The following is a 55,585-nucleotide window of genomic DNA, read 5'->3' on the forward strand; positions in this document are numbered from 1 at the left end:
ACGATCGGAACCGCCTTCGGCAACACGGCGTTCGATCAGACGATCAGAACCGCCTTCGGCAACGCGGCGTTCAAGCAGACGATCGGAACCGCCCTCGGCAACACGACTTTCAATCAACTTGTCCGAGCCGCCTTCAGCGACCTGGGTGTGTGCCGTGGTGGCGGCAAAAGCGTTAATGGCGAAAACCGAGAAAGCGATGCTGAGAAGGGTCTGGCGTTTCATGATCGTGTGCTCCAAGGGGTAGTTGTTTGTCTGGAGCCGATGTTACGCCGTGGATTTTTTATGAGAACTTCATTGCCGTGATGGTGAACATCGAGCGCAATGATGGTTCAGCAATCCCTGTAGGAGCTGCCGCAGGCTGCGATCCTTTGATCTTTCTCAGAGCGACTTCGCCACCCGAACACACAGCTCACCGGTAGCCCGCGTCAAAGCCAGTTCATGCAGCACGTCGTGGGTCAGGCCACTGCGCGCCTTGGCCAGCCACACCGGACAATTCGCATCATGGCGATACGGCGCAAAATCGGCGTATTGCTGCAACAGCCGGGTTTGCAGTTCATCCAGACGCGGGCGGATCTGCTTGCCGAGGTCGGGGCGCGGAGTGTCCGGCGCGGCACCCGCCGCCTGCCATTGCGCGAGCAAACCGTACTGCACCAGTTTGTTCGCCTCCATTTGCGCCGCAATCAGTTGCGCCACGTCTTCCGGGTCGAGCTTGTGCTCGGCGGCCAGCGCTCGGGCATTGGCGATGACCTGCGCCTCACGCGGGCTGTCCTGAATCGGCTTGCCGCTGTCCCATTTGGTCAGTGCGACGAGGTCGCCGATGTTCAGGCGCTCGTTGAGTGTTTCCAGCAGCGGCTTCAACGTTTCGGCGGGCGCGGCGGCGTGAGCGCTGGTGGCGAGCAGAGCGAGGAGGCTGGCGGTCAACAGATTGGCAAAGGGCGGCATGAACAGAGCCTCAATGGGAGAAATGGGAGTCGCCAGTTGTTTACCACAGCTCTGAAGCGACACCTACAGATCCGTGCCAATTACACAGGCGCGGGCACCGGTCATAAACATCGATTTGAAATGTTAATTGCGCCCCGCGTGCAACTCGCCGAAGCTATCCTTCATCAGCCCTCCCGCCGTTCGAGATGGACCTCTATTCAATGCAAGCCGTCGCCCAACGCCCACTCTGGCACACCTACCTGCTGTTCCTCGCGCCGATGGTGCTGTCGAACTTTCTGCAATCGATGTCGGGTACGGTCAACAGCATCTATATCGGTCAGATGCTCGGCACCCAAGCGCTGGCGGCGGTGTCGGGGATGTTTCCCATCGTGTTCTTCTTTATCGCACTGGTGATCGGCCTCGGCGCAGGCGCCGGTGTGTTGATCGGTCAGGCCTGGGGCGCGCGTGAGCCGCACATGGTCAAGGCGATTGCCGGGGCGACGCTGTTGCTGGGCGTATTGATCGGACTGGTGGCTGCGGTGTTGGGCAGCGTGTTCGCGCGGCAGGCGTTGGCGGGGTTGGGGACGCCGGCGGATGTGCTCGACGATGCGGTGGCGTATGCCCATGTGATGATGTGGATCTTGCCGTCGCTGCTGGTGTTTGTGTTGTTCACCCAACTGTTGCGCGGGGTCAGCGACACGCTGTCGCCGCTGCTGGCACTGGTGGTGTCGACCTGTGTCGGGCTGGCCTTGACCCCAGCGCTGATTCGCGGTTGGTTCGGCCTGCCGCAACTGGGTATTCAAAGTGCGGCGTACGCGGGGCTGGCCGGTAACCTGGCAGCGATGGCGTGGCTGGCGTGGCGCCTGATCCGCAAGGGTCATCCGTTGGCGCCGGATCGCGAGTTCTTTGCCGCGCTGCGCCTCGACGGGGCGATTCTCGGCAAAGTGTTGCGCATCGGTCTGCCGACCGGCGTGCAGATGATTGTGCTGTCGCTGTCGGAGTTGGTGATTCTGGCGCTGGTCAACCAGCACGGTTCGCAAGCGACGGCGGCCTATGGCGCAGTGACGCAGATCGTCAACTATGTGCAGTTCCCGGCGTTGTCGATTGCGATAACCGCGTCGATACTCGGTGCGCAGGCTATCGGCGCCGGGCGACTGGAGCGCATGGGGCCGATTTTGCGCACCGGGCTATTGATCAACGTGTGCCTGACCGGCGGTTTGATTGTGCTCGGTTACCTGTTGTCGCACTGGTTGCTGGGTCTGTTCCTGACCGAGGATTCGACCCGGGCAATGGCTGAGCATTTGCTGCACATCATGTTGTGGAGCCTGTTGGTCTTTGGTTTTCAGGCCATCATCGGCGGGATCATGCGCGCCAGCGGGACGGTGTTGGTGCCGGTGATCATTGCGATTATTTGTGTGGTCGGTGTGCAACTGCCGGCGGCGTACTGGCTGGACGGGCAATACGGTTTGCAGGGCGTGTGGATGGCGTTTCCGGTGGCGTATCTGAGCATGCTGGTGTTGCAGACTCTTTATTACAAACTGGTCTGGCAGCATCAGAAAATCGAGCGTCTGGTGTAGGCGCTGGCGCAATGCCCGGATGTTTGCTTAAGTCAATCGAGGCCCTTGACGGCAAGCCCGCCTGGAGAATCCGATGTCGATGCGATTGCTGCTGGCTGCCGCGTGTTCGCTGTGCGTCGTCTCTGTCGCACAAGCTGTCGAATACACCCGGGTCAACACCAGCGCCAGTCAGATCAGCTTTACCTACAACCAGATGGGCTCGCGGATGTACGGCACCTTCGGCAAGTTCGAGGCGACGCTGGACTTTGACACCGAAAACCTCGCCAACGCCCACACCACGTTGCACATCGACCTCACCAGCATCGATGCCGGCAGTGAAGACGCCAACACCGAACTGGTGAAACCGGCGTGGTTCGACACGGAAAAATTTCCCGTGGCGGTGTTCGAGTCGGACCATTTCACTGAGGTTGCCGAGCATCATTATTTGATCGACGGGCAACTCACCCTCAAGGGCATCACCCGCAAAGTGCAAGTACCGGTGGAATTGAAACCGGGCAGCGCCATCGGCATTTTCGACGGTGAACTGGTGCTCAAGCGCGACGAGTTCGGCCTCGGCGCGGGCGAGTGGGCAGACACCGTGGTGTCCAGGGACATCGCCATCAAATTCAAAGTGGTGGCGCCGCAGCAGTGAACTCGCCAGTCAATAAAACCGGTCCTGTTCTTTCATCGCCTGAATCTGCCAGAACGTCCTGCCCGAGATCAGCAGAAACAGCAACGCGAGCAGCACGCCGCCGCTCATGATGCAGAAGCTCGTGCGGTAACTCTGCAATTGGCTGGCGATGCAGCTTTTATCCGGCATCCAGGGCGACACCAGCAGGGTAATGGGGCCATCGACTTCATACTGGGTATGCTCGACGTAGCGTTCGTCAGCGTGTTGCCCTTCATGGGGCTGGCCTTGGGCATCGGTGTATTGATAGTGAATGACCTTGCCATTGGCGTTCATTGGAATCTGTTCCAGTGCCGTGACACTGCCACGGGTTTCCACGCCGTTGAAACTCAGCGCCCCATAAAGCATGCCGGACTTGTGAGCCATTGCAGCGAGCAGCAGCACTACGCAGCAAGCAACGGTCAGCATGACGATACGGTTGTAGAGGTGATCCTTGGCAGCTTCGCGCGGGTAATACATGGCCGGTCCCTGGTGGTGACATTGGTAGGAGACCGTTACATCGGCGCACGGAAAAGGAACTTTAGACGTCCGCCGGGCCGGTCACGGTATGATGTCGCGGTTCGTCGACCGCTGCGGTTGTCGGCAACGCTTTTTACCGTAGGAGTTCGTCATGCCACGTATCACCCACTACAAATCCCCATGCCCCGAGGGCGTCAACAGCCAGATTCTGCAACTGGTCGTCGACTACCTGACCGACATCAGCGCGGTCGGTCTCGGCCCGAGCAACCTGCTGTACAACGTCTATCAGTACGCGGTCGGCTATGAGGTGCATCTGTATCTGGAAGCGTTGAATGGCGAGAAGGGCACCGACGTCGAGTTGCTGGTCGCCACCGACGAGGACGATCCGGAGCAAGTGATCGGTTTTCTGTTGTATCTGCCGGTGCAGGGCGATTGGGAAGCCTGCAGCGTCGCTTACATGGCGGTGCGCGAAGGGCATCGGCGTCAGGGTGTGGCGCGGGCAATGATCGGCGAAATACTCGGGCGTTATCCCCACGCGGAACTGGCCTGCACGGTCGGCAAAGTCCCGTACTTCGAGGCACTGGGTTTTGAGGTCATTGGCCAGCGTGAAACCCAGGTGTTGATGAGCACCCGGCATTACCGCAGCAACGGCCTGCGCGGATTTATCGACACCACGCCGATTTACCGGTCGCTGGAAGTGCAGCAGATCCACACCTATCTGCTGCAGAAAAACGGCAAGCGCGCGATGCTCGACGCTGAAAAACAGCGCGATCGACACCTTGATCAGACCAGCCGCCATGTCGAGGCGTTTGTCCGCCAGCGCCTGACCGTGCACTGACCTCACATCGCTAAAAAGCCCTTGCTGTGCATGGCGCAGCAAGGGTTTTTTTGTGCGCGTCATTCAGCCGAGTTTGACGTTCATGGTGATTCGCGCCGTGAACACGTGCTTGCCCTCGGTATCGCGAATGTCCACGGTGACGATCTTGTCGCCCGCGCTTTGCCAATCCACGCCCTCACCACTGGCCACCGCCGTCACATCGGTTTTCGCCTTGGCCAGATATTCCACGCTCATGCCTTTGGGGATCCAGCGTGCGCCGGCCGGGATAGAGACATCGGTCATCATCCCGGCGGCGAGTTCTGCGGCGTTGCACATGGCAATCGCATGCACGGTACCGAGGTGGTTGGTGATCTCACGGCGGAACGGTACTTGTACCGTCGCCGAATTCGCACGCAACTCGGTCACCAGAGGGTTGATGCTGCTGAAGTACGGCGCGACCTGGCAGGCCATCTGGCTGAATGCTTGCGGACCTGCGCTGTTGAACATGCTGAGAAACTGACTCATGGAAACGCCTCGCGGAAGTGATTTTGCAGAATGATGTTCCGTTACAGAATAATATTCTGTAACGGAACGGTATTCGGTCTGCGGGAAATCTGTCAACCTGTGCGTGTTTTTTCATGGGCACGACGTGTGCCTTTCAATCCCGATTTTCAGGCAGTGAACCGCATGGACACCGCAGATCTACTTGAACGCAGCTACCCCGGCCGCCGCGCCGAACTCAAGCGCGATATCTTTCGCAAGGCGTTGAGCCTGTTCAATGAGCAGGGTATCGAGGCCACCACCATCGAGATGATTCGCGCCGAGTGCGATACCAGCGTCGGGGCGATCTATCACCATTTCGGCAATAAAGAGGGCTTGGTCGCCGCGTTGTTTTTCACCGCGCTGGAGGATCAGGCGTGCCTGCGCGATGCCTATCTGGAGGCGGCGCACACCACCGAGGAAGGCGTGCAGGCGCTGGTGTTCAGCTACGTCGATTGGGTCGAGCGTCAACCCGAATGGGCGCGTTTCCAGTACCACGCGCGGTTTGCCGTGACCAAAGGGCCGTTCAAAGACGAACTGGCCGAGCGCAACAAGACCCGCAATCTGCGTCTGCGCGACTGGCTGGCCGAATCAGGGCGCGCTGCTGAACTCAAGGCCTTGCCCGCCGAACTGTTGCCGTCGTTGATCATCGGTCAGGCCGACAGTTACTGCCGTGCCTGGCTGGCGGGGCGGGTGAAGGGCAGTCCGGCGGACTATCGCGAGTTGCTGGCACAAGCGGCCTGGCGCTCGATTCGCGTCGATGCGCTGCCGGCCCGCTGATTTACGCAGACAAAAAAAGAGCCTCAAAGCTCTTTGATGAGGAGGAAGTAGAGCCCTCGAGGCTCAAGATGCGCATGAAGCAAGGCTCGGGCTTGATTGGGGTTCAGAGCACCCGCGCCTACGCAGCACTCGAAGAGCGGAGCCACTGCGTGATTCCATCCTAGGAGTGTGCGACTGGCGGCTCAAGTACCGCCAGTCGCACGGGCAACTAGACGCTGGCCTCTTTCATGAATGTTCACAGACTCCTACAGTGTTTTTGCGGGGTCAGCGGGCGCCGGGCCAGCCTGATTTTTCGAGGGCAGCGAGCAGGGTTTGCGCATCCAGTCCCGGTACGGAATGCCCATTACCTTCGGTGCTGTCACTGGCCAACAAGGCATTGATGATCGCTTCTTCAACCGCCTCGGTCGCGGCCAGAAACAGTTCGCTGATGTGGTCATTGTTGACCATGCGCAAACCGTCGCAGGTCGGTGCGCCTTTGCCTTCGTAGGCTGCGGGCGGTACGTGATCGTTGCCGGTGGCGAAAGCGATGAAGATGTCGCCGCTGTGATCCTCGTTGCCACCGCCGGTTCGCGCCAGACCCAGGCTCGCGCGTTGTGCCAGACGTGTGCATTGATGCGGCAATAGCGGCGCGTCGGTGGCCAGGCAGACGACGATCGAACCCATGCCCGGATGCGGCAATGAGGCGCGCAGGAACGGTGAATCTTTCTGCTCCATATAGCGCCCGACCGGGTAGCCATCGACCCGCAACTCACCGCGAATACCGTGATTCGCCTGCACGATCGCGCCGACGGTCCAGCCGCCCTGAGCACTGCTCAACCGCCGCGATGAGGTGCCGATGCCACCCTTGAATTCATGACAGATCATGCCGCTGCCACCGCCGACCGCGCCCTCCACGACGTGACCTTCAACAGCTGCGCTCAGCGCTTCGGCGACGTGTTCAGGCTGGACGTGAAAACCGTTGATGTCGTTGAGCAAACCGTCAAAAGTTTCCAGCACCACCGGCATGTTCCAGTAGAGGCGACCGTCGTCGGGTTGCTGCTGGCGATCCAGTGCAATCAAGGCATCGCGCACCACACCGAGGCTGTGGGTGTTGGTGAACGCAATCGGGCTGGTCAGCAGACCCGCCTCGCGAATCCACTCAAGTCCGGTGGCGTCACCGTTGCCATTGAGCACATGCACGCCGGCAAAACACGGCTGCTGATTGGTCGAGCCTTGGCGCGGTTCGATCAGCGTGACGCCGGTGCAGATGTCGCGCCCGGCGCTGCTGCGGCCGCGCACGTTGCTGTGGCCGACGCGCACGCCGGGGACGTCGGTGATGGCATTGAGCGGTCCGGGAGGCAGTTGGCCGATGCGGATGTTGAGGTCACGGGCACGAGGTTTCATTGGTTTCTGTCTCTCAAAAATACGCTGGGATGTTCGCCGGCCCCGGTGGGAGCGAGCTTGCTCGCGAAGGCAGTCCGACATTCAACATTGATGTCGACTGAGCCACCGCATTCGCGAGCAAGCTCGCTCCCACAGGGTTTGTGAAATATTCAAAAGGCTTTACTGCCCGTTCTTGACCTTGCTCCACACCCGCGTGCGCACGCGCTCGGTGGCTTTGGGCAGGGGTTCAAGGGTATACAGCGTGGCCATCGCTGCGGCAGACGGATAAACCGCCGGGTTATCCCGCGTGGTGGCGGCCACCAGCGCTGTCGCCGCGCGATTGCCATTGGGGTAGGACAGATGATCACTGACCGGCGCGATCACTTCGGGGCGCAGCAGATAGTCGATAAAGGCCAGACCCTGAGGACGATTCGGTGCGTCCTTGAGCAGCACCAGCGTGTCGAACCACACCGGCGCGCCTTCCTTGGGCAGGCTGTAGGCGATCTTCACGCCGTTGTTGGCCTGCTCGGCATTGGTCTTGGCTTCGAGCATCGCGCCCGACCAGCCCACTGCCACGCAGATGTTGCCGTTGGACAGGTCGCTGATAAATTTCGACGAGTTGAAGTAGGCGATGTGCGGGCGCAGTTTCAGCAGCAGCGCTTCGGCTTTTTTATAGTCTTCGGGATCGGTGCTGTTGGGTGGCAAGCCGAGATAATGCAGGGCGACCGGCAGCATCTCCGACGGCGAATCCAGCATTGCTACGCCGCACTGGCCAAGTTTGGCGAGGTTGTCTTCGTTGAACACCAGGTCCCACGAATCCACCGGCGCTTTTTCGCCTAGCGCCGCACGCACTTTGTCGACGTTGTAGCCGATGCCGTTGGTGCCCCACAGGTACGGCACGGCGTATTGATTGCCGGGATCGTTGTTGGCCAGTTTCGCCAACAGGTCGGCATCGAGATTCTTCCAGCCCGGCAGTTGATCGCGCGGCAGCGGGGCGAGGGCGCCGGCCTTGATCAGCGTCGGCAGGCTGAAATTGCTCGCCACCACCACGTCGTAGCCGCTGCGGCTGGTCATCAGTTTGCCTTCGAGGACTTCGGCACTGTCGAAGGTGTCGTAGACCGGCTGGATACCGCTGTCGCGCTGGAAATCGTGCAGGGTGTTCGGGCCGATGTAGTCGTACCAGTTGTAGACGTGCACGCTCGGTGCATCGGCGGCCATGGCGATTGAGCTGGCGCTGAGACCGGCCAGCAGGCCCAGTTTGATGCCGAGGTTGATACAGCCACGGTGACGACGCATGATGCGGCACTCCTGGCCTGTGCAGGCCGGTGATGAACAGGAGTGCTCAGCCTATCGGGCCGGTCACGCCTGACCCATTCCCATCATGGGTTACTCAAAAGGGGTAGTGCGTGGACGCGTTGCTGCAGGAGTTGCCAGTGCATCAAAGCCTGGCGCGGGTATTTGCCAAGGTCGGTCAGGAAGGTTTCTGGCGCGCGCTGGTTGATACGTTGCGGTTGCTGGTGCCGCTGGACAACGCGCTGGTAGCGTTGATGAACGCCGGGCAGGCGCCACAGTTGCTGATCGACTTCGACAGCACCGGACGCGCCGACGAGCAGGAAGAACTGGCCGGCTACAGCGCCGGAATGTACCTGCTCGATCCGTTCTATCAGGCCGCGTCGACAGGTATTGCCGACGGCTTGCACAGCCTCGCCTCGGTGGCGCCGGACCAGTTTCTGCACAGCGAGTACTACCAGAGTTACTTTCGTTCGGTGGTGGGCGAAGACGAGTTGCAGTTCATGATCAACGTCGAGGGCGGCGTGCTCGGCTTGTCATTGGGTCGTTCGAGGCCGTTCGACATGGCCGAGCAGGGCAGGTTGCTGTGCGTGCGCGATTGGGTGCTGGCGGCGATGCGTCGGCATGTGCAGTTGCTGCCACCGCAGGGCGCGGTGGCGCAAACGCCGGTCGGGGATCTGGCGACGTTGCTCGACCGCTTCGATGCGCGGCTGACGGTGCGCGAGGTCGATACGGCGCGGCTGATCTTGCAGGGCTTCTCCAGTAAAGCGATGGCCCAGCAGATGGGCATCTCGCCGGAGACGGTCAAGGTGCATCGGCGCAATCTGTATCACAAGCTCAATGTCACCGGGCATGGTGAGTTGTTTGCGTTGGTGTTGCGCCCTCACTAAAGATCATCGGCCGTACACATAAACCTGTGGGAGCGAGCTTGCTCGCGAATGCGGTATATCAGCCAACCTCACTGGCGACTGACAAAACGCTTTCGCGAGCAAGCTCGCTCCCACAGGGGATGTGTGTTGTTCAGGGGATCTTCTGGGTGTCAGGGGGTGCGCTGGAAGACTAAAGCTTTGAGGCCGCTTTCAGGATCAATATCCGCAAACTCCGGCGGATTCTCCAGCCGCTCTACAAAACGCAGACTCGGCGCTTCCTGCGTCACGCCCTCAATCAGAAAGTCCGAACCGAACGCCGGGTCATTCATGCACGCCAGCACTGTGCCCTGCGCGGTGAGCAATTCCGGCAAACGACGCAGCACGCGCTGGTAGTCCTTGGTCAGCAGGAAACTGCCTTTCTGGAACGACGGCGGATCGATGATCACCAGATCATACGGGCCACTGTTGATCACCTTGCCCCAGGACTTGAACAGGTCGTGGCCGAGGAAACTGACTTTGCTCAGGTCATGGCCGTTCAAGCGATGATTGTCACGGCCACGGCTCAGGGCCGCGCGGGACATGTCCAGATTGACCACATGGCTGGCGCCACCCTCAATGGCAGCCACGGAAAAACCGCAGGTGTAGGCAAACAGATTCAACACTCGTTTGCCGTTGGCCTGTTCGCGCACCCAGTTGCGCCCGTAACGCATGTCGAGAAACAGCCCGGCGTTCTGTTTGCGTCCCAGGTCGACGCGATACTGCAAACCGCCTTCGACGATGCTCATTTCATCGATCTCATCACCCAGCAGCCATTCGGCAGTGCTCTGCGGCAAGTAGCGATGCTGGATCAACAACGTGTGCGCGCCAGACTGTTTCCATTCGACGGAACCGGTGAGTTCCAGCAGCAACGCTTTGAGATTATCCAGTTGCTCAGGCGCCGGCTCCTTGAACAGCGACACCAGCACCACGCCTTGCAGCCAGTCCACGGTCAACTGCTCCAGCCCGGCCCAGCAGCGTCCGCGCCCGTGGAACAGGCGACGGGTTTCGCTCGGTGCGGCCGCGAGGGCCGGCAGCAGATGGGCGTGGAGAGTAGCGAGGGCTTCAGGGTTCATCGGTCAGGATCGGCAAGCAAAAGGGCCGGCATTTTAACCACAAATACGCCGTCGCGAACGATTGCCGCTGACGGGCAAAAACGCCGTTTCGCAAAAGACCTGTATCAAAAATGAATTTCTGCAGAGCCCGCTGCTCATACCAGTTAAGCAGCGGATTCAAGCCGCTAAATCGTTAATGCAATTCAGGGAGTGCAGTTCCATGTGCCCAACACCGACGGCGAGCGCGCACCTTCCTGACGGATTGATTCTGGTGGTTGAGGATGATCCGTTGATTCTGGAGTTTCTCTGCGAAATTCTTCAGGAGGAAGGTTTCAAAGTCGAGCCGCAGACCAGTGCCGACGCCGCATCACTTTACCTTGAGCAAAACGCGCCGAACGTGGCGTTGTTGCTGACCGATATCACCATGCCCGGCACCCTCAATGGTGCTGATCTGGCCAACCTGGTCGGCGACCGCTGGCCGGACAAACCGGTGATGGTCATGTCCGGCTATGAAACGCCCGAGACCTCCGGGGTCAAGCATCCGGTGGCGTTCATCAAAAAGCCCTGGGCCATCGGTCAATTGCTCGACTGCGTCGACAGCGCCTTCAAGTCCAAGGCACCGCGCCTGCACTGACGCGTTGGGTAGATCGACTGGGCAAGTGCTACATTGCCCGCCCGGTCTTTTGCCAGAGGATGCGACCCTTTGTCTGCTCACAATGCTGTATTCGATCGCGCGTTCGGCGCGTTTCTGTTCGACATGGACGGCACTGTCCTCAATTCCATCGCCGCCGCGGAGAGGATCTGGGCAGCCTGGGCCGTGCGCCATGGCGTCGATGTGGAAACCTTTTTGCCGACCATTCATGGTGTGCGCGCGATCGATACCATCACCCGGCTGAACCTGCCGGGGGTCGATGCCGAGGCGCAAGCTGCGTTCATCACCAAGGCGGAAATAGAAGACGTTGAAGGCATTGTCGAGATTCCCGGCGCGGCCGCGTTTCTCAACAGCCTGCCCAAGGATCGCTGGGCGATGGTGACCTCGGCGCCACGGGATCTGGCCTTGCGGCGCATGGCGGCGGCGGGGATTCCCGCGCCGGCGGTGATGATCACGGCTGAAAATGTGCAGGCGGGTAAACCTGATCCGGCCGGCTATTTGCTGGCAGCCAAACGACTGGGTCTGGAAGCGCGTGATTGCCTGATCTTCGAAGACGCCGCTGTCGGCATTCAGGCGGCCGAAGCCGCCGGCGCGGCGTTGATGATCATCACCACCACGCATCAGCATCCGCTGGAAACGGCGCATGCGACGTTGGCCAGTTATGCTGCGGTGCAGGTCAAGGTCGACAGCGACGGCAAACTTCACCTGCAAAAAAACTGACACAACACAGTCCCTTGTAGGAGTGAGCCTGCTCGCGATAGCGGTGTGTCGGACACACAGATTTGACTGACACACCGCTATCGCGAGCAGGCTCACTCCTACAGGGGGACTGTGTTCGCAAATCAGTAAACCCCCGGCACCAAACGCCAGCTCCGCGCACAGTAAGCGTCATACTCCGCCCCAAACTGCGCACGAAGCAGCGCTTCTTCCGAGTGAATCCGGGCAATCAACGGGATCAACGTCAGCGCTGCCAGCATCAGTCCGACCACTGAACGAAACGCCAGCGCCCAGCCCACGGCATTGATCACCAGCCCCAGATAACTCGGATTGCGCAGGTGCTGGTAGATGCCATCGGTGACCAGCCGATGCCCCGGCTGAATCGCCACCAGCCCACTGAACCTCCGTCCCAGCACAAACACCGGCCACAGTCGCAGCGCGCCGCCGACGATAAACAGCAAAGCGCCGACCCAGCGCATGCCTTCACCGCCCACCGTCCAGAAATTCACCCGGTCGCAATAGGCCGGCAAGAAACCACTGACCAGACCAATCACACCAAAGGCCGGAATCACCCAGCGATTGGCGCGGTCTTCACGTTCGCCAGAGCTGAGGTTGACCTCGCTGAACAGTGAAGCAATCACCATGGCCACCGTTGCCAGTGCGACGATCACTAGCGAGCCGTGGGAAAAGAACATCGCCACACCGCCAATACCCCAAACCGCCAGACCCAGCCAGGCGAGGGTGGCGAGTACCGCGACGACGGTCATTTGCGCAGACATTTTCATGGTCAACTCACGGCTGGGTGCGTATCCGTTGAGTGTAGATCCACCGCAAAACCTGTGGGAGCGAGCAGGGTTCTGCTTCGTGTAGAGAATGCGAGATCACTTCTGAACCTGTGAGAGCGAGCTTGCTCGCGAAAGTGTTGGGTCAGCCAATTTTGATCTTGGATGTGCCGACCCTTTCGCGAGCAAGCTCGCTCCCACAAGGTTCTGCGTCGTACGGAGAGTGCGAGATCACTTCTGAACCTGTGGGAGCGAGCTTGCTCGCGAAGAGGCCCTCTCAGTCAGCGGCTATCTCACCGTCAGTCAGTACCTTTCTGAAAGTCTCGACCAACGGCCGCAAATTGATCCGGTGCCACGCCGCCCACAACGGTGTGGTCAACGTCAGCCATGGCAGTTCACGCAACACCACACCAGGCGGGGCGTTATGGCTTAAACCTTTCTGAATCATCGCAATCCCCAGCCCCGACGCAACCAGCCCCAGCGCAGTAAACGGCTCGGTCGCCTGCATGCGCACATCCGGGGTGAAGCCGGCGCGAATGCAGGCGCTGGCAAACTCATCGTTGGCGTCCTGTCGCGGCTGTACGCCGATCCATTCCTGATCAGCCAGATCCTCGGGCCTCAAAGCCGCTTGCTGCGCCAATGCATGGTGTTCCGGCAACGCCAGCAGCATCGGATCATCCAGCACCTGAAAGCTCAGCAGATCGGGGTCGTCATCGGTCGGCGGCTCACTCACCAAGGCAATATCGAGACTACGCTGTCGCAGGCCCTCCAGTTGCTCGGCGGAATTGAGGTTGTACAAAGCGACATGCACATTCGGCCGATCCGCGCGCAATACACGCAGGGCATTGGGCAGGACGCCGGCGTGCATGGCGTTTTCGATATAGCCGATGCACAGGCCGCCTTCCTCGCCGCGACCGAGCCGTTTGCCTAGGGATTCGAGGCGATTGGCATGTGTCAGCAGGGCGCGGGTTTCGGCAAGAAAGGTCTGGCCGTCGCGGGTCAGGCGAATGCGTTGCTGGCTGCGCTCGAACAGGGTCAGCCCCAATCGTTCCTCGAGCTGGGCGATCTGTCGGCTCAGCGGTGACTGGGAAATATGCAGCCGTTCGGCGGCGCGGCCGACGTGTTCTTCCTCGGCGACTACAACGAAGTAGCGCAATTGGCGGATATCGATCATGTCAGACCTATAGGGACTCAAGTGCTGCGCATTATGTCTTGGACGGTCTCGGTGTCGCAATCTAGGATCTGCTCAACGGTCACACAGACCCAGAACCTATCGAGGAAAAACCCATGAGCTTGAAAGACAAACTGCCCGGTCAACTGGGCTTCGGCACCGCGCCACTGGGCAACATGTTCCGCGCCATTCCCGAAGAAGAAGCGCAGGCCACCGTGCATGCCGCGTGGGATGCCGGCGTGCGTTACTTCGACACTGCGCCGTTTTACGGCTCCGGTCTGTCGGAGATCCGCCTCGGCGAAGCACTAAAGCAGTACAAGCGCGACGACTACGTGCTCAGCAGCAAGGTCGGCCGAGTGATTCTCGATGAAATCGAAGACGCCGCTGCCCGTGATCTCGGCGAAAAAAGTGGTGTATTCGAACACGGTCGCCCGAACAAGATCGTCAACGACTACAGCGCCGACGCAACCCTGCGCTCGATCGAAGACAGCCTCAAGCGTCTGCAAACCGATCGCCTCGACATCGTCTGGGTGCACGACATCGCTCAGGACTTCTATGGCGATCAATGGCTGGAGTACTTCAATCAGGCTCGAACCGGCGCGTTCAAAGTCCTCACCCGGTTGCGCGAAGAAGGCGTGATCAAAGGCTGGGGCCTGGGCGTGAACAAAGTCGAGCCGTGTGAACTGACCCTCGACCTCAGCGAAGCGCAGCCGGACGGTTTTCTGTTGGCCGGTCGCTACACGCTGCTCGACCACGAACGCCCGTTGCAACGCTTGATGGATGCGGCCCGGGCGCAGAACGTTGAAATCGTCGTCGGTGGCCCTTACAGCTCAGGAATTCTGGCGGGTGGCTCGCACTTCGAATACCAGCAGGCCAGCCCTGAAGTCATCGCCAAGGTTGAACAGATCAAACGCATCGCCGCCGCTTACAGCGTCGATATCAAAGCCGCTGCGCTACAGTTCTCGCTGGCCAATCCAGCGGTTGCTGCGGTGATTCCCGGCGCGAGCAAACCCGGTCGTATCGCTGAAGATGTCGCGGCGCTGTCGGCGACCATTCCTGCCGGATTCTGGCAGGCCATGCGCGACGCGAAACTGGTTTCCGAACGTGCACCATTGCCAATCGATGAGGTGAAAGCATGAAGATTGATCTGAGTGGAAAACTGGCCATCGTCAGCGGCAGCACCGCTGGTATCGGTCTGGGTATCAGCCAGTCGCTGGCCGAATCCGGCGCCACGGTGGTGGTGATCGGTCGCGATACCGCCAAGGTCGAGCAGGCGCTGGCGAGCATTCGCGAGAAGGTGCCGGGCGCACAATTGCGCGGCTTGACTGCCGATCTGGGCACCGCTGAAGGCGCGCAAAAACTGTTCGCCGCTGAACCGCGTGCCGACATTCTGGTGAACAACCTCGGCATCTTCGACGCCGTAGATTTCTTCGAAGCGCCGGACAGCGAGTGGACGCGCTTCTATGAGGTCAACGTGATTTCCGGCGTGCGTCTGGCGCGGCATTATGTGCCGGCGATGGTTGAGCAGGGCTGGGGGCGGGTGATCTTCCTGTCTTCGGAATCCGGTGTCGCAACGCCTGCCGACATGATCAATTACGGCGTGACCAAAAGCGCCAATCTGGCAGTGTCTCACGGTCTGGCCAAACGTCTGGCTGGCACCGGGGTGACAGTCAATGCGATCCTGCCGGGGCCGACCTTCACTGATGGCCTGCAAGACATGCTCAAGGATGCCGCCGCCGAATCCGGGCGCAACCTTCGCGATGAAGCCGACGCTTTCGTGCTCAAGGCCCGTCCGACTTCGATTATCCAGCGCGTGGCGGATGTTGAAGAGGTCGCGCATCTGGTCACCTACATCGCTTCGCCGCTGTCCTCGGCCACCACTGGCGCCGCGTTGCGCGTTGATGGCGGCGTGGTCGACAGCCTCACGATCTGAATTCCCGAGAGAGACGTTTATTTATGCCAACAGCATCTGCAACCATCGATATTCCGGCTTCGGCCGATCAGGTCTGGCAATTGATCGGCGGCTTCAACACGCTGCCCGATTGGCTGCCCTTTATTCCCCACAGTGAACTGAGCGACGGCGGCCGCGTGCGCACCCTGCAAACCGCTGACGGCGCTGTGGTGATCGAGCGTCTGCAAGCGTTCGATAACGCGGCGAAGACTTACAGCTATTCGATTGAACAGGCGCCGTTCCCGGCGACTGATTATCTGGCGACAATCAAGGTTGAAGCCCAAGGGCAGGGCGCCCGGGTGACGTGGTCGGGTCGCTTCAACGCCAAAGGCGTGAGCGATGAGGAAGTGGTGGCGTTGTTCAGCGACATCTATCAGGGTGGCCTCGAGGCTCTTCGAGCCAACTACCCAACCTGAGTTGATGATCGTTCCCACGCAGAGCGTGGGAACGATCATGTCGGGAGTCAGGAGTTTTCGATCAGGCTCTGCCGACAATCAAGCACCAGTTTCGCCCCACCGAGATCACTGCTGCCAACTTCTAGACTGAAGCCATGCAAGCTGACAATCGCCGCAACGATCGACAGCCCCAAGCCAAACCCACCCTGCGGTTGCCCGCCCTCTGCACGATAAAAGCGCTGGAACACCGCCTCACGCTCAGCCTCGGGAATCCCCGGTCCTGAGTCGTGCACTTCAATGCGTGTCCGCCCACCCGCGTTGACTCCACGCAGCATCACCGTGCCGCCAACCGGGGTGAACTTGATCGAGTTGCTCAACAGATTCGCCAACGCCTCGAACAGCAATGCACGATCACCGTTCAGCGCCGGCAATGTTTCCGGCATGTTCAAGTCGAAACGCAGTTCACCTTCTTCGGCCAGCGGCAGGTAAAACTCGTGCAGTTCTTCCAGCAGTTGCACCGGGTCGAGTTCGACAAAACCTGAGCGGCGCTGGCGATCTTCCAGTTCGGAAATCCGTAGCAACCCGCGAAACCGCGCCATCAGCGTGTCTGCTTCGGCCAGCACCAGATCCAGTTGCGCCGCCTCCTGCGAGCCTTCGCCGGCCTGTTGCTGCATGCGATACAACTGCGCGCGCAGGCGCGTCAGCGGCGTGCGCAAATCATGGGCGATGTTGTCGCAGACGCCTTTGACTTCATTCATCAAACGCTCGATGCGCTCAAGCATGGCGTTGACGATGGCGGCGAGCATGTCCAGTTCATCGCGGCGATTGGACAGCGGCAAACGGTGCGTCAGGTCGCCGGCGACAATCGCCTGGGCGCTGGCCTGAATCGCTCGAATCCGCCGCAGCGGCCGGCGGCGCAGCAAATGCCATCCGGCAATCCCAGGCAGAATCGTCAGCGACACGCCCCAGAACAACGCATGCAAAATGATCCGCGTCACCGCGAACAGCGAGCCGTTGTCGCGCAACAACACCAGCCAGCGCCCGTCGCGGGTTTGCGTGGCGACAGCGTCGCAGCTGTCATTGGGCAGGGTCGGGTCATCGGAGTCGGCGCAGTCGGCGAGCATGTGGATCTTGCCATCCAGCGGCAGGCCCTCGGGGATCTGCTGCAACGCGCCGCCGAGGTAAACGCCATCGACATCGAACAAGCCATAGGCGTCGATGCCGCGAATGTCGAAGGTCATGCTGGCGGCGAGGGCGTCTTCCAGTTGTTCGCCGCGAAAGTGCGAAAACAGGTGCTGACGTTGCATCAGCGAGTGTTTGGCGAGGTTGTCGAGGTAGCCGGAGACCTCGTAATACATGACCCCCATGAGGATCGCGCTCCACGCCACGAACAGCGAACTGTACAGCGCCAGCAAGCGGCTGCTGGAGGAGCGCCAGCCGTCAGACGGGTTCGGCAATGACATAACCTGAGCCCCGTACCGTGCGGATCAGCGGCACATGGCCGGCGGCGTCGATTTTCTTGCGCAGACGGCCAATGTGCACGTCGATCAGGTTGGTCCCGGGGTCGAAGTGATAGCCCCAGACCTCTTCGAAAATCATCATCCGCGAAAGTATCTGGCCGCTGTTGCGCATAAGGAATTCGAGCAGCTTGTACTCAGTTGGCAGCAGCGTCAGCACCTGCTCGGCACGGCGTGCTTCGTGACTGATCAAGTCCAGTTCAAGGTCGGCCACCTGCAACGTCGTTGCCTGGGTGGCGCCGCTGTTCTGCCGACGCAGCAACACTTCCACCCGTGCGGCCATTTCATCGGTGGCGAACGGTTTGGTCAGGTAATCATCACCGCCAGCGCGCAAGCCGCGCACGCGCTCGTCGACATCGGAGAGCGCGCTGATCATCAGAATCGGTGTGGCCACGCCCATGGTGCGCAGGGTGGTGACGATGGCCAGGCCATCGAGTTCGGGCAACATGCGGTCAAGAGTGATCAGGTCGTAGTTGCCGCTCACGGCGCGGTCGAGGCCTTCGCGGCCGTTGTCGACCCAGTCGACTTCCAGCCCGTGGCTGCTCAGTTCGGCGACGATTTCCCGAGCGGTCACGGCATCGTCTTCGATGGTCAAGATACGAGTCATAGGCAGGCCTGCTGATCGGTTCAAACGGAATGGCAGCATTTTGCCAAGAAATTCCGCTGACGCTTTAAATTAACTTTCATGTTGTAGCTGTCATTTGCGCGCCTCGGGGATTTATTTGCCGCAACGTTGATATCATCTGGCCATGAACTCAATCAGGAGTGGTGCCGTGCGTCTTTCGATTCACCGTGGCTGGATGCCAATCGTCAGTCTGTTGCTGGTGCTGTTCAGCACCTCGGCATGGGCGGCCAACACGCCGTGTTCCGGCAAAAAAGGCGGGATTGATCGCTGCGACGGCGACCTGTTCCTGTGCAATGACGGCTCCATCAGCGGCTCGAAGAAAAGCTGCGCGGCGATGTTTGGCGAACGCCAGCAGGCGCGACCGCAAAACTTCTTGCAGAGCAACGATGGCTGCGCCTGCGGCAGCGGTTCGTTCTGCACCGGTCCACGCGGCGGGGTGTATTGCCTGACCCCAAGCGGTAACAAGAGCTACAAACGCAAATAACTGGCATTTGTGCCAATGCATAAAACCCGCTGTTATTCGGCCCTTGTTGCAATTTGCATGGTCTTAGGAAGTTCATTCTTTATAACTTATTGAAACAAAAGGATTTATTTATTTTTCGCGACTGGCACGGTCACTGCAATTCCTCTTCTGACGAGTTGTAACACCATTTTTCATGCCTGGAGCAGAACAACAATGAATAGATCCTCTGATGGGTTATATCCTGCCTTCGAAGAGTCGAGCAGCGTTTCGGGCGTGTCCTGGGGCGCGATTTTCGCAGGTGCTGCGGCTGCCGCTGCCCTGTCGATGATTTTGGTCCTGCTCGGGTTCGGTTTGGGTTTCTCTGCCGTTTCACCGTGGGCCGGAGAGGGCGTCAGCGCCAAGGGCCTGGGCATTTCAACGATAGTCTGGCTGGCGGCGACGCAAATCATCGCTTCCGGCATGGGTGGCTATATCGCCGGTCGCCTGCGGGTGAAGTGGGCGAACATGCACGGCGATGAAGTGTATTTCCGCGACACCGCGCATGGCTTCCTTGCCTGGTGTGTGGCTACGTTGGTTACCGCAGTGCTGGTGGTCGGTTCGGTCAGCAGCGTGATCAGTGGTGGTGTGCAGGCTGGTGCCAGCGTCGCTGGCGGTGCAGCCAGTGCCATGACCCAAGCGGCCGGTACTGCAGCGGCGAACACCGACAGCAACCAGTACGGTTACTACATCGACAGCCTGTTCCGCGATGACCGTCCAGCCTCGGTCAGCGATGACGCGGCCCATGGTGCTGTGGCCCGAATCTTTGCGCAAAGTCTGGCCAACGGTCAGCTGAGTGCCGAAGACCGTACTTACCTGGCGCAACTGGTCGCCCAACGGACCAACCTGACTCAGGCCGATGCCGAGCGCCGCGTCGATGAAATCTACGCCCGCACTCAGAAAGCCCTGGCCGACGCCAAACTGAAAGCTCAACAAGCCGCCGACACTGCTGCGAAAGTCGCTGCCTGGACCTCGCTGTGGATGTTTATCTCGCTGTTGGCCGGTGCGTTCTTCGCCAGCCTCGCGGCTACTTATGGCGGTCGTCGCCGGGATGCCGTCGAGTACGTTGAAGTCGACACCTACACCACGACCACTCCGGTCCGTTAAACAAGGAGAACCACCATGCGCTCACTACTGCTGTTTTTCCTCGGCGTACCGATCCCGATCATCATCCTGATCGCCCTGTTCGTGCACTGATTGCTCCATTGAGGCCCATGCCTCGGCCGCTTCCACCTTCGGGTGGAAGCGGCTTTTTGCTTTCTGCGGGGCCAACGGCGAGAATCGCCGCCGGAAGCGGATTGGCCGCTTTTACAGCTTTTTAAGGATGAACACGTTGGACAAGAAGGAAATCAAACGCCAGTTGGTGGAAATGCTCGAAGCCGGGCGCTCGAAAACCGAAACGTTCAAAGCGTTATCGGGCGGTGCGGTCAAAGATCGCGTGTTGGCGGCCTGGATCGGTGGGCGTCCCGATCCGGCCCTCAGGGAAAAGCATTCACTCAAAGTCACCCTGCTGGTTGTGTTGACCTGCATCCAGGCATTGATCGGCGCAGTCTTCGGCTTCTTCCTGTTCTATGACACAAGCGCTGGCCTGGCACTGACCATGCTGCTGATCGCGGGCGGCATTCCGTTGTTGTTTGCATGGGGCTTCTACAAGAACGTTGCGGCGGCGTACACCGTTTACGTCCTCCTCACCATCAGTCAGGTTTCCCGCATGTTCAAGGGCTATGAGGAAGATCCGCTGTCGACCGTGATTGCCGTTGGCATCACTCTGGCCATCGTGTTCTACGCCGCCTGGATCAAATCCCTGCTGTTCCCGGACCTGGGTTTCATTGGTGCGAAGAAAATCAAAGGGCAGTTCGTCTTCTCCAATTGATCGTTGGACAATCCAACCGCTTTCACTGGCCTGGATCAATATTTTCTGCGGCGAGATCGCCTAACGTAAATGATCCCGGCCTTTGCTGAGGTATGAACTACAGTGCTTCACGCGCACCTTGTTGCGCTGCCGAAGTAACCGCGTCGACGCCCCAATCACAGCAACAATAAACGCGTCGACACGCTGTAGTGCAGCAAGGAGATGACACCACCTCAACCGAACTTTCACGGATGAACATCGCAATGCACTGCCAAGAAAGAACTTTCGATATCCAGCCGTTGGCGCAGGCGGATATGACCGTCCACATCAACGGTCAAGCAGTCACCGCTGCTATCGGCGAAACCGTCCTCAGCGTTATCCAGTCCCTCGGCGTTCGCCAGATTGCCCGCAACGATCACGACCAGGTCACTGGCGCCTATTGCGGCATGGGCGTGTGCCAGTGCTGCCTGGTGAAAATCAATGGCCGACACAAACGCCGTGCCTGCCAGACCGTAGTGCGTGACGGCATGCAGATCGAAACCCAGGTCAACCGCATCACCACGCAAGAGGTGATCGTATGAGCCTGCAACCGGTCATCGTCGGCGGCGGCCCGGCGGGGATGGCGGCAGCCATCGAACTGGCGCGCCACGGTGTGCGCTGCACCTTGCTTGAAGAAGCTTCGCGCCTCGGCGGTGTGGTCTATCGCGGGCCGCTGCGTGATGGCGTGCAACTGGATTATCTCGGCCCGCGCTACTCCGAAGCGCTGGGCAAACTGCACGGTGATTTTCAGGAGCAGGCCGGGCTGATCGACGTGCGCCTCAACCATCGCGTGGTCGGCGCCGAAGGCACCCGCGCGCTGGTGGTGCTCGATGGCGACGAGCAATTGCACGAGATCGAGTATCCGCAGTTGCTCCTGGCTGCCGGATGCCATGAGCGCAGCGTGCCGTTTCCCGGCTGGACCTTGCCGGGGGTGATCATGCTCGGCGGTCTGCAACTGCAAATCAAAAGTGGTGTGGTCAAGCCGCAAGGGCCGGTGATCATCGCCGGCACCGGGCCGTTGCTGCCGCTGGTAGCGACGCAGTTGCATGCCTCTGGCGTCAGCGTCGCCGGCGTGTATGAGGCCTGTGCGTTCGGCAAGATTGCCCGTGAAAGTCTGGCGCTGCTGAACAAGCCGCAGCTGTTCCTCGATGGCTTGAGCATGCTCGCCTACCTGAAGCTGCACGGCATCCCGATGAACTACGGCTGGGGCGTGGTCGAAGCCCACGGCGAGGGCGAGCTGAAAAGCGTCAGCGTCGCGCCGTATTCGGCCACGTGGGAACCGGACATGAGCCGCGTCGAGCGCTTTGAAGCCAAGACCCTCGCGGTCGGTTACGGCTTTATTCCGCGCACGCAACTGAGCCAGCAGATGGGTCTGGATCACGGCTTCAGCGACGATGGTTATCTGCGTGCCAATTCGAACGTCTGGCAGCAAAGCAATGAACCGCACGTGCATCTGGCGGGCGACATGGGCGGGATTCGCGGTGGTGAAGCGGCGATGCTCGCCGGCAAGATCGCCGCGACATCGATTCTGCTGCAACGCGGCGTCCTCGAAGAGGAACTGGCCCGCGTGCGCCGCGACCGCTACTTGAGCAAACTCAAAGCCATCGTGCGCTTTCGCGCTGCCGTGGATCGCTACACCGAACGCGGTGTCGGCCAGACTGCATTGCCTGCCGCTGACACGGTGATCTGCCGTTGCGAGCACGCCACCCGCGCCGACATCGACCTGGCGCTGGAGCAGGGCGTGCAAGACATCGCCAGCCTGAAAATGCGCACCCGCTTGAGCATGGGCGATTGCCAGGGGCGCATGTGCGTCGGCTACTGCAGCGACCGCCTGCGTCAAGCGACCGGCCGCAAGGATGTCGGTTGGCTGCGCCCGCGTTTCCCGATCGATCCGATTCCTTTTTCCGCGTTCCAGTCTGTCGGCACGGAGGCCGCTGCCCATGAGTAAGTTCTATGACGTGGTCATTGCCGGTGGCGGCGTGATCGGGGCGTCCTGCGCCTATCAACTGTCCAAGCGCAAAAACCTCAAGGTCGCGCTGATCGACGCCAAGCGCCCCGGCAACGCGACCCGTGCGTCGGCCGGCGGTTTGTGGGCGATCGGTGAGTCGGTCGGGCTCGGCTGCGGAGTGATTTTCTTCCGCATGATGTCGGCTAACCGCAAGCGCGAAACCCAGGGCGCGGCGGTGGCCGTGGACGCAAGTACGCCGCACATTCTGCCGGAGTCGTTTTTCGATTTTGCCCTGCAGTCCAACGCGTTGTACCCGGCGTTGCACCGAGAGCTGAAAGACAATCACGGGATGGATTTCAAGTTCGAAAAGACCGGGTTGAAATTCGTCATCTACGACGACGAAGACCGGCTCTACGCCGAGCACATCGTCGGTTGCATTCCGCACCTGGCCGATCAGGTGCGCTGGCTCGATCAGGCGGCGCTGCGCGAGTCCGAGCCGAGCGTCAGCCATGAGGCGCGCGGGGCGCTGGAGTTTCTCTGTGACCATCAGGTCAGCCCGTTCCGCCTCGCCGATGCCTACATGGAAGGCGCGCGACAGAACGGCGTCGACATTTTCGTCAACACCAACGTCACCGGCGTGTTGCATCACGGCAGCCGTGTAACCGGTGTGCAGACGGCCGAGGAGGGCGTGTTCCACTGCAAGACGCTGATCAACGCCGGCGGTGCCTGGGCGGCGGATCTGAGCGAGTGGGCAACGGGTATTCGCATCCCGGTGAAACCGGTGAAAGGCCAGATTCTGCTGACCGAGCGCATGCCGAAAATCCTCAACGGCTGCCTGACCACCAGTGATTGCTACGTGGCGCAGAAGGACAACGGTGAGATCCTGATTGGCAGCACCACCGAAGACAAAGGCTTCGACGTCACCACCACCTACCCGGAGATCGCCGGGCTGGTGCAGGGTGCGGTGCGCTGCCTGCCGGAACTCAAGGACGTCAATCTGAAACGCACTTGGGCGGGTTTGCGTCCGGGTTCGCCGGATGAGTTGCCGATTCTCGGGCCGATGCGTGGGGTGGAGGGTTATCTGAATGCCTGCGGCCACTTCCGCACCGGGATTCTGACCTCGGCGATTACTGGCGTGCTGCTGGATAAACTGGTCAACGATGAACCGCTGCCGCTGGATATCACGCCGTTTCTGGCAGATCGGTTTGAAGTCGCGCCGGTCAAACAGGAGCTGGAACTGGAACTGGTCTGACCTTGGCAAGATGATCGTTCCCACGCTCCGCGTGGGAACGCCTCAAGGGACGCTCCGCGTTCCAGCTTGCGAATTGGAACGCAGAGCGTCCCGGGCTGTATTCCCACGCGGAGCGTGGGAACAATCGGGTGTGGCTCAAGATTTGCGGGATTCTTCTTCAAGTTGGTCGGACTCAAACAACCGCGCCAGCTCCGCCCGGGCTTCCTGGGCGGTTTGCAGGACTTTCGCCGCATCGTCGTAGATCGCGTGCTGTGCCTCCAGCACCTGTTCGTCGTGATGCTTGAAGCGCTTGATCCGCGCATCGGCCTGGGCCTGGGTCAAACCGAGTCCGACCAAGGTGCGCCGGCTCATTTCCAGACTCGAATAATAGGTCTCACGAATCGCCTCCGCGCCGACATCAACCAAGCGGTGCACGTGCTGACGGTTACGTGCCCGGGCGATGATCTTCATGTGCGGATACAGCTTGCGCACCACCTCGGCGGTCTTGATGTTGGTCTCCGGATCATCCGTGGCGATCACGAAATATTCCGCCTCGCCGACCTTGGCCGCATTGAGGATTTCCGGGCGCATCGGGTCGCCGTAGAACACCGGCACACCGCCGAAACTGCGTGACAGTTCGATGGTTTCCACCGAGGTGTCCAGCGCGACGAATTTGATGTTCTGCGCACGCAGAATCCGCGCGACGATCTGGCCCATCCGGCCCATGCCGGCGATCACCACACGCGGGGTGTCAGTGTCGATCTCACGGTATTTTTCCGGCACTTCCACCGGCTGCACTTTCGGGCTGACCAGCCGCGCGCAGAGCAACAGCAGCAGTGGCGTCACCGCCATCGACAGAGTGATGGTCAGCACCAGCAGGTCATACAAGCGCGGTTCGAACAGGCCCTGATCACGACCGATCTTGAACACCACAAAGGCGAATTCACCACCCGCCGCCAAGACGATACCGAGGCGAATCGCACTGACCTTGTTCAAGCCACCGGCCAGACGTCCGACGACGAACAGCAGCGGCAATTTCAGACCGATCAACAGCAGCGTCAGCCCCAACACGGTGATCGGCGCGCTGAGCAGCAAACTAAGGTTGGCGCCCATGCCGACGCTGATGAAAAACAGCCCGAGCAGCAAACCTTTGAACGGCTCGATCTGCGCTTCCAGTTCATGGCGATATTCCGAATCCGCCAACAGCAGACCGGCGAGAAACGCCCCCAACGCCATCGACACACCGACCAGATCCATCAACCACGCCGTGCCGATCACCACCAGCAACGCCGTGGCCGTCGACACTTCCGGCAGACCGGTTTTCGCCACCACGCGAAACACTGGCCGCAACAGATAACGCCCACCGACCACGACCACGGCGATACCGCCGAGCACTTGCAAGGCGTGATTCAGGCCCTCGGCATTGCTGGTGTCCTGAGCACCACCGGCAAGCATCGGCACCAGCGCAATCAGCGGTATCGCCGCGATGTCCTGGAACAGCAGAATCGCAAACGCCAGTCGCCCGTGTGGGCTGGTCAGTTCCTTGCGTTCAGCCAGACTTTGCAGGCCGAATGCCGTCGAGGACAGCGCCAGACCAAGGCCAAGCACAATCGCACTGTTCAACGGTTGGCCAAATACCGACAACGCCAGCACGCCAATCACCGAAGCCGTCAGCAGCACCTGCGCCAGACCGACGCCGAACACTGATTTGCGCATCACCCACAAGCGTCGCGGCGACAGCTCAAGACCAATGATGAACAGCAGCAACACCACGCCCAGTTCGGAAATATGCGCGACGCTTTGTGGGTTGCCGATCAGGCCCAGCACCGACGGGCCGATGATCACCCCGGCAAACAGGTAACCGAGCACGGCGCCCAGCTGCAGACGTTTGGCCAAAGGCACGGTGAGCACGGCCGCGAACAGAAAGACGACGGCGGCTTGCAACAGATTGCCTTCATGGGGCATGGGGTTACTCCTGACAACGGTACGGCGGGGGCGACAAGGATAAGGGCTGAGTTCCTGTCACACCACTGGCACTTTCGGGTGGCGATTTTCGATTAATGTCTTTCGATGGGCGTAAAAGGCCTTGCGCTGAAGAGTGTCAGGCGCCTTGGGATTGCTTTGCGGACAAAGGCGCTTCGCCAATTATCTGGTTGGGTAAAGTTATACTTTGGTCTTGGATGTCAGTGCGTGATATTGCCGAGCCATTGCGCGATAACTCGATAATCGCTGGCGATGGGCGAAGTTTTTAATTGGAGATTCATTCATATGTCATCGGCGAGTGTGCGAGTGGTCGATAATGCAAAGCTCGAAATGCCCGTATTACGCCAGGCAGTTGCGTGAACTGGATAGTTCATAGTGTGCGACCTGTGATTAAATGTTTGTTACAACGATTGACAAGCTGAAGGCTCCGAATCTACTATTTTTCACCCGAGATGCTGGCTGTATATAACGGCTGTAATAAAGCGACCAGGATGGTCGCGAGAAGTTTTCACAAGGAATTGAAACTTTGTATCTGGACTCCATTGGATCGGAATCTCTACGTTTTCAGCGCGCTCCCTATATAGGTTTCAGCGTGGCGCAAGATCATGCGCCGGCTGAAATTCCGGCGTCATTATTGCGTCGCCAAATTCACGGCAGTCACTCGATAGGGTCCCGGGAAACCGCGGGTTCAGACGAGTTTATCTTCTTGAAAAATCGAAAACCCCTTTGCGGATTGTTTGCTTGCCAAACCGCAGGTAGCGCGTTTTTGAACGGTTCTTAACGACGACTTCAAATCAGTCTGATCGAGGCGAGCATTCATGTGCTTGTCAATCCGTCACACTGCTCAGGTTTTCAGTCTTAAGTTGTACTAGCTATCAAGATAAGTACAGCTTTTAAAGTAAAGATTTCATAAGGATTTGAAGTTTTGTACTTGGATTGGTGTCGCGTTTTTTAACGAGCATACAAATAACTCGATCGGCTCTCAATAAGTCGCGGAGCCGTGCGAGTGCGTTTTATGTGTGTGCTAACCAAGTGCTGATATCTCCCGGATCTTCGTCGAGTCGTGATCGGACGTTTTGATGCGACCTCTGCTGTAGTGCGCAAATAAGCACATTAAATCTGAAGTTTTCATAAGGACTTGAAACTGTGTACTTGGATTCCATTGATTCAGAGCGTCAACGCCTGCAACCGGACAAACTCGCGACTGCTGAGGCTCAGGCGGCATTGTCGCGAATCGAGCGGTATGACAGTCGCTCGATGTACTGCCGAGAACATGCACTGCCCAACGAGCGGATCTTTTTGAGTGGTCAGCAGGCGCTGGTGAGGTTGCTGCTGTCGCAGGCCGAACTGGATCGATCCAACGGTATTCGCACGGCGGGGTTCGTCAGTGGCTACCGGGGTTCACCGCTGGGTGGTGTCGACCGCGAACTGGTCAAGGCCAAGGCTGTGCTGGAGAGTGCGAACATCCGTTTTCTGCCCGCGATCAATGAAGATCTGGCAGCCACGGCCCTGATCGGTACGCAGCGCGTCGAAAGTGATCCGCAGCGTCTGTATGACGGCGTATTCGGCATGTGGTACGGCAAGGGGCCCGGGGTCGACCGCTCCGGTGACGCGATCAAGCACGGCAGTTCCTATGGCTCCTCACCCAACGGTGGTGTTCTGGTGGTCACTGGCGACGATCACGGTTGCGTGTCGTCATCGATGTCGCATCAATCCGACCGCACGCTGATCGCCTGGGGTTTGCCGGTGATTCATCCGGCAGGCCTTGATGACTACGAGCGCTGCGGTCTGTGGGGGTGGGCGCTGTCGCGCGTTTCGGGATTGTGGGTGGGTTTCAAGGCCATCACCGAAACCGTCGAGGCAACGGCCTCCGTTGAATCGATCCCGCTACCCGAGTTCGTCACCCCCGAGATCAATCCGGGACCGGACGGTCTGCATTGGCGCTGGCCGGACCTGCCGGGCATGCAGATCGAGCGCCGGACCGCGTTCAAATTCGACGCCGCCCGCGCCTTTGCCCTGGCGAACCCGATCGATACCGCGGTCACCGCGCCCGCCCGGCCAACGTTAGTGATCGGCGCGGTGGGCAAGGCGTATGGCGATGTGCGCCAGGCCTTGCAGCAATGTGGCATCTCCCTCGAACAACTGGAAAACGCCGGCGTCGCGCTGCTCAAGATCAACCTGGTCTATCCACTGTCGCCTGTTCTGGAGGCCTGGACCCTGCGCGCCGGTAAAGTACTGATCATCGAAGAGAAGCAGGCGATCGTCGAAGAACAGCTCAAACAGAAGTACTACAACGCGGCGCATGACCAGCGTGCGGTGATCATCGGCAAGACCGACGAACACGGCCAACCGCTGATCTCGGATCACGAAGAGCTGCGACCGTCGCGCATCGCCGCAGTGCTCAAGCAGCGTCTGCAAGGTTTGGGCATTGATCTCGGTCTTCCCGATTTCTGGCGCCTGCCCAGCGTCTCGCGGATGGAAGACTGGATCCGGCGCACGCCTTACCTGTGTTCCGGTTGCCCGCACAACACCTCCACTCAGGTGCCCAAGGGCAGTGAAGCGCGGCTCGGTATCGGTTGCCATGCAATGGCCGCGCGCATGCCTGAGCGTTCGACTACAGGCAGCGTGCAGATGGGTGGAGAAGGGGTCGACTGGCTGGGCCAGGCACCGTTCGTGCAAACCCCGCACATCTTCCAGAACATCGGCGACGGGACCTTTTTTCACTCCGGTTTCCTCGCGGTGCGTCAGGGCATCGCGGCCGGTGCGACCATCACCTACAAGCTGCTCTACAACGACGCCGTTGCCATGACCGGTGGCCAGCCGATCGACGGCAAGCTCACGGTGAAGAAAGCCGTTGAGCTGCTCAAGGCCGAAGGCGCGCAGCGAATCGTGGTGGTGGCGGACGACCTGCAGCGTTATCAGGCACATGACAGTCTGCCCCAGGGCATCGAAGTATTTCACCGTGAAAAGCTCGAAGAAGTGCAGTTGCAACTGCGCGACACCCGTGGCGTCAGCGTACTGATTTTCGATCAGGTCTGCGCCGTCGAGGGTCGTCGACGCAAGAAGCAATTGCCGGCCCCGCTGGTGAAGACTGAAGTGGTCATCAACGAAGCGGTCTGTGAAGGATGCGGCGACTGCCAGGTCAAATCCAACTGCCTGTCGGTGATCCCGGTGCAAACGCCGTTCGGCGCCAAGCGTCGCATCGATCCGCACTCGTGCAACACCGATCTGTCGTGCATCAAGGGCTTCTGCCCAAGCTTTGTGACGGTGACCGGCAAGCCGCGGCAACGGCCGCGCAAACTCGCCGACAGCGCCCAGGTGCTGGCGCGGGCCGAAGCGCTGGCGCTGGCGCTGCCGCACGTAGCGCGTTCGCTCGACCTGCCGTATGAAATGCTGCTGGTGGGTGTTGGCGGCACCGGTGTGGTGACCGTGGCGCGGGCGATTGCCATGGCCGCTCACCTCGACGGACGTGCGGTCAGCGTGCTCGACTTTACCGGTTTTGCGCAAAAGGGCGGGGCCGTATTGAGCCACATACGTCTGGCCGGTGACGCCGATGCGTTGCACCAGCACCGCATCGACATCGGCGGTGCCGACCTGCTGCTTGCTGCCGATCTGGTGGTGGCCAGTGAAGACGATGCGCTGGCAACGCTGCGACCGGACAAAACCGTGGTCATCGCCAACAGTGCTCTGACCCAGACTGGCGCAATGCTGCGCAATACCCGATTGGGTATAGAAACCGACGCGATTCAAACGTTTCTGAAGCAAAAGGTCGGCGCCGAACACTTCCACAGCCTGGATGCCGGTGAGTTGGCGACCAGCCTGGTCAGCCCGATGCAAGCCAACATGCTGTTGCTCGGTTACGCGTGGCAGAAGGGCACGATACCGGTGTCGTTGCCGGCGCTGAAAAAAGCCATTGATCTGGCCGGCAGCGCCGCGACCAACCATTTGGCTTTCGCCTGGGGCCGGTTGTGGGCGCAGGATTCGGCTTTTGTCGCGCCTTACCTGGAGCAACCCGTGGATGCCGTGTCGACAATTGCGATCCGCGACATCAGCGACATGCGCGGCCGCCGCGAAAGCCTCGAACAAATGGTCGACCATCGCAGCGAGTTCCTCAGCGGCTACCAGAATGCAGCGTATGCGGCGCGTTACCGCAAGGTCATCGAGCAACTGCGAGCGCTGCCGGCGGCCGGTGATGACAGCGCGCTGACCCAGGCAGTGACACGCAACCTCTTCAAGCTGATGGCTTACAAGGACGAGTACGAAGTTGCACGGCTGCTCACCACGCGCAGTTTCACTGACTCGCTGAAGGCCCGCTTCGACGGTGGCATTCGTCTGAAATTCCACTTTGCCTTGCCGCTGCTGCGCAAGAACCAGGCGAGCACCGGCGAGCCGAAAAAGATCGCGCTTTCCGGCTGGATCCTGCCGCTGCTGAAGGTCCTGGCCAAGGGCCGGGTGTTGCGCAACACCCGGTTCGATCCGCTGGGCTTCTCTGCCGAGCGCCGCGAAGAGCGTCGCTTGCTCAATGACTACGAGCAAACCCTGCAACGCCTGTTGCCGAAATTGAACTCGGAGAATCTGTCGGCGTTCGTCGCCTGGGCAAATCTGCCGGATTCGATTCGCGGCTACGGTCACGTCAAGGAGCGCTCGATCGCGGCGGCGCGTCTGCGCGAGAAAGAACTCATCGAACAGATTCTGGCGGACAAGCCGGTCATTCACGGTGTCGAGTCATGGCAGCCATCCACCGTCATCGCCAGGCAACTGAGCGAGGAAGAGCGCGACGTGATGGAAGCCTCTTGACCGAAGGCTACGCCAGCCCCGCAGAACAACAAATACAACAACTACCCAGATGAGCTGATAACGATGAATAACGACAGCATTGCGCCCGACCTCCTGCACAAAGGTTCGGCTGACGACGTTTTGATTGGCGCCCCCAGAGACGCGCTGCCGCTGTATGTGAACGAAACACTGATCGAGGCCAACGGGCATAACCCGTTGGTAGGCAATTACGCTGCAGGCGCCAACCAGCCACGCCGCTTCGAGATTACGCCCGAGCTGCAGAAAAACAGCCGAATGGGTGGCGATGATGAATGGAATCGGCTGAGGGCGCTGCCGTACCAGATCGTCGCCGCACAGCTGGAGGCCGCTGGAATCCGCAGCGATAGCCTGGAAGCCGCCGTGGCCGCGCTGTGCGAATCGATTCCGGCGATCCGCCGCGCCAGTTCGTTCCGCTTCATCAATAACGCCGACAATTATTTCTTCTATCGCAAGGCGCACGAACATGTGCCGGGGACGATGTTCATCGAGGCGGCGCGGCAAGCGGTTTATCACCACCTGTATCACCACACCGACCATGCGCGCGGCGCCGTCACCGTCAGCGTCAATGAGCTGAACGCGAGTTTTTTCGCTTACGCAGAACTGATGTATCCGATCGAACTGGTGGTCGACAACATGACCCCGAGCGATGCCACGTCGCCGAAGAAAATCCATCTGCGCGTTGCGTTCTATCAACGTCAGACCCTGTTCGCCACCGTCGACACCAAAGCCACCGTGATCGACATGCCGCTGTTCGAAAAGACCCGCAATATCTTCATCTACTGCAACGACTGGTTTGCACCGCTGCAACCGTTGAAGCTGGCCTGCACGATCAGCGACGCGCAGGGGCGCAAAGTTGAAGTGCAGCTATTGGGCCTGGGCAAGAGCGGTTGCGTGACGACAACGGCGGATATGTCCGAGCCGGTCACTCTGCAAATCGTCTATGAAGGCAAATTGAGTTTTACCGCCGGCATCCGCCCCGTCGGGCAGGGCAAGCATTCTTCGTGGGAATTCGCCGAGGTAGATTTCAACGGCTTGCAAGTGATCAGCGACATGATCAAGCGCGGCTTTGTCCACCTCGATGAGCCGGCCCTTGCGGCCTTGCAGCAATGATCGTGGCAACCCCCACTTTCCAGGCGGCCACCCGAACGCTGCATTTCGGCGCGCAGGCAGTGGCGAAGAATCGATTGTATTTTTCCTCGCTCGGCATGGATCTGTGTGACGAACACGGCTTCCCGCAACCGGCGTTTTTCTCGGTCTATCAAGCTTTGATGGACGGCGGCGCAGGGTTTGGTTTTCTCGGCAATGCCAGCGTCGACGCCGATGCACGTTACAACAGCCGTGGTCTGCGCCTGACCTCAGCGGCCCACGCGCAGGCCCTGCGGCCGCTGTTTGAAGCGGCGCGGGCGCGTGGTTTCCCGTTGGGCGTGCAACTGCAGCATTACGGGCCGCAGTCATTGCCGTCGAAGCAGGGAATCATTCTGACCCCCAGCGCCATCGCGTCGCCGACCATCCTCAGCGCGTACCCCGAGGCACGGGCGGTGGCGATGAGCGAGGCACAGATCCAGCGCTGCATCGAGCAGTTCTGTGTCGCCGCCCGCTATGCGCAACAGGCCGGCGCCACGTTGATCCAGCTACAGGCGTCCAACGGTTATTTGATCAGCAGCTTCCTTTCGCCAAAGACCAATCGGCGCGTGGATGACTGGGGCGGCACGCCGCTCAAGCGCGCCAGGCTGTTGCTTTCGATTGTCGACGGGATCCGCCAGGCCACCGATCACAAGGTCGCGGTCACTGTGCGCCTGGGCATGGATGACGGCCTCGGTGCAGAGGGCCAGCACGCCGCGCTGTTGGGTGATGTCGTCGCCGCGCTGGAGGCCAGTGGGGTCGCAGCGATTACCTGTTCGCTGGGCATCAGCGAGACCTTTCGTTTCTTTTTCAAAAATGCCGGGCAAGCCCTGGCCATGTCGCGGGAAGGCTGCCGCTATCTGAAGCGTTTCGTGCGGATTCCGCTGGGCTTTACCGGTTCGGTCGCGGACGTGGCGCAAGCAGATGAAATCATCGCCAGTGGCGATGCCGATTTCGTCGGGTTCGGCCGCGCCATGCTCGCCGACAACGACTTCGTCGCCAAGCAACTGGCGGGGCGAGCCGATCAGCTCAACCGCTGCCGAGGCGATGCGTTTTGTTTCCGCGACAAAAAAGAGCCCATGGCCGAGCGCGTGTATTGCTGCGTCAATCCTGCCTACCGCCGGCCAGAACAACTCCAACAGTACTACGAGGAAAACCTGAAATGAACTTCACCGCCAAGATCGCTCTCGTTGTCGGGGGCACACGTGGGATCGGCTTTGATGTCAGCCAGAAGCTGATCGAAGCCGGCTGCATCTGTTACATCACCGGCCGCAACGAAGATGATGGCCTGACCGCGCAAAGTCGTCTCGGCGAAAACTGCACGTTCATCCGCAGCGACGTCACCGACGAATCCTCGGTGATCGAGCTGTTCCGCCTCATCAACGACAAGCACGGTCGACTCGATCTGGCTGTCAACAATGCTGGCGTCACCTCAAAACACGCGCCGATCCGCGACATGGATTTCGCTGACTGGAAGCGCGTACTGGAGATCAATCTGCTGGGCCCGCTGCTGTTGCTCAAGCACGAAACCAACCTGATCTCCAAACACGCCGGCGGTTCGATCGTCAACGTCTCGTCCTGCGCCGGTTTGCTGGGGGTTGCCAAACAAAGCGCCTATTCCACCAGCAAGGCTGCGCTGAACATGCTGACTCAGGTCTGCGCGATTGAATGCGCTGAAGAAGCCCTGCCTGAGCGGCATTCGATTCGCGTCAACGCCGTATGCCCCGGGCCGACATTGGGTGGCATGAACTCGGAAGAACGCCTGAAAGCCAACCCGGAGTCCACCCGGCACAAGCTGCAAGTGACGGCGATGAAGCGCTTCGCCAACCCAGGCGAGATTTCCGCCGCCATTCTCTGGCTGCTGAGTGACGCGTCTTCGTTTGTCACCGGCACCGTGATGCCGGTCGATGGCGGCTTTTCGGCCGGTAAATTCTGATGCACACCGTAAAGCGTAACCCCACTGCAGGTGCTCGCGAAAAGGCCAGCCACCGGGTGTTTATCACGGGCGTGAGCAGCGGCATCGGCGAGGCGCTGGCGCTGCTTCATTTGCAAAACGGGCATACGGTTTTCGGCACTTCGCGTCGTCAGCCCTATGGCCTGATGGACTATCCGGACTTCCATTTTCGGCCGTTCGATCTGTCCCGGCCGAGCGCGATGGACGAGCTGTTCGAGGACAACTTTGCCAGCGTTCTGGAACAGGGCGTCGACAGGGTTTTCCTGAATGCCGGGGTCAGCGGCAACGTACCAGGGCGTGCTGCGGAATTCTCGCTGGATGAGCTGCAGCATGTGCTCAACGTCAACGTGCTGGCCAATAAAGCCATGCTTGACCTCGTGCTGTCGTCTTCCCGGCGCCCGACGACATGCGTGCTGTCAGCCTCGATGGCGGGCGTACGCTTTCGCGCGGGCACGCTGCCATACAGCCTGTCGAAAGCCGCGCTGGCGGCATTGGGCGGTGTTTACGCCGAGGAAAATCCGCAGGTCTTCTTCGCGGTGCTCGGTCTGTGCAACGTCGATACCGGTCTGTCCCGGCAGGTGAGCTTCAGTCAGCGCACTGCCGACTTCGCCGACCTCAAGTCGCTGCAGCAACGAGCCCTGGCGCCCGGTTACATGGTGTCGCCCGCACAACGCGCGAAGGACATGCTGGCGGTGATTGACGCGCCCGATGCCTACGGCATCAAGAGCGGGATATTCGTCGACATGCGCACAGCGCTGGCCGATCACCAGAAAGCGCACCCGCCATTGTCTCAAGCGTAGTGAACGCAGGGACCTGCATCAGCCAATAAAGGAATGTTGGAATGTTCAATCAAGTCAAAGCGCTGACCGAGTCAGCCGTTCGGCAACAGGATCTGTTGCTGGGTACCCCGATCGATTTGTCCCGTGGCGAAGACAGCCGCCTTTACGGCGTGGACGGCAGCATCGATTCCCTGACCCTGGTCTCGATCATTGTCGATGTCGAGGACAAACTGCGCAGCCAGCTGGGCGTTGAGGTGCGTCTGGCCGATACCGCCGACCTGCCCGAAACCGCCACGCCGTTTGCCACGCTGGGCACGCTGATCGCCTACATCATGGACCGGTTGTCTGCGGCGCAAGCGCCCGTTCAGGCCGTTTGACCGAACGAGGGGTTGGGTATGCAAGTAGCAGCATTTTTGGCTCATCTGAAAAGCGCCGGCAGCCAACTGGCAGTCGTCAGCGATGAGGGCCGCTTTACCTATGACCAGTTGCACGCACAAGTAACCGCGTACAGCGCGGAGCTGGCGGCAACATCCGTCAGCGATTCCTGCGTGCTGTTGGTCGACAACTACAGCTTCAACAGCGTCTGCATGCTGTTCGCGTTGTGGCTGCACAACAACGTGGTGGCGTTGTCTGTGCCCAAGGGCGAGGAACAGCTCGCGCAGTTGGCGGGCGCGGCGGGCGCGAGGTTTTCCGTCATTGGCGGGACGCCGGAGTTTGCGCTTGTCCAGCACGCCAACTCTGTCTTGCCACCGACCGTAGACGGACTGCTGTCGCGGCACCAGGCCGGCTTCATTGTGTTTTCTTCAGGCTCGACAGGTCCTGCCAAAGGCGTGGTGCACAGCATTGCGCCGTTCTTCGAGCGCTACCTGAGTGCCGAACACTGCGGCGCGATTCTGGCGTTTCTGCTGTTCGATCACATCGGTGGGCTGGTCACGGTTCTGCAGGCGCTGGCGACCCATGGCACGCTGATCCTGCCCAAGGAGCGCTCGCCGCAAGAGGTCGGGCGCTGTATCGAATCGTTCAACGTGCAAACCCTGCACGTCTCGCCGACGCTACTGAACCTGGCAACGATCACTGGCGTCTTCCAGAAGTGGAACACGAGCAGTCTGCAGCGCATCTATTTCGGCTCCGAACCGAGTTCGCCGGAATCCATCCAGCGCATTGCCAACGTCATGCCGCACGTGCAATTGCAGCAGTTGTACGGGATGTCGGAAATCGGCGTGCTGCCGTGCCGCAGCAAGGCCGGCGACAGCACGTGGATGAAGATCGAAGACCCGAACTACAGCCTGCGGGTGGTCGACGGTATTTTGCACGTGCGCGGCGCAACCAACATGCTTGGCTACCTGGCCAGCGCTGGTGACCTGGCGAGCGACGGCTACCTGATCACTCATGATCTGGCCGAGGAGCACGAGGGCTATTTCCGGGTCACGGGGCGGGCGGTCGATCTGATCAATGTCGGTGGCAAAAAGGTCTTTCCGTCGCACGTGGAAAGTGTGCTGATGGGCCTGGAAAACGTCGCGGATGTGGTCGTTTACGCGCAGCCCAACCCACTGCTCGGGCAAATCGTCGCCGCGCGTTTCACGCTGTTCGAGCCGGAAAGCCTGGACGCGTTCAAGGTCCGCTTGTATGCACACGTTCGCGGCGTATTGGCGCAGGAACAACTGCCGCGGGTGGTCTCCATCGCCGAGACTCCGCTGTACACCAGCCGCTTCAAGAAAATGCGTCACCCCGGCGCTCTCGCCCAGTCGTGAGACCGCTTTACTCATCACGTTATAAGGAAATGACAAATGGTTGATCTGGAAAAAATGCGCGCAAGCATCGCTGAAATCCTGCTCATCCCGGTGGCCGAACTGCACGGTGAGACGCGGCTGGAAAACAGCGATAACTGGGACTCGATGGCGCGAATCGGGATTGTCGCCCTGGTGTTCGAACAAACCGGTGTGAACGTGTCGGGCGAGGAGATCGACGGTGTGGTCACGGTGCAGGATCTGTTCGATCTGATCGACCGGAAAATCGAGGTCGCCGCATGAGTCTGCTGACCATTGAGGGCGTCGCAATTCGGGCGGTCACGGCGGCGCTGCCCGAGCGTCGGGTGACTGAAGAGGACTTTGCCGAACTGTTCGGCGCCAAGGAAGTTGCGCGTATTGCCAAGAGCACCGGCATCCATTCGATCCGCGAAACCAGAACCCTGCACACCTCCGATCTGATCATCGCCGCGTGCCGCAACCTGCTCGATCAAGGGCATGCGGCACCACAGGACATCGATGGCCTGATCGTGGTGACCCAGACGCCCGACTCGTGGGTGCCGGGCGTCGGCTTCATGGTGCAGCAGGCCCTCGGCCTGCCGCAGCATTGCCTGGTACTGAATGTGGCTGCAGGTTGCTCCGGCTATATCTCTGCGCTGGTTCAGGCGGGCGCGCTGATTTCATCCGGGGCCTGCAGGAAAATCCTGCTGTGCACCGGGGACGTGACCACGCGAATCCTCGATGAACGCGACCGCCATGTGAAAATGCTCTTTGGTGACGCTGCGTCGGCAACGTTGCTGGAGCCGGGTGCAGGCAAGTTCGAGTTCATCTGCGGCGCCGATGGCAGCGGCGCCGCGGCGCTGCAGTCCGACATCACCTACGCGCGGGAGGCGGGCAACCACGATTGCGCGACCATCCAGCGTTTGCAGATGGATGGCACGGCGGTGATGAATTTTGCCCTGAGCCGGGTCCCGCAGACCGTCAAGGCTTTGCTTGAGGCCACGGGATCAAGTCCTGCTGCGCTGGACTTGCTGGTACTGCACCAGGCGAACGCGTTCATGCTCAATTACCTGCGACGGATGATTGGCGTGGCGGCGGAAAAGATGCCGGTCGACATCGATGGCGTCGGCAACACCAGCTCCACCTCGATTCCGATCGTGTTGTCGCGTCATGCCGCGATCGGCACGCCGCAGGCCGAGCACGTTGTGTTGTGCGGTTTCGGCGCCGGGCTGTCGTGGGGCGCTTTGAAGGTCGATCTGCGTCGCACGACCGCTGTGGCACCTTGCGAAGTGCCGGAGAAAACCGCTCTGGCGGACGAACCGGCTCTGGCTCCGAGTGAGCGTTTGCAGGCCTGACCGCTACGCAATGGCATGACATGGCACCCTTGCGGCGATCCTCGGATCGACCTCAAAGGTGCCACGCCTTGGTTCAAATCGTCTGATCACGGGACAGCTGTTTCATGAAGCGAAAATTCTGCAACGCACTGGGTATCATCGGACGCAAGGCCAATCTGACGTGGGAATATCCTTCGCCTTTTCTGCCGCTGTTCCAGTTTCACGAGCGGCATGAGTCGGGTGCGATCCGTGCGCAGTCCGAGGACATCATCGCCGCCGTTTGCGCGTTGGACATGCGTGAAGACCGCGTCGTCGATTCGCTGTTATCCCTGCGCGAGTTGCCGGGGAAAATATTGCGAAGATTGGCGGGCGGCGCTTCGCAGCCGCAAACCGCGCCCTTTGGTTTTGACGCTTTCACGCTACTGGAACGCACCCCGACAGAAGTGTCTCTGGGTCTGGCAGGACGCTTCTGGCGCCCGGACCTGAAGACTGGCCATATCGCTGATGCTCAAGCCTTCAAGGCGCTGGATGATCCAAGCGCGGCGAAACTGCTGCTGCGTTTTCAGGTCATCGAACATCCACAAGGCATGCGCACGTTGCGCAGCGAAACCTTTGTGTATTGCGCCACCACGCGCAGCAAAATGCTCTTCACCCCGTATTGGCTGCTGATTCGTCTGGCCAGCGGCTGGATTCGCCGGCGCAATCTTGCTGCCATCCAGCGGCAATTCTCGACAGAACGGGTGGTGTAAAAAAGCGCATCAATTGGTTACATTGATAGCCTCTGCGAATCAATCTCCCGAGTCCCGCCATGGCCATCAACTTCGACCTTAACGACCTGCAAGCCTTTCGCGCCGTGGTCGAGCAGGGCAGTTTCCGCAAGGCCGCCGACACCGTGCGCCTGTCGCAACCGGCGTTGAGCCGGCGCATCGAAAAGCTTGAAGACGCCCTCGGTGTAAAACTCTTCGAACGCACCACACGCAAGGTCAGCCTGACCCAGGCCGGACGCGGTTTCATGCCCAGTGTTGAGCGATTGCTCGACGATCTCGATGTCGCGTTGCTCGGTATCAGCGAAGTCGCATCAACCCGTTTGGGCCATGTCACCGTCGCCTGTGTGCCGTCGGCGGCGTACTACTTCATGCCGCGAGTGGTTGCGCGCTATCACCAGCAATTCCCGCGCATCAAAGTCAAAGTACTCGACTCCAGCGCGCACGATGTCTTGAGTGCAGTGGTCAATGGCGAGGCGGATTTCGGTTTGAGTTTTCTCGGCACGCAGGATGCCAAAGTCGAGTTCGAACCGCTTGTGCAGGAGTGCTACGTCGTCGCTTGTCGTCGCGATCATCCGTTGGCCGGGCGCAGCAGCGTGAGCTGGGACGAGTTTTACCAGCAGGATTACATCTCGCTGGACAAGACGTCCGGCAACCGCTTTCTGCTCGATCAGGCGTTGAGCAGCGTGGTGCCGCAACGTTCGAGCATCTGCGAAACCCGGCATGTGACGACGATGATCGGTTTGGTGGAGGCGGGGTTGGGCGTGGCGGCGGTGCCGGCGATGGCGATGCCCGGGCCGGATCATCCGATCCTGACGCGGGTGCCGCTGACCGATCCGCAAGTGATGCGCAGTGTCGGCATCATCAAGCGCCGGGGTCGCACGTTGACCCCGGCGGCATTGGAACTGGAGCGGCTGGTGGTGGAAATGAAAGTCCAGCCGCCGATTGTCAGCGCTTGACCGAGTCCAGTCCGGTGGCCTGCACGTCAGCTTGCGCGGCCGGCGCGGCGAGGTAGGCGAGCAAGGCTTTGGCTTCTTCCGGATGCTGCGCGCCGACTGGAATCCCGGCGGCAAAACGCGTCACCGACTGTACCGATTCCGGAATCTTCGCGACGAAACTCACACCCGGCACTGGCAGCAGTTCGCTGACCTGCTGGAAGCCCAATTGGTAGTCGCCAGTGGCAACCACCGAGCCGACCGGGATTTTCGGGATCATCTTGGCCTTCGGTTTCAGCTGATCTTCGATGCCCAGTTTCTTGAACAACTGCTGCTCGATGTACACACCGCTGGCGCTGTCGGAGTAGGCCACGGACTGCGCATCAAGCAAGGTTTTCTTCAGGCTGTCGACACTGCTGATGTCCGGTTTCGGCGCGCCTTCGCGCACCACCAGACCAATTCGCGAGTCCGCCAGCTCAACGCGCGAGGCCGGGTCGACCTTGCCTTGCTTGATCAGGTCATCGAGGGCGTAACCGACCATGATCACCACGTCGGCATGCTCACCGCGTGCGAGGCGATTGGGGATCGCCTCGGGTGCTTTGCCCATCGATGGGCCGAGGCTGGTGGTCAGTGTGTTGCCGCTGGTGGCAGCGAATTTCGGCCCGAGAATCTTGTAGGCGGCAGTGAAGCCGCCGGAGGTCATCACGCTCAATTCTTCGGCCTGGGCCGCGAGGTTGAACGCGAGACCGGCGAGCAGGGCGGTGACAGTAAACAGTTTTTTCATGGCGAGTTTTCCTCAGGCCGCGACAGGTTGCAGACGACCACCGGCACGGCGGTACAAATAAAGAGTGGCGCACAAGGCACACAGCGCACCGATGCTCATCCAGTAACCCGGCGCGGCTTTATCGCCGGTGTACTGAATCAGGAAGGTCGACATCGCCGGGGTGAAACCACCGAAAATGGCGGTTGCCAGGCTGTAGGCGAGGGAGAAACCGGCAACGCGCACTTCGACCGGCATGATCTCGGTGAGCGCCGGAATCATCGCGCCGTTGTACAAACCGTAGATAAACGACAGCCACAACAGCGACAGCAGCATGTGGCTGAAGCTCGGCGCCTGCACCAGATACGACAGCGCCGGATAGGTCGTGGCCAAGGCCAGCAGCGACATCGCAATCAGTACCGGACGACGACCGATACGGTCGGACAACAGGCCGCCAATCGGCAGCCAGAAGAAGTTCGACACGCCGACCAGCAAGGTCACCAGCAGCGCATCGGAAGTGCTCAGGTGCAGCACGGTTTTGCCGAAGGTCGGCGCGTACACGGTGATCAGGTAAAACGCGGTGGTGGTCAGCGCAACCATCAACATGCCGCCGAGTACCACACCCCAGTTTTGGCCAAGGGTACGGAACACTTCGCCCATGCTCGGGCGGTGTTTGCGCGCGGCGAATTCTTCGGTTTCCGCCAGGTTACGGCGCAGGAAAAAGATGAACGGCACGATCATGCAGCCGACGAAAAACGGAATCCGCCAGCCCCAATCGGCCACCACATCCGGCGCCATCCACGCGTTCAACGCATAGCCCAACGCGGCGGCGACGATGATCGCCACTTGCTGACTGGCCGACTGCCAAGCGGTGAAGAAACCTTTGCGACCCGGTGTGGCGATCTCGGCGAGGTAAACCGACACACCGCCCAATTCCGCACCGGCCGAGAAGCCTTGCAGCAAGCGTCCGATTAACACCAGAGCCGGCGCGAACAGGCCGATGCTTTCGTAACCGGGCACCAGCACAATCAATATCGTGCCACTGGCCATGATCGACAGGGTGACGATCAAACCTTTGCGCCGGCCGACATCATCGATGTACGCACCGAGCACAATGGCCCCCAGCGGACGCATCAGGAAGCCTGCGCCGAACACCGCAAAGGTCATCATCAGGGAAGCGAACTCACTGCTCGCCGGAAAGAACACCGCCGCGATCTGCGTGGCATAGAAACCGAACAGAAAGAAATCGAACTGTTCGAGGAAGTTGCCCGAGGTCACCCGGAAAATGGCGCCGGCCCGCGAGCCGTTGTGTGGGATTGAGGCTGTCATAGAAAAGTACTCCACCGCTTTTATGACGTGCGCGACGGGAGAGCGGCGCACGGTTTTTATTGAGGCGGATGGTGGCGCAGATGTAACAATCTGTTAATTGCATTGTTGGCATGGATTGATGTGCAAAGTGGATCAATTCGTCTATGTCGATACCGCGGACCATTGTGGGAGCGAGCCTGCTCGCGAAAGCGGTGGCCCAAACGATGAAGATGTTGAATGTGCCGGCCCCTTCGCGAGCAGGCTCGCTCCCACAGGTTTTCGTGGCACCTGCAAATTCTGCTTACACCACAGCCTCCTGTAGGCCTGCGCCTGCTCGCGATAGCCGCCCCACTGACAACTACAATCCTCCAGTCTGCCCCGGCAAAAAAACAAGGAATGATTCCCGAACCCGGCAGTCCGAGTTCAGGTAGCACACATCACAGGAGGTTCACCGATGAACAGCAAAACCCTAATCGCCAGCCTGGCCCTCGTCGCCGGCATTGCCGGGATCAGCCCACTTGTTCAAGCGGCGCAAACCTCAAATGAACAGGCCGTGCAATCCCCGGTCAGCGACCGCGAACTGAAGGTCAACGACCGCGCCCCGGACATTTATCAGCGCAGTGAAAAAGCCATCGACTGGAAAGCCAAGGGCCTGAAAAAGCCTGTTGATCAGGCGCAATGGGTACAGATCAATGACCAGTACGTCATGGTGATGATCACCAACGGGACGATTGTCGAGATGAAACCGGTCGAGCGCTAGAAAATACCAGCCAGAAAGAGCTATGCGAGACTTGCTTTACCAACGATTTCTGTCGCTTAATCGAGCCAAAGGAATGGCTCACTAAGGACAGTTAATGTTTATTACATCCGCTAGCCCGGAAGACGTGCTCCGTTGGTTCAAGAATGCCGACCATGGCCAAGAAGTTCTTTGCTTGCTGTTGGCAAACGAGAGAAGTCTTGCCGCCAGCACCAGTAAAGATGGAAGCGGCCTGCTTTCCTTAATAAAAAATTACTCCAAAACCAACGTCGCCTTGGGCAGTCGTATCGCATTTCTCGTTTTTCATGCTCAAGCGGAAAAAATGTTGGAACTGCCAGGAGCCAGGAGTACGCGCAAGATATTTTTCGCCGATAACCTGTTAGCGCCTGAGAGTCACGTCACATTACCTCTGAGTGAGGTGCCTGTTTTCAAAGATGTCAGTGAAGACGATTTTGCCCGTCGCATGATCCTTGCCGAAGAGACCGCCGAGTCAACCTTGCAACTGGACGCCAGTTTCGTTGAGCTGCTAGGGATTGACGCGCAAAGCTTGCCCGCCATTTGTACTTTTGTCCGAGGTATTGATGAGGTGGCAGTCAAGTCGTTGCCCGCTCAATGGACGCAAAAGGAAGTGCAGGAGTATTTCCATGCGCTGCAGGCATTTTTGGACGAGCTGGATGCAACTCCGCTTCCACCGCCGATGGGGGGTATCGAACAGGCTTATGGGCATCTAGCTGATTTGATCGTTTCCATCGAGGCCAACAAGAGGAAAGTCGACAAGGTCTTGCTGGCGCTCGCCAAACATTCCAGTTTGCCGGAATCGGAGCAGCGATTGGTCGACGGTTTTATCAAAGAACAGAGCGGGACAACAGAAGCTCTCCAAGCGCTTTTCTCCCAATTGCCATCCATCGATTTTTCGCTTGCGAGCCAGGAGTCGCGACGACTCAAATGTTTGCGATTGGCGGAGAGTATTGATAGCGCGCTGGAATTACTTCGTGCTTACCACGTTGACCGTTTTAATGAGACCGAAGAGCTGCAACTGGAAAGAATCGAAAGGCGCCAGGCTCAACTTTCTGAGTTTGTTCATAAACTTGCTGCTAAGCGTACACGTACAACACTGGGCGCCCCGCGTGCGCTTCCAGCAGGTTTCTGGACGGTATTGGGGCGGGCTAAAGACATATTGGATATCACCAAAACATTGTCGGAACTCCTGAAACCTTCATAACCCCAGTATCAGGCTCTGATGTTTTCAACCTGATGCCCCAGCCGATACTGATTATTGCCACTGCGCTTGGCCTCATACATCGCCAGATCGGCAATGTGCAGCAAGCGATCCATCGCCGTCGCATGGTCCGGAAACACCGCCACGCCAAGGCTGGTGCCGATGTGGCGCTGGTCGTTGCCGATGCTGATCGGGGGCGACAGTTCGATGAAAATTTTCTGGCAGATGCTGCGGGCTTCGTCCTGCAAACTCAGGCTCGGTGCCAGGCCTTGCAGGATCACCACGAACTCATCACCGCCAATGCGCGCGACGGTGTCGGTGGCACGCAGGATGCGTTTCAGCCGCGTGGCCATGGTGATCAGCACCCGGTCGCCGGCGGCATGGCCGTAACGGTCGTTGATGGTTTTGAAGCCGTTGAGGTCGACGAACACCAGTGCGACACGAGTCTCGGTCTGCCACGCGTGATCCAGCGCTTCCGACAAGCGTTGTTCCAGCACCAGGCGATTGGCCAGGCCAGTCAGCGGATCGAAGTGGGCGAGATGTTGCAGGTAGCTGGCCGATGCTTTTTCTTCGGTAATGTCGCGCACCACGCCCATCATTTTCACCACCGCGTCGTGGTCGTTGCGCACCACGTTGCCGGTTTCCCGTAACCAACGAATGGTGCCGTCGGGCCAGACCACGCGGTATTCCTCGTCGTGGTTTTCGCCAGTCTCCAGGCAACGCAGTTCGCCTTCGCGCACCTTGGTGCGGTCGTCCGGATGGACACAGGAACAGAACAGCGCATAGGACGGGGTGATCTCGCCGATCTTGAACCCGAACATGCCGTAAATCGCATCCGACCAGTACAGCCGATCCGTGTCGACTTCCCAGTCCCACGTACCGATGCGCGCAAAGTACTGGCTGCGCTTGAAACGCTCGACGTCGCCATCCTTCTGAGTGCTCCGGCCATCGACGGTCCGTGTCAGCAGATCCCGGTATTGCGCAAGCTGCCTGCGCAAACCGCGTTCGCGCCACAACAGCAGAGCGATGATGGCGAGCAAGATCGCGCCCATGGCAAGGCTGATCCAGAACAGAGTCATTCGGGCGCTGCCAGCATGGCGGGTCGATCCGTGGGGTAGTGGCGGTTGGCTATGTTAATGCTTCAATACTCAGTTCCGATACCACGTTGATCTGCGCTGGCAGGTTGCCAATCACCGGCATTTCTGGGAAAACGGCGGCCAGCCGAACAATAGAGTGAATGTTATGAATGATGAACTGCAGGTAATCGATCTTCAGGTCGGCGAAGGCAAAGCCGCCGTCAAAGGCGCGCTGATCACCACCCAATACACCGGCTGGCTGGAAGACGGCAGCGAGTTCGATTCTTCCTACAGCCGTGGCAAACCTTTCCAGTGCGTGATTGGCACCGGGCGGGTGATCAAGGGCTGGGATCAGGGCTTGATGGGGATGCAGGTGGGGGGCAAGCGAAAATTGTTGGTGCCGGCGCATCTGGGGTATGGCGAGCGGACGATGGGCAAGATTCCGCCGGGTTCGAATCTGGTGTTTGAGATTGAGTTGTTGGAAGTGCTGACGCGGGAGGATTGAGGTGGGGGGCGGGAGCTGGATCGGATGAAGCTCGTAACTTCATCCGAATGTAGCCAGGGATGATCAGGTGAATACGTCGATATCGTCGAGCGTGTCTTCAATGATCCCTTGTAGCGAAGGGTGCATTCGCTTCACTGATTCGAGTGCCGCAAAAACTGTTTCAGTATCCAGCTCGCCATGTCGGCGAGCGATGTGCCCGAGTGCATTAGCCGCAGCGGCCACAATTGCTTCGGTTTTGCTGGCCAGGTATTTCAGGCAGATGTCCTGAGCCCAGTTTCTGTCGGTTTCATTCAGGCCAATGGATACGAGTGCGGCGATTACGTTTGCATCCGTGTCGCTGCCAAGGAGTCTTATGGCCTCGTCATGGCTTATGGATGGATCTTGATAGATGAGGCTCACTTTGTATCTCCCAGGATTCTGCCTTTGCTGTCTACTTTTTTAGCCTTGATCAGTGCATTTTTCATGTCTTGATGAAGTTTATCCCATGGCCTAACGTGGCCGTGATAGACCTCTCCACCTGTTCGATCAAAAACAACAAGCTCGTTTGTCTCTGGATCAATTCCGATTCTGCGTGGTGATGTAGGTTTGACCTGAACTGAGGTTTCTAACGCTTCTTGACCATTGGTCGGTCCTTTACTTTTGATGGATGTATCCGTTTTGCCGTGATAACTGGCTGCGTCGAACTCAAGCGCCAAAACTATATAAAGGGGGCTAATTCCTGAGCTTGCAGGAAAAACCAAGATGAAATCGCGGTAATCAGGCGGGTAAACCGGATTAACGATGATCTTGTCTGCTTGCTCAGTCGGCGGGTAAATCCAGATCTGAGGTACTCGTGGCGTGCTTTCCAGCGGTGGAATTACCGTTGTCTTGGTGGGGTCTACGGCGGGTGTCCAGATCAATTTTGCGCCATTACCGAAATCTGCGACTTGATGGGTGCCTTGCTTCACGAACCGTACGACAGGAATCATCTCCCAATCGCTGCGCGTCTGGGTGTTGTACCCATATCCTTTCAAGGTGCCGTCGGCCTGTTGTTCTAAACGCAATCGGATACGAGTGCGACCTTTCTCAAGCGATTTAAGTTGTTCTTCTGTGTATAGCGAGCTGTCGCCCAAACTCGAAGGCCAAAGCAGAGCAACCATGCCGAGCAATGCACCAGCGACAACACCTCCCGTCACTGCACTTGCACCACTCACTGCACTTGCGCCTGGGCTTGCAGTGGTAGTCGTAGCTAATAAAAGCGTTCCTGCCGCAGCGGGAAAATTACGGCCTCCTACTTTTTTCAGCGGGATGTTGCCAGCAGTGTCTCGTTCGCGGCCGCCCAACAAAGACAACTCTCCAAAATCAGCCAACTTCTCGACCGGAATAAATCCGGTACTACTGACATGGTTGATTACACCATCCGGAAGTTGGCAGCTTTTAGCGAACACGCAACCTTTTGCATCGGGCATAGGCTGTTGTGGCTGTTTGATTAGGCTATTTTCGTAGGCTTGCTGTCTGGCAAGCATGTCGTCATAGGCGGTTTGTCTAGCTTCCCGCTCTGCCAACTCGCTGTCGGTCATGTAGCGGCTAGTGATGTGGTGTCCGTCACCGGCCGGTGGATTTTGAACCCGAGGTCTGTCTGTCTTACGCACCATGAGCGTCCTTGTTCTTTCGTCAGAAAACGATGCGGACGCTAAATGAATGGGCGTTTGATGGATGTAGGACGGGTCTGAAATTGCGACAGTTGTTACAAGTGTAAAAAATCAGGATTGGTACATCGGCAGGTACGCCAACTCGCGTGAAGAGAACTTGTCGATTCTGCCATTGAGCACATCGTTGAGTCGCGGCTGAGTAATGCCCAAGCGTTTGGCAGCTTCTTTTTGAGGCAGCTTCCAAGCTCGAATGGTCTCGCAGAGCGTGCGCATTTGTTTGGCCCGCAGGCGCATATTGGCGGCGTCCTGTGGGGAATCTTCCAGTGCATCCCAGACACAAGAGAAGCTTTGGAATTGGGGGTGATGTTCCTTCATGGTTTGAGCCTTCCTGGGTTTCGGCTTTCAGATACTCGTCAGCTGAAAGAACGCTTTCGCGAGCAGGCTCGCTCCCACATTGGAACGGCGGTGTACTCGAATGCCGTGAGTAACCGCGAAAACCTGTGGGAGCGAGCCTGCTCGCGAAGAACGATCACGCGGTCAATCAGGCTGCGTGTGCCATCTCGGCCAGTGTGTCGGCCACGGTTTTTTGCAGTGAGGGGAACCGGCGGGTCACGCGGCGCAGTGCGGGTAGCACGGCGTCGATTTCCAGTTCATCGAGTTGGGGAAGGACGGTGACGGCGGAGGCGACGATGGTTTCGCGTTCGCTTTCGAAGAGCACCAGGCAGGCGTTCTGTGCCCAGCGTCCGTCGCGTTCGTTGAAGCCCATGGCTACCAGTGCCGCGACGACTTGTGCATCTGTTTTGATGGACATGTTTATTGCCTCAGTGCGGGTTCGATTTTGTCGAGGGCGCGGTTGACCGCGAGTTCGCCGAGCATGACCACTTGCTGGATGCCGAGCACGGTGTTGCGGTAGGGCGAGTCGAGCAGGGCGGCGAAGTCGCTGAGCATGACGCTGGCCGAAGCCATGGATTCGCAGGCGTGGGCCATGAGGTCTTCGGCGCCGGTGTTGGGGTCGACGAGGAACATGGTGCTGGGTCTGCGCGGTGGTGAAGGCGGTGTGGGTTTCAGGTAGTGATCGAGGGCGCGTTCGGCGGCTTCGTGGAGTTTTCTGGAGCCCGGGGTGGAATAGGGGGACGTTGGATTCGGATCGATTTCCGCGTCTGTTTCAGGTGGATTCGGCGTTACTTTGAACATGGTGTAGGTTTCCAAATTGATGCCGACACCACCTCGCGACTAAACGAAAAGGTGGCAGCTGTACGCAGGTTAGTCGACCGGTAAACCCACCAAAACCGGCGCACCCGAAGGCGCCCTGCGCACAGCTACCATTGAGTGAGGTATCGAAATACCTACTGTCTGGAACGTTGTGCAGTTTAAGTAGATTACCGAGCGACTAAACCCGATCACTGAACATTCAGTGACGCGAACCAAGTTACCGGTAGCCCTCAAGCCGCACAAGCCGGCGGATTCTGGCGTAGTTGTAGGCAAAGGCGCAAGGCGCTGTAGCCTTGTGGCTGATGTCTAAATGATGCTGCGTTTGACTGGACGCCTTCGCGAGCAAGCTCGCTCCCACATTTGAAATGCGTACCCCTGTGGGAGCGAGCTTGCTCGCGAAGGCGCCTTCAAAATCACCTCAGGATTCAACCCTCACACCCCGCCCAAACCGCTCCCTATACACCGACGGCGGCACCCCCACCACCCCACGAAACGCCACACGAAAACTCTCCACCGACCGATAACCGCAACGCTCGGCGATCTGCTCGGTATTGTCCGGCGTGCTCTCCAGCAACTCCCGCGCCCGCGCCAACCGTTCGTGCTGCAACCACGCCTTGGGCGACTGCCCACTGGCCTCGGTAAAACGCCGCAGAAACGTACGCTCACTCATCGCCGCTTCACTGGCCAGATCACGCACTTCCAGCGGTTCATGCAAACGCTCGCGCGCCCATTGCATCACCCGCGACAGATCGTTGCGCGGCGTCGGGCTGACCGGGGTCGGAATGAACTGTGCCTGACCGCCAGTACGTTGCGGCGACATCACCAGACGCCGCGCCACCGAGTTGGCGACTTGCGTGCCGAAGTCCCGCGCCACCAAATGCAGGCAGGCGTCGATTCCGGCAGCGCTGCCGGCTGAGGTGATCAACTGACCGGAATCGACGTAAAGCACATCGGCATCGACGGCAATCGCCGGGAAGCGCTGCGCCAGTTCCGCCGTGTAACGCCAATGGGTGGTGGCGCCGTGGCCGTCGAGCAAACCGGTGGCCGCCAGCACAAATACACCGGAGCAGATCGACAGCAATCGCGCGCCCCGGGCATGGGCCTGACACAGCGCGTCGATCAATGCTGGAGGCACCGCTGCGTTACGGTCGCGCCAGCCGGGAATGATGATGGTGCGCGCCTCGGCCAACAATTCCAGACCGCCATCGGCCAGCACCTGAATCCCGCCCAAGGCACGCATCGGGCCTTTATCGACCGCCGCAATGGCGTGGGTGTACCACGGGAAATCGAACTCCGGCCGGGTCAGGCCGAAGACCTCAACGGCGATGCCGAACTCGAATGTGCAGAGGCCGTCGTAGGCCAGAATCGCGACCAGACCTGGTGATGTCGGCATTTGGCGGAAAATTCCCGGTGAGTGTCTTGTGCGCCACTGTAGCCGCAAGCGGCCGCTCGATAAAGTCTGCTCACACCCGTTCAGACAAAGGAGCAACACCCATGACCAGCCTCGTTCGCGACATCCCTGCAGCACCGTCGGCAATCGCGCTGATGCACTTCAGCAATCGTCTGACCTTCGAAACCGATTGTTCCGACGTCTTCAGTAGCCAGGAGGCTGGCGAGATCGATTTTGTTCTGGTCGATGTCCGTGGGCCGCTGGCCTTTGAGCGCGGGCATGTACCGGGGGCGATCAATATTCCGAACCGGTTGCTGACGGCGGCAGAACTGGCCAGCTACCCGAAAACCACGCTGTTCGTGGTCTATTGCGCCGGCCCGCACTGCAACGGCGCGAACAAAGCGGCGGTGAAACTGGCGGCGCTGGGTTATCCGGTCAAGGAGATGATCGGCGGCGTGACCGGATGGCTCGATGAAGGTTTTCAACTGAGCCTGACGCCTGCGGCCAAATCCGCAATCGGCTGCGAATGCTGATCCCCTTGTAGGAGCTGCCGAAGGCTGCGATCTCTTGATTGTGATGGTTAAAAAAACAGATCAAAAGATCGCAGCCTGCGGCAGCTCCTACAGAAAAATCAGCGATTTTCTGCGCTGAAAACACGCTTGTCCTACAGCCTTTGCACCACGACGGCGCACCCCTTGACCCCGGTCAATCGGTGCGCCGATTTTTCATAAGTATTTGTCGCTTAAACACAATTTACCCTGTGCGCGCCGCCATAGACTGCCGGCCACTTCGGTTTTTGTGGCCAATTGGCCATGACCGAACGCTGAATCGAAAGCTGCCAATAAAAGCCTCCGCACACAGGAGTTATAAATGAAGAAGCTAGTGATGTTCGGTGCCCTGGCACTGTCGATGTTGTCCCTGACCGCTGTGGCCGAAGACGCCAAGCCGATCCGCATCGGTATCGAAGCCGGTTACCCGCCATTCTCGATGAAAACCCCTGACGGCAAACTGACCGGTTTCGACGTTGATATCGGCGATGCGCTGTGCGCGCAGATGAAAGTCAAATGCACCTGGGTCGAGCAGGAATTCGATGGCCTGATCCCGGCGCTGAAAGTGAAGAAGATCGACGCGATTCTGTCGTCGATGACCATCACCGATGATCGCAAGAAGAACGTCGATTTCACCATCAAGTACTACCACACCCCGGCGCGCTTCGTGATGAAGGAAGGCTCCGGTGTCAAAGACCCGCTGACCGAGCTCAAGGGCAAGAAAGTCGGTGTGCTGCGTGCCAGTACCCACGACCGTTACGCCACCGAAGTGCTGGTGCCGGCCGGGATCGACCTGGTGCGTTACGGCTCGCAGCAGGAAGCCAACCTCGACATGGTTTCCGGGCGTATCGACGCGATGCTGGCCGATTCGGTCAACCTGAGTGACGGTTTCCTGAAAACCGACGCCGGTAAAGGTTTTGAATTCGTTGGCCCGACTTACGAAGACGCCAAGTACTTCGGCGGCGGCGCCGGCATTGCGGTGCGCAAGGGCGATACCGCGCTGGCCGAGCAATTCAATAAGGCCATCACCGAAATCCGCGCCAATGGCGAGTACAAGAAAGTCCAGGACAAGTACTTCGACTTTGACGTGTACGGCCATTAATACGCCGTAGAAAAAAGTGGCCCCGTTTGCGCGGTGGCCACTTTTTTTATGCTTTCTTTCTACTGATGGAGATCCCTGTGGAAGCGAGCTTGCTCGCGAATGCGGTTTAACATTCAACATCTTTATTGACTGTCAAATGGCATTCGCGAGCAAGCTCGCTCCCACAGGGATCTCATTGATCCAGATCTACCAGACTGCAGGAGTCTTCCCATGCAACGCATCGACCATGTTCTGCCCTGGAGCCACTTGGGCAGCGAGCGCTCGCTCAGTGTGTTCCGCTACGGCGCGGGCACCCGCAAGGTGTACATCCAGGCCAGCCTGCACGCCGATGAACTGCCGGGCATGCGCACCGCGTGGGAACTCAAGCAACGCCTCAATGAGCTGGAACAGCAAGGCCGTTTGCAGGGCGTGATCGAACTGGTGCCGGTGGCCAACCCGATCGGCCTCGATCAACACGTGCAAGGTGCGCACATGGGCCGCTTCGAACTGGGCAGCGGCAAGAATTTCAACCGCGCCTTCGTCGAACTCAGCGCACCGGTCGGGGCGTTGATCGGTGAGCGTCTGGGCGCTGATGCCGAGGCCAACGTTGCGCTGATCCGCCAAACCATGGGCCAAGTGTTCGATGACCTGCCGGCGCCGGCCTCGCAACTGGAAGCCTTGCATCGACTGTTGCTGCGCCATGCCTGCGATGCCGACATCACCCTCGATCTGCATTGCGATTTCGACGCGGCGATTCATTTGTACGCGCTGCCGCAGCACTGGCCACAGTGGCAATCATTGGCGGCACGTCTGAAGGCCGGCGTGGCGCTGCTGTGTGAAGATTCCGGCGGCAGCTCGTTCGATGAATCCTGCTCGACACCGTGGTTGCGTCTGGCGCGGGCGTTCCCCAACGCCGCGATTCCTGCGGCGAATCTGGCGACCACGCTGGAACTGGGCAGCATGGGCGACACCCGGGTCGATCAGGCGCAGGCCAATTGTGAGGCGATTCTCGGCTTTCTTGCCGAGCAGGGTTTTATCAGCGGCGAATGGCCGGCGGCGCCGGGCGAGTGCTGTGAAGGTCTGCCGTTCGAGGGCACCGAATACCTGTTCGCGCCGCACCATGGTGTGGTGAGTTTTCTGCGCAATGCCGGCGAGTGGGTGGAGAAGGGTGATGCGTTGTTCGAGGTGGTCGATCCGTTGCAGGATCGCGTGACTACCGTGCGTGCCGGCACCAGTGGCGTGTTGTTTGCGCTGGATCGCGGGCGTTATACCGAGCCGGGGATCTGGCAGGCGAAAGTGGCGGGGCGGGTGGCGTTTCGGACGGGTAAGTTGACGAACGACTGACGGATCCTTGTAGGATTCAACGGCCCTTTCGCGAGCAAGCTCGCTCCCACAGGGGAGTGCATTTCCAATGTGGGAGCGAGCTTGCTCGCGAAGGGGCCATCAGCAGCACCCAACATGTTGATCCTCGCCGCAGGATGTTAGGCTCCCCCCGAACCCGACACTCTGTGAAGGAAGGCTCTATGTTGAAGGTCTTTGCTCTGTTGACCCTGCTGGCGTCCAGCGCTGTGCAGGCGCAAACCACGCTGCAATCCGATCTGCCGCTCAAGTACATCGAACAGGTGCACGCCGACGCTGAGGCGCGTCCGCTGGTGATTTTCCTGCACGGCTACGGCAGTAACGAAGCCGATCTGATCGGCATGAAATTTCAGCTGCCGGCGCAATACAACTACCTGTCGGTGCAAGCACCGTTGTCGCTCGGTGAAGGACGTTTCCAGTGGTTTCGCAAGAAAGGCGAAGGTGCCTACAACGGCGAGACCGATGATCTGAAGGTCAGTGGCCAGAAACTGCGCGACTTTATCGCGCAAGCAGCGAAGAAATATCACACCACCCCGGACAAGGTGTATCTGATCGGCTTCAGCCAGGGCGCGATGATGACCTACGAGGTGGGGCTGCGGCCGCCAGTCGCCGTCGGCGGGATCGCCGCGCTGAGCGGGCGTTTATTGCCGGTGTTGAAGGCTGAACTCAAGGCCGAACAGCAGCCACTGCCGCTGAGCATCTTCATCGGCCACGGCACGGCCGATGATCGCGTGCCGTATAAAAACGGCACCGAGGCCAACACGCAACTACAGAAACTCGGTTACAAGCCGCAGTTCCATGCCTATCCCGGCGTCGGCCACAGTATCAGTGCGGCCGAGCTGCGTGACTTGAACGGCTGGTTGCAGCAGCTCAATCCTTGAGGATGGTTTTCACCAGCGCATCGTGACCTTTCTTGTCGCTGGCGCGGGAAATCACCTGCACCAGCGCCATCTTCGTGCCGGAGCCGGCCATCAGCGTGGTGTTGAGGGTCTGGCCGCCGCCCTGGGTCGCGGTGCTGTCGACCTGACGCAGGCCAAGGCCGGTGCCTTTTTGGGTCAGGCTCTTTTCGCTGAGTTTGTTGAAGTCCGGCAGCGCTTTGCGTTGGTCTTCAATGAAACTCGCCACGCTGCCGTCGAGGAACTGGCCGTCGTTGTCCTTGACGTGCTGGCCTTCGGGAATCTTGTTTTCGGCGGTAATGACCACGGTTTTTGTGGCCTCGTTGGTGTACATCGTGCCCGTGGTCCCGCTCGGGCTGGTCGGCAGCGGATCGGCGACGAAACCTTTTGGCAGTACAAAAGTGAATTTGCCCTCGAGCATCGAGACTTTCTCGGTGCCGGTATTTTTCTTGGCCGCTTGCGCGTGGAGGGCGCCGAAACCGGCGAGGGCCGCCACCAGCAGGACGACGGTTTTTTTGCTCAACAATGACATGTGAATCTCCGGTGGATGGTCGCGCGAGGCGGGCGATCATCCCACGGAGAGGGCCGGGCGTTCCAGCGTGAATCGTCTGAGCGGTTACTGCGCCTGCGCTTTCGCCAGCGGACGGGCCAGCAGGCGTTTGGTCACACCAAGCATGGCCACCGACACTGCAACGCCGACGGCAAAACCGCTCAGGCCCATGCTTGGCAAGGTCAGCGCCGAGACCAGACAAAACGCCGAAAACGAATACATGCCGGTCGCCGTCGCCCGTAATAGTGCGGCGGTAAACGCCGGGCCGCGCGTCTGTTGCGAGAACACCGCCATCACACTGCCGAGCACCGGGAACACCGCGAGCAAACCGCTCCAGCGCTCGCCGACGGTGCTGGCGAGCATCGTCACCACCAGGGTCAACGCGGCGCCGGCGATCATCCGCCAGATCAGTTTGTCCGACTTCGGCGCCGGGCCGCTGAGCACCGGTTGCACCGTGGGAAACAGGTACGGCGATGCCAGCAACGCAATCGCCGCCGCTGCCACGGAAAACGGCAGCGACGCCGGGATCAGCGACAACACCCCCGCGATGATGGCCCACACCGACAGCGACGCCGTCAGCGCCAATGGCCAGTTCGCCCGTTGCGCGACCTGCGCATAGGTGATGCAGAACGCAATCATCGCGAACATCGCCGACAACGCCGCCACCGCCGACTGCGCGGCAAAGCCCGGACCCTGCTCGACGGCGAGGAAAAACAGAATCGGCCCGACCACCACCGGCAATCCCGACAGCCACCCGGCCACGCTCGGCCCCCAACGTTTGCCCGCCAGGGAAATCAGCAGCAGAAAACCGGGAATCAGCAGCAGTTTGAGGATCAGCACGCAGGAGTCTCCATCCGTTGAAGGTGCGCCACGTTAGCATTGTCGTTAGGCGATTGCTGCCTATGTGCGCAGTTTTTGTATACAAAGTGCCGACGACGATACCCGGCTATGCTCTGATTATCAGGGCTTGCCGGAGTCGATACCGCGATGAACAGAACACCGAAGGTGTTGCGGGGGTGCTGCGGCATTGGCTTATGGGCGCTGTTGCTGACGCCAACCTGGGCCAATTGGCAGGACGCGGTGCCCGGCGCGCAAATCATCGGCACCGGCGATTTCAGCGTGTTCGGTTTTGATGTCTACAACGCGCGCCTGTGGAGTGCCGCGCGACCCTTGGTCGACGGTCAGCCGTTTGCGCTGGAGCTGATCTACCGCCGCAACATTTCCCGCGACGACCTGGTCAAGGCCAGCGTCGATGAAATCAAACGCCTCGCAGGCAGCAGCGTCAGCCCGGCGCAATTGGCCGGCTGGCAAATCCAGATGCAGCAATCGTTCGTCGATGTGCAGGCCGGCATGCGGATTACCGGCGTGTATCTGCCGGGGCAGGGCGCGCGTTTTTTTGTCGGCCAGCAGTTGCAGCATGAGATCGATGACCCGCTGTTTGCCCGGGCGTTTTTTGATATCTGGCTGGATCCGCGCACACGCAGTCCCGAGTTGCGCGAGCAGTTGTTGGGGGTGAGTCGATAAGAGCAAAAGATCGTCCGATCGCGGCCCGAGCCTTCGGCAGCTCCTACAGGAGAGTGCATTCCAATGTAGGAGCTGCCGAAGGCTGCGATCTTTTGCGCTTCAAGGCTGTGGCGGAAACCTCTAAGCTGCGTCTTTCGACTTGTTTCTGGATGTGTGCGTGAAATTCAGTTTGCCCAAAATCGCCACCGCGCCGTTTTGCCCGCCGGAAGTGGCTGGCAGTGTTGTGGTTGATCCCAACGCCTCGTTCTTCAAACGCGTGCTGCGTTTCGCCGGTCCCGGTTTGCTGGTGTCGATCGGCTACATGGATCCGGGCAACTGGGCTACCGCTATCGAGGCCGGTTCACGCTTTGGTTACAGCCTGTTATTTGTGGTGTTGCTGGCGAGTCTGGCGGGCATGGTCGTGCAATGCCTGTGCTCGCGACTGGGCATTGCCACCGGGCGCGATTTGGCGCAATTGTCCCGCGAGCGCTACAGCACGCCGACTGCACGGCTGCAGTGGGTGCTGGCGGAAATCTCGATCATCGCCACGGACCTCGCTGAAGTACTTGGTTGTGCGCTGGCGTTTCACTTGTTGCTCGGTTGTTCG

General features: G+C 59.6%; 59 protein-coding genes (1 of these 59 cut by a window edge). 36 read left to right on the plus strand and 23 right to left on the minus strand.

The annotated features are described in order from the left end of the window. Both FGA82_RS11085 and FGA82_RS11090 read right to left on the minus strand, forming a co-directional pair. Positions 1-222, minus strand: a 222-nt coding sequence (locus FGA82_RS11085) for a hypothetical protein (protein ID WP_141127110.1), incomplete at its 3' end; no start/stop codon positions are given. Positions 223-378: 156 nt separating this feature from the next. Continuing rightward, positions 379-942, minus strand: coding sequence for a chorismate mutase (locus tag FGA82_RS11090; protein ID WP_141127111.1), 564 nt, complete (start codon positions 940-942; stop codon positions 379-381). 200 nt (positions 943-1,142) lie between these two features. Between FGA82_RS11090 and FGA82_RS11095 the strand changes: the two genes are divergently transcribed. Both FGA82_RS11095 and FGA82_RS11100 read left to right on the plus strand, forming a co-directional pair. Then, entirely contained in the window at positions 1,143-2,498 is a 1,356-nt protein-coding gene (locus FGA82_RS11095) for an MATE family efflux transporter (protein ID WP_141127112.1), read from the plus strand. A 73-nt stretch (positions 2,499-2,571) separates the two neighbouring features. Continuing rightward, positions 2,572-3,129, plus strand: coding sequence for a YceI family protein (locus tag FGA82_RS11100; protein ID WP_141127113.1), 558 nt, complete (start codon positions 2,572-2,574; stop codon positions 3,127-3,129). A gap of 9 nt (positions 3,130-3,138) precedes the next feature. Here the strand turns inward: FGA82_RS11100 and FGA82_RS11105 are convergent, their stop codons facing one another. Further along, the gene (locus tag FGA82_RS11105) at positions 3,139-3,624 is read right to left on the minus strand and encodes a DUF3592 domain-containing protein (RefSeq protein WP_141127114.1); all 486 of its coding nucleotides are present in this window, start codon (positions 3,622-3,624) and stop codon (positions 3,139-3,141) included. A gap of 151 nt (positions 3,625-3,775) precedes the next feature. On the opposite strand from FGA82_RS11105, the gene FGA82_RS11110 reads away from it, so the two are divergent. Further along, the gene (locus FGA82_RS11110) at positions 3,776-4,462 is read left to right on the plus strand and encodes a GNAT family N-acetyltransferase (RefSeq protein ID WP_141127115.1); all 687 of its coding nucleotides are present in this window, start codon (positions 3,776-3,778) and stop codon (positions 4,460-4,462) included. A 63-nt stretch (positions 4,463-4,525) separates the two neighbouring features. On the opposite strand, the gene FGA82_RS11115 is transcribed toward FGA82_RS11110, so the two are convergent. Then, positions 4,526-4,966, minus strand: coding sequence for a hotdog fold domain-containing protein (locus FGA82_RS11115; protein ID WP_141127116.1), 441 nt, complete (start codon positions 4,964-4,966; stop codon positions 4,526-4,528). A gap of 162 nt (positions 4,967-5,128) precedes the next feature. On the opposite strand from FGA82_RS11115, the gene FGA82_RS11120 reads away from it, so the two are divergent. Then, positions 5,129-5,761 (plus strand): TetR/AcrR family transcriptional regulator, encoded by a 633-nt coding sequence (locus tag FGA82_RS11120; RefSeq protein WP_141127117.1) that lies wholly within the window; start codon positions 5,129-5,131, stop codon positions 5,759-5,761. Between the two features lie 264 nt (positions 5,762-6,025). On the opposite strand, the gene FGA82_RS11125 is transcribed toward FGA82_RS11120, so the two are convergent. Beyond that, positions 6,026-7,144 (minus strand): P1 family peptidase, encoded by a 1,119-nt coding sequence (locus FGA82_RS11125; protein ID WP_141127118.1) that lies wholly within the window; start codon positions 7,142-7,144, stop codon positions 6,026-6,028. A gap of 159 nt (positions 7,145-7,303) precedes the next feature. Beyond that, positions 7,304-8,419 carry an extracellular solute-binding protein gene (locus FGA82_RS11135; RefSeq protein ID WP_141127120.1) on the minus strand — a complete coding sequence of 372 codons (1,116 nt, stop codon included), beginning with the start codon at positions 8,417-8,419 and terminating at the stop codon, positions 7,304-7,306. Between the two features lie 110 nt (positions 8,420-8,529). Between FGA82_RS11135 and FGA82_RS11140 the strand changes: the two genes are divergently transcribed. After that, on the plus strand, positions 8,530-9,303 hold the full coding sequence (locus tag FGA82_RS11140; protein ID WP_141127121.1) for a helix-turn-helix transcriptional regulator: 774 nt from the start codon (positions 8,530-8,532) through the stop codon (positions 9,301-9,303). 149 nt (positions 9,304-9,452) lie between these two features. Here FGA82_RS11140 and FGA82_RS11150 read toward each other — a convergent pair whose 3' ends face one another. Further along, entirely contained in the window at positions 9,453-10,394 is a 942-nt protein-coding gene (locus FGA82_RS11150; protein WP_141127122.1) for a class I SAM-dependent methyltransferase, read from the minus strand. Between the two features lie 199 nt (positions 10,395-10,593). Here FGA82_RS11150 and FGA82_RS11155 point away from each other — a divergent pair, with 199 nt between their 5' ends. Together FGA82_RS11155 and FGA82_RS11160 are read left to right on the plus strand one after the other, a co-directional pair. Beyond that, positions 10,594-11,007, plus strand: a complete 414-nt coding sequence (locus tag FGA82_RS11155; RefSeq protein ID WP_095113649.1) for a response regulator — start codon at positions 10,594-10,596, stop codon at positions 11,005-11,007. A gap of 69 nt (positions 11,008-11,076) precedes the next feature. After that, on the plus strand, positions 11,077-11,745 hold the full coding sequence (locus tag FGA82_RS11160; RefSeq protein WP_141127123.1) for an HAD-IA family hydrolase: 669 nt from the start codon (positions 11,077-11,079) through the stop codon (positions 11,743-11,745). A gap of 122 nt (positions 11,746-11,867) precedes the next feature. On the opposite strand, the gene FGA82_RS11165 is transcribed toward FGA82_RS11160, so the two are convergent. Continuing rightward, on the minus strand, positions 11,868-12,527 hold the full coding sequence (locus FGA82_RS11165; protein WP_141127124.1) for a methyltransferase family protein: 660 nt from the start codon (positions 12,525-12,527) through the stop codon (positions 11,868-11,870). Positions 12,528-12,801: 274 nt separating this feature from the next. Further along, entirely contained in the window at positions 12,802-13,698 is an 897-nt protein-coding gene (locus FGA82_RS11175) for a LysR substrate-binding domain-containing protein (RefSeq protein WP_141127126.1), read from the minus strand. 113 nt (positions 13,699-13,811) lie between these two features. Here FGA82_RS11175 and FGA82_RS11180 point away from each other — a divergent pair, with 113 nt between their 5' ends. Genes FGA82_RS11180 through FGA82_RS11190 form a run of 3 tightly spaced genes read left to right on the plus strand, consistent with a single transcriptional unit; the run spans position 13,812 to position 16,062 of the window. Next, on the plus strand, positions 13,812-14,834 hold the full coding sequence (locus tag FGA82_RS11180; RefSeq protein WP_141127127.1) for an aldo/keto reductase: 1,023 nt from the start codon (positions 13,812-13,814) through the stop codon (positions 14,832-14,834). Next, a complete protein-coding gene (locus FGA82_RS11185; RefSeq protein ID WP_141127128.1) occupies positions 14,831-15,628 on the plus strand; it encodes an SDR family NAD(P)-dependent oxidoreductase in 798 nt (265 codons plus the stop codon). The genes FGA82_RS11180 and FGA82_RS11185 overlap by 4 nt, the downstream gene beginning before the upstream one ends. Before the next feature lie 23 nt (positions 15,629-15,651). Next, on the plus strand, positions 15,652-16,062 hold the full coding sequence (locus tag FGA82_RS11190; protein WP_141127129.1) for an SRPBCC family protein: 411 nt from the start codon (positions 15,652-15,654) through the stop codon (positions 16,060-16,062). Between the two features lie 47 nt (positions 16,063-16,109). Here FGA82_RS11190 and FGA82_RS11195 read toward each other — a convergent pair whose 3' ends face one another. Next, entirely contained in the window at positions 16,110-17,504 is a 1,395-nt protein-coding gene (locus tag FGA82_RS11195) for a sensor histidine kinase (RefSeq protein WP_141127130.1), read from the minus strand. Continuing rightward, positions 17,482-18,165, minus strand: a complete 684-nt coding sequence (locus tag FGA82_RS11200) for a response regulator transcription factor (RefSeq protein WP_007914996.1) — start codon at positions 18,163-18,165, stop codon at positions 17,482-17,484. The genes FGA82_RS11195 and FGA82_RS11200 overlap by 23 nt, the downstream gene beginning before the upstream one ends. A gap of 142 nt (positions 18,166-18,307) precedes the next feature. On the opposite strand from FGA82_RS11200, the gene FGA82_RS11205 reads away from it, so the two are divergent. From FGA82_RS11205 to hcnC, 6 genes are all read left to right on the plus strand, one after another. Continuing rightward, positions 18,308-18,667: a hypothetical protein gene (locus FGA82_RS11205; RefSeq protein WP_141127131.1), complete on the plus strand. Its 360-nt coding sequence runs from the start codon at positions 18,308-18,310 to the stop codon at positions 18,665-18,667. Positions 18,668-18,859: 192 nt separating this feature from the next. Beyond that, entirely contained in the window at positions 18,860-19,789 is a 930-nt protein-coding gene (locus FGA82_RS11210) for a hypothetical protein (RefSeq protein ID WP_141127132.1), read from the plus strand. 226 nt (positions 19,790-20,015) lie between these two features. Then, positions 20,016-20,555, plus strand: coding sequence for a hypothetical protein (locus FGA82_RS11215; protein WP_141127133.1), 540 nt, complete (start codon positions 20,016-20,018; stop codon positions 20,553-20,555). Between the two features lie 242 nt (positions 20,556-20,797). Next, positions 20,798-21,115, plus strand: a complete 318-nt coding sequence (gene hcnA / locus FGA82_RS11220; protein ID WP_141127134.1) for a cyanide-forming glycine dehydrogenase subunit HcnA — start codon at positions 20,798-20,800, stop codon at positions 21,113-21,115. Then, complete coding sequence (hcnB, locus tag FGA82_RS11225; protein WP_141127135.1) at positions 21,112-22,521, plus strand: cyanide-forming glycine dehydrogenase subunit HcnB; 1,410 nt, start codon at positions 21,112-21,114, stop codon at positions 22,519-22,521. The genes hcnA and hcnB overlap by 4 nt, the downstream gene beginning before the upstream one ends. Then, positions 22,514-23,773, plus strand: a complete 1,260-nt coding sequence (gene hcnC / locus FGA82_RS11230) for a cyanide-forming glycine dehydrogenase subunit HcnC (RefSeq protein WP_141127136.1) — start codon at positions 22,514-22,516, stop codon at positions 23,771-23,773. The genes hcnB and hcnC overlap by 8 nt, the downstream gene beginning before the upstream one ends. 135 nt (positions 23,774-23,908) lie before the next feature. Here the strand turns inward: hcnC and FGA82_RS11235 are convergent, their stop codons facing one another. After that, positions 23,909-25,717: a monovalent cation:proton antiporter-2 (CPA2) family protein gene (locus FGA82_RS11235; RefSeq protein WP_095118284.1), complete on the minus strand. Its 1,809-nt coding sequence runs from the start codon at positions 25,715-25,717 to the stop codon at positions 23,909-23,911. A gap of 1,164 nt (positions 25,718-26,881) precedes the next feature. On the opposite strand from FGA82_RS11235, the gene FGA82_RS11240 reads away from it, so the two are divergent. The 11 genes from FGA82_RS11240 (at position 26,882) to FGA82_RS11290 (ending at position 39,207) form a co-directional block, all read left to right on the plus strand. Then, on the plus strand, positions 26,882-30,532 hold the full coding sequence (locus tag FGA82_RS11240; protein ID WP_141127137.1) for an indolepyruvate ferredoxin oxidoreductase family protein: 3,651 nt from the start codon (positions 26,882-26,884) through the stop codon (positions 30,530-30,532). Between the two features lie 63 nt (positions 30,533-30,595). Next, a complete protein-coding gene (locus FGA82_RS11245; RefSeq protein ID WP_141127138.1) occupies positions 30,596-31,660 on the plus strand; it encodes an AfsA-related hotdog domain-containing protein in 1,065 nt (354 codons plus the stop codon). Beyond that, a complete protein-coding gene (locus FGA82_RS11250; protein ID WP_141127139.1) occupies positions 31,657-32,838 on the plus strand; it encodes an NADH:flavin oxidoreductase in 1,182 nt (393 codons plus the stop codon). Before FGA82_RS11245 ends, FGA82_RS11250 begins: the two co-directional genes overlap by 4 nt. After that, the gene (locus FGA82_RS11255) at positions 32,835-33,608 is read left to right on the plus strand and encodes an SDR family NAD(P)-dependent oxidoreductase (RefSeq protein WP_141127140.1); all 774 of its coding nucleotides are present in this window, start codon (positions 32,835-32,837) and stop codon (positions 33,606-33,608) included. The genes FGA82_RS11250 and FGA82_RS11255 overlap by 4 nt, the downstream gene beginning before the upstream one ends. Beyond that, the gene (locus FGA82_RS11260) at positions 33,608-34,426 is read left to right on the plus strand and encodes an SDR family oxidoreductase (protein ID WP_141127141.1); all 819 of its coding nucleotides are present in this window, start codon (positions 33,608-33,610) and stop codon (positions 34,424-34,426) included. The genes FGA82_RS11255 and FGA82_RS11260 overlap by 1 nt, the downstream gene beginning before the upstream one ends. Positions 34,427-34,467: 41 nt before the next feature. Then, positions 34,468-34,782, plus strand: coding sequence for a hypothetical protein (locus tag FGA82_RS11265; RefSeq protein ID WP_141127142.1), 315 nt, complete (start codon positions 34,468-34,470; stop codon positions 34,780-34,782). Positions 34,783-34,800: 18 nt separating this feature from the next. Continuing rightward, positions 34,801-36,156 (plus strand): ANL family adenylate-forming protein, encoded by a 1,356-nt coding sequence (locus FGA82_RS11270; RefSeq protein WP_141127143.1) that lies wholly within the window; start codon positions 34,801-34,803, stop codon positions 36,154-36,156. Between the two features lie 36 nt (positions 36,157-36,192). Then, the gene (locus FGA82_RS11275; protein WP_141127144.1) at positions 36,193-36,435 is read left to right on the plus strand and encodes an acyl carrier protein; all 243 of its coding nucleotides are present in this window, start codon (positions 36,193-36,195) and stop codon (positions 36,433-36,435) included. Beyond that, positions 36,432-37,505 (plus strand): ketoacyl-ACP synthase III, encoded by a 1,074-nt coding sequence (locus tag FGA82_RS11280; protein WP_141127145.1) that lies wholly within the window; start codon positions 36,432-36,434, stop codon positions 37,503-37,505. The genes FGA82_RS11275 and FGA82_RS11280 overlap by 4 nt, the downstream gene beginning before the upstream one ends. 104 nt (positions 37,506-37,609) lie before the next feature. Continuing rightward, positions 37,610-38,233: a hypothetical protein gene (locus FGA82_RS11285; protein WP_141127146.1), complete on the plus strand. Its 624-nt coding sequence runs from the start codon at positions 37,610-37,612 to the stop codon at positions 38,231-38,233. Between the two features lie 59 nt (positions 38,234-38,292). Further along, a complete protein-coding gene (locus tag FGA82_RS11290) occupies positions 38,293-39,207 on the plus strand; it encodes a LysR family transcriptional regulator (RefSeq protein ID WP_141127147.1) in 915 nt (304 codons plus the stop codon). On the opposite strand, the gene FGA82_RS11295 is transcribed toward FGA82_RS11290, so the two are convergent. Together FGA82_RS11295 and FGA82_RS11300 are read right to left on the minus strand one after the other, a co-directional pair. Next, positions 39,197-39,967: a substrate-binding domain-containing protein gene (locus tag FGA82_RS11295; protein WP_141127148.1), complete on the minus strand. Its 771-nt coding sequence runs from the start codon at positions 39,965-39,967 to the stop codon at positions 39,197-39,199. The two genes, FGA82_RS11290 and FGA82_RS11295, sit on opposite strands and share 11 nt — an antisense overlap. Positions 39,968-39,979: 12 nt before the next feature. Then, on the minus strand, positions 39,980-41,272 hold the full coding sequence (locus FGA82_RS11300) for an MFS transporter (protein WP_095048013.1): 1,293 nt from the start codon (positions 41,270-41,272) through the stop codon (positions 39,980-39,982). 433 nt (positions 41,273-41,705) lie between these two features. Between FGA82_RS11300 and FGA82_RS11310 the strand changes: the two genes are divergently transcribed. Together FGA82_RS11310 and FGA82_RS11315 are read left to right on the plus strand one after the other, a co-directional pair. After that, positions 41,706-42,011, plus strand: coding sequence for an RcnB family protein (locus tag FGA82_RS11310; protein ID WP_141127149.1), 306 nt, complete (start codon positions 41,706-41,708; stop codon positions 42,009-42,011). Positions 42,012-42,105: 94 nt separating this feature from the next. Next, positions 42,106-43,230 carry a hypothetical protein gene (locus FGA82_RS11315; protein WP_141127150.1) on the plus strand — a complete coding sequence of 375 codons (1,125 nt, stop codon included), beginning with the start codon at positions 42,106-42,108 and terminating at the stop codon, positions 43,228-43,230. Positions 43,231-43,238: 8 nt separating this feature from the next. Here FGA82_RS11315 and FGA82_RS11320 read toward each other — a convergent pair whose 3' ends face one another. After that, the gene (locus FGA82_RS11320) at positions 43,239-44,306 is read right to left on the minus strand and encodes a sensor domain-containing diguanylate cyclase (protein ID WP_141127151.1); all 1,068 of its coding nucleotides are present in this window, start codon (positions 44,304-44,306) and stop codon (positions 43,239-43,241) included. A gap of 163 nt (positions 44,307-44,469) precedes the next feature. On the opposite strand from FGA82_RS11320, the gene FGA82_RS11325 reads away from it, so the two are divergent. Then, positions 44,470-44,808 carry an FKBP-type peptidyl-prolyl cis-trans isomerase gene (locus FGA82_RS11325; RefSeq protein ID WP_095113634.1) on the plus strand — a complete coding sequence of 113 codons (339 nt, stop codon included), beginning with the start codon at positions 44,470-44,472 and terminating at the stop codon, positions 44,806-44,808. 63 nt (positions 44,809-44,871) lie between these two features. Here FGA82_RS11325 and FGA82_RS11330 read toward each other — a convergent pair whose 3' ends face one another. From FGA82_RS11330 to ftrA, 6 genes are all read right to left on the minus strand, one after another. After that, positions 44,872-45,207, minus strand: a complete 336-nt coding sequence (locus tag FGA82_RS11330; protein WP_141127152.1) for a hypothetical protein — start codon at positions 45,205-45,207, stop codon at positions 44,872-44,874. After that, the gene (locus FGA82_RS11335; protein ID WP_141127153.1) at positions 45,204-46,442 is read right to left on the minus strand and encodes an S-type pyocin domain-containing protein; all 1,239 of its coding nucleotides are present in this window, start codon (positions 46,440-46,442) and stop codon (positions 45,204-45,206) included. The genes FGA82_RS11330 and FGA82_RS11335 overlap by 4 nt, the downstream gene beginning before the upstream one ends. 108 nt (positions 46,443-46,550) lie before the next feature. Beyond that, positions 46,551-46,814 (minus strand): helix-turn-helix domain-containing protein, encoded by a 264-nt coding sequence (locus FGA82_RS11340; RefSeq protein WP_141127154.1) that lies wholly within the window; start codon positions 46,812-46,814, stop codon positions 46,551-46,553. 166 nt (positions 46,815-46,980) lie between these two features. Beyond that, entirely contained in the window at positions 46,981-47,250 is a 270-nt protein-coding gene (locus tag FGA82_RS11345; protein WP_016984248.1) for a hypothetical protein, read from the minus strand. A 2-nt stretch (positions 47,251-47,252) separates the two neighbouring features. Continuing rightward, positions 47,253-47,633 (minus strand): DUF6124 family protein, encoded by a 381-nt coding sequence (locus FGA82_RS11350; RefSeq protein WP_141127155.1) that lies wholly within the window; start codon positions 47,631-47,633, stop codon positions 47,253-47,255. A 436-nt stretch (positions 47,634-48,069) separates the two neighbouring features. Beyond that, on the minus strand, positions 48,070-49,044 hold the full coding sequence (ftrA, locus tag FGA82_RS11355) for a transcriptional regulator FtrA (RefSeq protein WP_141127156.1): 975 nt from the start codon (positions 49,042-49,044) through the stop codon (positions 48,070-48,072). Positions 49,045-49,145: 101 nt separating this feature from the next. On the opposite strand from ftrA, the gene FGA82_RS11360 reads away from it, so the two are divergent. The 4 genes from FGA82_RS11360 to FGA82_RS11375 all read left to right on the plus strand — a co-directional run bounded on the left by FGA82_RS11360 (position 49,146) and on the right by FGA82_RS11375 (position 52,910). Then, the gene (locus FGA82_RS11360) at positions 49,146-49,574 is read left to right on the plus strand and encodes a rhodanese-like domain-containing protein (RefSeq protein WP_034156143.1); all 429 of its coding nucleotides are present in this window, start codon (positions 49,146-49,148) and stop codon (positions 49,572-49,574) included. 337 nt (positions 49,575-49,911) lie between these two features. Next, positions 49,912-50,691: an ABC transporter substrate-binding protein gene (locus FGA82_RS11365; protein WP_016775210.1), complete on the plus strand. Its 780-nt coding sequence runs from the start codon at positions 49,912-49,914 to the stop codon at positions 50,689-50,691. A 210-nt stretch (positions 50,692-50,901) separates the two neighbouring features. Further along, positions 50,902-52,014: a succinylglutamate desuccinylase/aspartoacylase family protein gene (locus tag FGA82_RS11370; protein WP_141127157.1), complete on the plus strand. Its 1,113-nt coding sequence runs from the start codon at positions 50,902-50,904 to the stop codon at positions 52,012-52,014. A gap of 179 nt (positions 52,015-52,193) precedes the next feature. Then, positions 52,194-52,910, plus strand: a complete 717-nt coding sequence (locus FGA82_RS11375; RefSeq protein WP_141127158.1) for an alpha/beta hydrolase — start codon at positions 52,194-52,196, stop codon at positions 52,908-52,910. Here FGA82_RS11375 and FGA82_RS11380 read toward each other — a convergent pair. Both FGA82_RS11380 and FGA82_RS11385 read right to left on the minus strand, forming a co-directional pair. Then, positions 52,900-53,457 (minus strand): hypothetical protein, encoded by a 558-nt coding sequence (locus FGA82_RS11380; protein ID WP_077573487.1) that lies wholly within the window; start codon positions 53,455-53,457, stop codon positions 52,900-52,902. The genes FGA82_RS11375 and FGA82_RS11380 overlap by 11 nt on opposite strands. 84 nt (positions 53,458-53,541) lie before the next feature. After that, the gene (locus FGA82_RS11385; protein WP_141127159.1) at positions 53,542-54,315 is read right to left on the minus strand and encodes a hypothetical protein; all 774 of its coding nucleotides are present in this window, start codon (positions 54,313-54,315) and stop codon (positions 53,542-53,544) included. A 147-nt stretch (positions 54,316-54,462) separates the two neighbouring features. Between FGA82_RS11385 and FGA82_RS11390 the strand changes: the two genes are divergently transcribed. Together FGA82_RS11390 and FGA82_RS11395 are read left to right on the plus strand one after the other, a co-directional pair. Continuing rightward, positions 54,463-54,999: a chalcone isomerase family protein gene (locus tag FGA82_RS11390; RefSeq protein ID WP_141127160.1), complete on the plus strand. Its 537-nt coding sequence runs from the start codon at positions 54,463-54,465 to the stop codon at positions 54,997-54,999. A 223-nt stretch (positions 55,000-55,222) separates the two neighbouring features. Then, positions 55,223-55,585: the beginning of an Nramp family divalent metal transporter gene (locus FGA82_RS11395; protein ID WP_432767142.1), read on the plus strand. It continues 891 nt past the right edge of the window; only the first 363 of its 1,254 coding nucleotides appear in the window; it begins with the start codon at positions 55,223-55,225; the stop codon falls past the right edge of the window.

The sequence above is a fragment of the Pseudomonas fluorescens genome (assembly GCF_005938625.1).
Taxonomy (GTDB): domain Bacteria; phylum Pseudomonadota; class Gammaproteobacteria; order Pseudomonadales; family Pseudomonadaceae; genus Aquipseudomonas; species Aquipseudomonas fluorescens_BD.

Bases quoted from the DNA above. Each gene is read 5' to 3' on its own strand.
- FGA82_RS11340 (WP_141127154.1), bottom strand. From the start codon at position 46,814: ATGAAGGAACATCACCCCCAATTCCAAAGCTTCTCTTGTGTCTGGGAT.
- FGA82_RS11235 (WP_095118284.1), bottom strand. From the start codon at position 25,717: ATGCCCCATGAAGGCAATCTGTTGCAAGCCGCCGTCGTCTTTCTGTTC.
- hcnC (WP_141127136.1), top strand. From the start codon at position 22,514: ATGAGTAAGTTCTATGACGTGGTCATTGCCGGTGGCGGCGTGATCGGG.
- FGA82_RS11295 (WP_141127148.1), bottom strand. From the start codon at position 39,967: ATGAAAAAACTGTTTACTGTCACCGCCCTGCTCGCCGGTCTCGCGTTC.
- hcnA (WP_141127134.1), top strand. From the start codon at position 20,798: ATGCACTGCCAAGAAAGAACTTTCGATATCCAGCCGTTGGCGCAGGCG.
- FGA82_RS11360 (WP_034156143.1), top strand. From the start codon at position 49,146: ATGACCAGCCTCGTTCGCGACATCCCTGCAGCACCGTCGGCAATCGCG.
- FGA82_RS11275 (WP_141127144.1), top strand. From the start codon at position 36,193: ATGGTTGATCTGGAAAAAATGCGCGCAAGCATCGCTGAAATCCTGCTC.
- FGA82_RS11380 (WP_077573487.1), bottom strand. From the start codon at position 53,457: ATGTCATTGTTGAGCAAAAAAACCGTCGTCCTGCTGGTGGCGGCCCTC.
- FGA82_RS11375 (WP_141127158.1), top strand. From the start codon at position 52,194: ATGTTGAAGGTCTTTGCTCTGTTGACCCTGCTGGCGTCCAGCGCTGTG.
- hcnB (WP_141127135.1), top strand. From the start codon at position 21,112: ATGAGCCTGCAACCGGTCATCGTCGGCGGCGGCCCGGCGGGGATGGCG.
- FGA82_RS11155 (WP_095113649.1), top strand. From the start codon at position 10,594: ATGTGCCCAACACCGACGGCGAGCGCGCACCTTCCTGACGGATTGATT.
- FGA82_RS11165 (WP_141127124.1), bottom strand. From the start codon at position 12,527: ATGAAAATGTCTGCGCAAATGACCGTCGTCGCGGTACTCGCCACCCTC.
- FGA82_RS11325 (WP_095113634.1), top strand. From the start codon at position 44,470: ATGAATGATGAACTGCAGGTAATCGATCTTCAGGTCGGCGAAGGCAAA.
- FGA82_RS11210 (WP_141127132.1), top strand. From the start codon at position 18,860: ATGAATAGATCCTCTGATGGGTTATATCCTGCCTTCGAAGAGTCGAGC.
- FGA82_RS11190 (WP_141127129.1), top strand. From the start codon at position 15,652: ATGCCAACAGCATCTGCAACCATCGATATTCCGGCTTCGGCCGATCAG.
- FGA82_RS11285 (WP_141127146.1), top strand. From the start codon at position 37,610: ATGAAGCGAAAATTCTGCAACGCACTGGGTATCATCGGACGCAAGGCC.
- FGA82_RS11255 (WP_141127140.1), top strand. From the start codon at position 32,835: ATGAACTTCACCGCCAAGATCGCTCTCGTTGTCGGGGGCACACGTGGG.
- FGA82_RS11270 (WP_141127143.1), top strand. From the start codon at position 34,801: ATGCAAGTAGCAGCATTTTTGGCTCATCTGAAAAGCGCCGGCAGCCAA.
- FGA82_RS11175 (WP_141127126.1), bottom strand. From the start codon at position 13,698: ATGATCGATATCCGCCAATTGCGCTACTTCGTTGTAGTCGCCGAGGAA.
- FGA82_RS11100 (WP_141127113.1), top strand. From the start codon at position 2,572: ATGTCGATGCGATTGCTGCTGGCTGCCGCGTGTTCGCTGTGCGTCGTC.
- FGA82_RS11370 (WP_141127157.1), top strand. From the start codon at position 50,902: ATGCAACGCATCGACCATGTTCTGCCCTGGAGCCACTTGGGCAGCGAG.
- FGA82_RS11095 (WP_141127112.1), top strand. From the start codon at position 1,143: ATGCAAGCCGTCGCCCAACGCCCACTCTGGCACACCTACCTGCTGTTC.
- FGA82_RS11350 (WP_141127155.1), bottom strand. From the start codon at position 47,633: ATGTTCAAAGTAACGCCGAATCCACCTGAAACAGACGCGGAAATCGAT.
- FGA82_RS11110 (WP_141127115.1), top strand. From the start codon at position 3,776: ATGCCACGTATCACCCACTACAAATCCCCATGCCCCGAGGGCGTCAAC.
- FGA82_RS11365 (WP_016775210.1), top strand. From the start codon at position 49,912: ATGAAGAAGCTAGTGATGTTCGGTGCCCTGGCACTGTCGATGTTGTCC.
- ftrA (WP_141127156.1), bottom strand. From the start codon at position 49,044: ATGCCGACATCACCAGGTCTGGTCGCGATTCTGGCCTACGACGGCCTC.
- FGA82_RS11320 (WP_141127151.1), bottom strand. From the start codon at position 44,306: ATGACTCTGTTCTGGATCAGCCTTGCCATGGGCGCGATCTTGCTCGCC.
- FGA82_RS11135 (WP_141127120.1), bottom strand. From the start codon at position 8,419: ATGCGTCGTCACCGTGGCTGTATCAACCTCGGCATCAAACTGGGCCTG.
- FGA82_RS11280 (WP_141127145.1), top strand. From the start codon at position 36,432: ATGAGTCTGCTGACCATTGAGGGCGTCGCAATTCGGGCGGTCACGGCG.
- FGA82_RS11265 (WP_141127142.1), top strand. From the start codon at position 34,468: ATGTTCAATCAAGTCAAAGCGCTGACCGAGTCAGCCGTTCGGCAACAG.
- FGA82_RS11315 (WP_141127150.1), top strand. From the start codon at position 42,106: ATGTTTATTACATCCGCTAGCCCGGAAGACGTGCTCCGTTGGTTCAAG.
- FGA82_RS11105 (WP_141127114.1), bottom strand. From the start codon at position 3,624: ATGTATTACCCGCGCGAAGCTGCCAAGGATCACCTCTACAACCGTATC.
- FGA82_RS11300 (WP_095048013.1), bottom strand. From the start codon at position 41,272: ATGACAGCCTCAATCCCACACAACGGCTCGCGGGCCGGCGCCATTTTC.
- FGA82_RS11290 (WP_141127147.1), top strand. From the start codon at position 38,293: ATGGCCATCAACTTCGACCTTAACGACCTGCAAGCCTTTCGCGCCGTG.
- FGA82_RS11150 (WP_141127122.1), bottom strand. From the start codon at position 10,394: ATGAACCCTGAAGCCCTCGCTACTCTCCACGCCCATCTGCTGCCGGCC.
- FGA82_RS11200 (WP_007914996.1), bottom strand. From the start codon at position 18,165: ATGACTCGTATCTTGACCATCGAAGACGATGCCGTGACCGCTCGGGAA.
- FGA82_RS11185 (WP_141127128.1), top strand. From the start codon at position 14,831: ATGAAGATTGATCTGAGTGGAAAACTGGCCATCGTCAGCGGCAGCACC.
- FGA82_RS11260 (WP_141127141.1), top strand. From the start codon at position 33,608: ATGCACACCGTAAAGCGTAACCCCACTGCAGGTGCTCGCGAAAAGGCC.
- FGA82_RS11205 (WP_141127131.1), top strand. From the start codon at position 18,308: ATGAACTCAATCAGGAGTGGTGCCGTGCGTCTTTCGATTCACCGTGGC.
- FGA82_RS11345 (WP_016984248.1), bottom strand. From the start codon at position 47,250: ATGTCCATCAAAACAGATGCACAAGTCGTCGCGGCACTGGTAGCCATG.
- FGA82_RS11115 (WP_141127116.1), bottom strand. From the start codon at position 4,966: ATGAGTCAGTTTCTCAGCATGTTCAACAGCGCAGGTCCGCAAGCATTC.
- FGA82_RS11180 (WP_141127127.1), top strand. From the start codon at position 13,812: ATGAGCTTGAAAGACAAACTGCCCGGTCAACTGGGCTTCGGCACCGCG.
- FGA82_RS11120 (WP_141127117.1), top strand. From the start codon at position 5,129: ATGGACACCGCAGATCTACTTGAACGCAGCTACCCCGGCCGCCGCGCC.
- FGA82_RS11245 (WP_141127138.1), top strand. From the start codon at position 30,596: ATGAATAACGACAGCATTGCGCCCGACCTCCTGCACAAAGGTTCGGCT.
- FGA82_RS11125 (WP_141127118.1), bottom strand. From the start codon at position 7,144: ATGAAACCTCGTGCCCGTGACCTCAACATCCGCATCGGCCAACTGCCT.
- FGA82_RS11090 (WP_141127111.1), bottom strand. From the start codon at position 942: ATGCCGCCCTTTGCCAATCTGTTGACCGCCAGCCTCCTCGCTCTGCTC.
- FGA82_RS11390 (WP_141127160.1), top strand. From the start codon at position 54,463: ATGAACAGAACACCGAAGGTGTTGCGGGGGTGCTGCGGCATTGGCTTA.
- FGA82_RS11195 (WP_141127130.1), bottom strand. From the start codon at position 17,504: ATGTCATTGCCGAACCCGTCTGACGGCTGGCGCTCCTCCAGCAGCCGC.
- FGA82_RS11310 (WP_141127149.1), top strand. From the start codon at position 41,706: ATGAACAGCAAAACCCTAATCGCCAGCCTGGCCCTCGTCGCCGGCATT.
- FGA82_RS11250 (WP_141127139.1), top strand. From the start codon at position 31,657: ATGATCGTGGCAACCCCCACTTTCCAGGCGGCCACCCGAACGCTGCAT.
- FGA82_RS11335 (WP_141127153.1), bottom strand. From the start codon at position 46,442: ATGGTGCGTAAGACAGACAGACCTCGGGTTCAAAATCCACCGGCCGGT.